Genomic DNA, 56244 nt, shown 5'->3' on the forward strand with positions numbered 1-56244 from the left:
AAGGCTCTGTCACTCACCGGGGAAGACGCATGACAACAATAACAATGCGCGCCATCTTCAAGCCGCAGGCGCTGGCCGTCGCGGTGGCCTTGGGTTGCTGTGCCCAGGCGCAGGCCGTTTCTTTCAACATTGGCGAGATCGAGGGGCAGTTCGACTCCTCTCTGTCCGTCGGCGCGAGCTGGGGCATGCGCGATGCCGACAAGGATCTGGTCGGTACGGTCAACGGGGGGAGGGGGCAATCCTCCACCGGTGACGATGGGCGACTTAACTTCAAGAAAGGCGAGACCTTCTCGAAAATCTTCAAGGGCTTGCACGACCTGGAACTCAAGTACGGCGACACCGGTGTGTTCGTGCGCGGCAAGTACTGGTACGACTTCGAACTCAAGGACGAAAACCGGGAGTTCAAGGACATCAGCGACAGCAATCGCAAAGAAGGCGCCAAGTCATCGGGCGCGCAGATTCTCGATGCCTTTGTCTATCACAACTATTCCATCGCCGATTTGCCCGGCACCGTGCGCGCCGGCAGGCAGGTGGTCAGTTGGGGTGAAAGTACCTTCATCGGTAACTCCATCAACAGCATCAACCCGGTGGACGTGTCTGCGTTCCGTCGTCCGGGCGCGGAGATCAAGGAAGGCTTGATCCCGGTGAACATGCTGTTTGCTTCCCAGGGCTTGACGGACAAGCTCACTGTCGAAGGTTTCTACCAGATAGAGTGGGACCAGACGGTCGTCGATAACTGCGGTACGTTCTTCGGCAACGATGTGGTGGCGGATGGATGCACCACTGGTTACACCGTAGGCAGCCCGGCGATTGCGCCGTTCGTACCGCTGACCGAGGCATTTGGCCAGGGCATCCAGGTGACCAGCGAAGGGGTTGTGATTCCCCGCGGCGGTGACCGCGATGCGCGGGATTCCGGCCAGTGGGGGACGGCGTTGCGCTGGCTCGGCGATGACACCGAGTACGGCCTGTATTTCATGAATTACCACAGTCGTACGCCTACCGTGGGCACCACTACGGCCGGACTGTCCACGTTGTCCGCGCTGCCCGGCATGATTGCGATAGCCGAGGGGATTGCTCCGGGCAGCGGCGCGGGACTGGCACAAAGCGTAATGCTGGGTCGCGGTGGGTATTATCTTGAATACCCTGAAGACATCCGCCTGTACGGCGCGAGCTTCTCCACCACGCTGCCGACAGGCACTGCGTGGACCGGCGAGATCAGCTATCGCCCCAATGCACCGGTGCAGGTCAACACCAATGACCTGACGCTCGCCTTGGTGAACCCGATCGCCGGTGGCGCCGCGTCCCCCATCGCCACCTCGCCGGGCGCCGACAACACCGGCTACCGCCGCAAGGAAGTCACCCAGCTCCAGAGCACCCTGACCCACTTCTTCGACCAGGTATTGGGCGCCGATCGCCTGACCGTGGTAGGCGAGGCGGCGGTCGTGCATGTCGGTGGTCTCGAGTCGAAAGACGAGCTGCGTTACGGCCGCGACTCGGTCTATGGCCAGTACGGCTTCAACGGTGACACCGATGGATTCGTCACGTCGACGTCATGGGGCTACCGCGCTCGGGCGATTCTCGACTACTCCAACGTCATCGGCGGGGTCAACTTCAAGCCCAACGTGTCCTGGTCCCACGATGTGGCCGGCTATGGGCCCAACGGCCTGTTCAACGAAGGCGCCAAGGCCGTCAGCGTCGGCGTCGATGCCGATTACCGCAATACCTACACCGCCAGTCTGAGTTACACCGACTTCTTCGGCGGCGATTACAACGTTCTCGAAGACCGCGACTTCCTCGCGCTGAGCTTCGGCGTGAACTTCTGATCTGGCTGACAAGGAAAACCCAATGCGCAAGACGATCCTGCAATGCGGTGCCCTGGCCCTGAGCCTGCTGGCCGTGAACGTGATGGCGGCGGTCTCGCCGGAGGAAGCGAACAAGCTGGGCACCAGCCTTACGCCTCTGGGCGCGGAAAAGGCCGGCAACGCTGACGGCTCGATCCCGGCCTGGACCGGCGGCATTCCGAAAAACGCTGGCGCCGTGGACAGCAAAGGCTTCCTGGCCGATCCGTTCGGCAATGAAAAACCACTGTTCACCATCACCGCCGCGACCGTGGACAAATACAAGGACAAGCTGTCCGACGGCCAGGTCGCGATGTTCAAGCGCTACCCGGAAACCTACAAGATCCCGGTCTACCCGACACATCGCAGTGTCGGCCTGCCGCCGGAGATCTATGAGGCGGCCAAGCGCAGCGCGCTCAATGTGAACGCCATCAACGACGGCAACGGCCTGGCCAACTTCACCGGCAACCGGTATTACGCGTTTCCGATCCCGAAAAACGGCGTGGAAGTGCTGTGGAACCACATCACCCGGTACCACGGCGGTAACCTGCGGCGCGTCATCACCCAGGCCACGCCACAGACCAATGGCAGCTTCACGCCGATCCGCTTCGAAGAAGAGATCGCCGTGCCGTTCCTGATCAAGGACGCCGACCCGGAAAAAGCCAGCAACGTGTTGACCTACTTCAAGCAGGAGGTCACGGCGCCGGCGCGCCTGGCCGGTAACGTGCTGCTGGTACACGAGACGCTCGACCAGGTGAAGGAACCGCGCCTGGCGTGGATCTACAACGCCGGCCAGCGCCGGGTGCGACGTGCCCCGCAGGTGGCCTATGACGGCCCGGGGACGGCCGCCGACGGCTTGCGTACCTCCGACAACTTCGACCTGTTCTCCGGCGCGCCGGACCGCTACGACTGGAAGCTGATCGGCAAGAAGGAAATGTACATCCCGTACAACAGCTACAAGCTCGATTCGCCAAGCCTCAAATACGATGACGTGATCAAGGCCGGCCACATCAACCAGGACCTGACCCGCTACGAATTGCACCGGGTGTGGGAAGTGGTCGGGACGGTCAAGCCCAGCGAGCGGCATATCTACGCCAAGCGTCACATGTACATCGACGAGGACAGCTGGCAAGCGGCGCTGGTGGACCATTACGACGGTCGCGGCCAGTTGTGGCGCGTGGCAGAGGGGCATGCCCAGTTCTACTACGACCATCAGAACCCGGGCTACACCCTCGAGGCGCTCTACGACATCATCGCCGGCCGCTACATCGCGCTGGGCATGAAGAACGAAGAGAAACACGCCTACGTATATGGGTTCGAGGCTCGGGCGGCTGACTATACCCCGGCGGCGTTGCGTTCGAGTGGGGTCCGGTAAGCCTACTGGCGGGACAGCGAAAGGAAGACCGGCAACCGAGTTGCCGGTCTTTTTTTTATGGCCGCCAATCAGCGCGCTGAATACTTCTCCTAAGGTGGTCGACACCGGTCTAGGGTGAAGGAACAACAATAAAAGGGACCTCGCAATGACCGCCATGACCCCGTGTCCGGACCGTCCAGGGCTGCTGCCTCGCCTGTCTTCGACACACGTGCCGCGCAGGTCGTTGAGCGAGCCCCTGTTGGCTTCCGAGGCGCGGGTAAAACTGCTTTGCGCACCGGCGGGAAGTGGCAAGAGCGCATTGTTCGCCGAGTGTTTCCTGCAAGCGCCCGCGGGGTGCCGCTTGCATTGGCTACCCTTGGCGGGCGCGGTGATGGACGCCGCGCAACTGTGCGAATGCCTGGCGCAAGCCCTCGGGCTGCCGGTGACGGATGAGACAAGCCTGTTGGCTCATCTGGCGCGTTTGCAAATCCCGACGTGGCTGTTCCTGGACGATTATTGCCGCACGCCCAATCCTGAGCTGGACCTGTTGCTTGACCGTTTGTTGAGCACCAGCAGCCCGGCATTGCACCTGTGGTTGAATGGACGCCGTCGTCCCCATTGCAACTGGCCACGCTTGTTGCTCGATGACGAATTGTATGAAGTCGACGCCCCGGCCCTCGCGTTTTCTTGCGACGATATCCAGCAACTGCTGGCGCATCTGCCCGGCCCGCTGGCAGCGCGCACGGCCCGGGAAGTGATACAGCGTAGCGGCGGCTGGTGTGCCGGCGTGCGCATCACTTTGCTCGAACGCTGTGAATGGGCACGCCGGCACGCAACGCCGGGGCGGCCCGGCACTTTGCTGGATTACCTTGAATACGAACTGTTCGGTACGTTGACCCCGGAGTTGGCCCAGGCCTGGCGCGTGCTGGCGCACCTGCCGCGCTTCAACGGGCAGCTTTGCGCCCATCTTTTCGGCGATACGGTGGGCGCCGAATGCCTTCCGTTGCTGCTGGACCTGGGATGCTTTATCGGACCCTGGGAGCAGTCATCGGATTGGCTGCGGATTTTCCCGCCCCTGGCGCGATTGGTGCGTGAGGAGCCCTGGCCACAAGGCCGCTCCTGGCATCGACGAGCCTGCCAGTGGTTTGCGGCCGAGCAGGACTGGCCGATGGCATTCGAACAGGCCATGCAAGCCGGGGAATTCGAGACCGCCGTCAGTCTCCTGCAACACTTGCATTTCGAACATGTCCTGCAAGGCAGCAATGCCCAATTGCTGCTAGCCCTGCATGATCAGCAGGGCGAAGCGCTGTCGCTCGGAACCGCGCAATCGGTCGGGGTGATCACGACCGCCTTGCTCTTCGCCGGACGCTTCGACCAGGCTGAAGGCTGTATCGAACAGCTGACCAGGTTCCTGCCCCAACCGCTGGCTTGTCAGCAGCGAGAGCTGATTGCCCGCTGGCAGGTCTTGCGTGGTTGGTTGTTGCACTTGCGCGGAGACGGCGAACAGGCGCGCGAACATTTTTTCCAGGCCCAGGCCGGCCTGGACCCGGAGGCTTGGGCCCTCAAGGTGCTGTGCCTGATTGGCCAGACACAACAGGCGCTGCTTCAAGGTGAATTGGCGCTGGCGCAGGCGATCAATCGCCAGGCGCTATGTGTCGCGCGCGCCGGGGGCTCGCTGGTGTTCGAAGGGCTATTGGAGTTGGACCACGCGCAAATCCTGGAGCAGCGCGGCGCGCCTCACCGGGCCGACCACTTGTTGGGCGCTGTTCAGGCGTTGCTCGATAAACCAGGGCAGGATTTCTCTGCGTTGCTGGGACGTATCGCCTTGCGGCGGGGACGCCTGGCGTTGCGCATGGGGCTTGAGGAGCAGGCTGGCGAGCATTTTCAGGCAGGGCTCGAAGCCGGCTTGCGCAGCCAGGACAAGCAAGTGCTCTATGGCTTTCTCGGCAAGGCAAGCCTGGCCGCCAACCAGGGCAACTATGGCGAAGCCTTCATGCAGCTTCGCGACGCCGAACGGATCATGCAACAGCGGCACATCCCCGAGACGGTATACCGTGGTGTACTGCTGCAAGTCAGCTGTCAATTCTGGCTGCAGCAGGGGCGCCCGGAACTGGCCCATGAAGTCTTGACCCGAGTGTTGCGGCATTTTCGCGGACCGCAGGCCAAGCACGCGCCGCCAGCGACCCTGGAGTTGATTCCGCGCCTCGAATACTTGCTGGTGCTGACCGAAGTCTATCTGCACCGGGCGCAGGATCCGCAGGCTCGGCTCCGGGAAATGATCGCCCAGGCGCAACGTTGCGAAATGCATGGGTTGGAGACCGAACTGGTACTGGTATTGGCGGAAGTCGTCTGGCTGTCGGCCGATCACTCCCAGGCGCGTGCTCTCATGCAAGAAGGGCTTGAGCGGGTTGCCTGCTGGCGGGCGCAACAAGCCTTGCGCGAGCTGTGCCTGCGTCAACCGGATCTGGTGCGCGCCGCCCAATCCGGTGAACAACTCGAACCGCCACCCACGGTGCCCGAGGAAACCGTGCTCAGCCACCGTGAGTTGGAAGTGCTCGAGTTGATTGCACAGGGTTATTCTAACCAACAGATCGCCGAACAACTGTTCATCTCATTGCACACAGTAAAAACCCATTCGCGTCGCATCCACAGCAAGTTGGGCGTGCAACGACGTACACAAGCTGTCGCCAAAGCCAAGGTCTTGGGCATGATGAGTTAAATAAACAACTTACGCCCGCTTACATATCATCGGGGAAAGGTCGAAGCGTGTTGGTGTATAAGTTCCGGGCTGAAGTTGGTTCGACTGAAGTTCAGCTGCCCCGGCACCGTAACGAGTGTCGTCAATTCAAGAATCGAACGGGAAGTTTGATTCGATACAGAACAAGGAAGTTTTATGTACGCTCCATTGTTTGCTTCACATTCGCAAAGGCTCGTCGCCCTCAAGAAAACGCGAGTGGACTTCGCTGTGCAGGTGTTATTGGGAGAGGCCCTGGAAGGGCTGGAAGTCAATCCCCACAACAATTATTTGAACACGCTGACTGATGTTTCTGGCGCCGAGGTGGTTTCTTCCGTCACCTTGTTTGATGAAGCGCTGGCTTGCGTTGAAAAACAACTTGCCCCTCACTACACCCAAGGTGTTAGTGAAGTCTTCAGCAAGCGTTATTCTTTCGCCGCTGAGGATCGGATCAAGGGATTGGACGTGATCGGTTTTGAGAGGATCGTCATCGATATCGTCTCCAGCCTGACTGACGGTCCCTCGATGGATCTATCCCGGCCTGGCCTGAAGTCACTCGCCGTTGCGGACCTTGAGTCGATCCTGAAGGACCACCTGCCAGGCATCGACCTGAATGAAACCTATGTCACCGGTTTTGCGCCCGACGGTCTTGGCGGCCGGGTGATAACCTCATCGCAGAAGTTGGCGGACTATCTCTTGGCTCACTTCGATGATGACAATATTCCCTTTCATGCCAAGGGCGACCATCAGGCCGTGTACACGGTGGCCTTCAGCGGGGAAGCCAGGCACGCTCATCCGCAGCTGACCACTGGCCACCTCAACGACCTACTGATCCGGATCGTGCCGCACTTGCTGGGCTGATCCCGGGGCGCCCTCGTAGCCCATGCGCCAGCTCACGGCCCGGGTCGCCGCCAACAGGCGCTGCGCCGCCGGGCCGTTCTCATCGGCGTGGAACAGCGATGTCGGGCCGACAATCGTGATCACCGCCGCGACGTCGCCCATGGCGTTGAACACGGGTGCGGACAACGCATCCACTCCGGGCATCAGCAAACCATGCACATGATGCAGGCCACGATTGCGGATGTGTTCGCACAGCGTTGCATAGGCCTGCTCGTCGGCCAGGACATGGCCGTGGGTGGCGCGTACTTCCTGGTCGCGCAACTCGATGGTCTCGCGCTCCGGCAGATAGGCGCTGAAAACCAGCCCGGTGGATGAGCTGAGCAAAGGGAGTACCGAGCCCAGTTGCGTCACCACGGTCACGGCCCGCACGGCGGGCTCGATCCGCACCACCGTTGCACCGTGGTTACCCCATACCGCCAGGAAACAGGTTTCGTTCAAGTCATCGCGCAACTCGGCCAAGGGCAGGGCTGCCACCTGCAATACATCCATGCCATTCAACGCCGCCAAGCCCACGCGCAAGGCCTCGCGACCCAGGCCGTAGTGATTGGTGGCTGTGTTCTGTTCGGCAAATCCGCTGGCGATCAACGCCTGAAGATAACGATGGACCTTGCTGGCGGGCATTTGCACGTGTTCGGCCAGGCGCGACAGCGACGTGGACGGCGACAGCTCGGCCAAGGCCTTGAGGATATCGGTGCCGACCTCAGCGGAGCGGACTTTCTGTTTACCGTTGCCGGGCGGGTTTTCCATGGAGGTTCGGGTCCGTAGGGCGAATGGGCGTCTTTATAGCTTGACGGTCGTCGCCGAGCAAATTACGTTGTGCGTAATTTGATTACGATAAAAACAACCCGGTACGCCTCAAGTTTTTCATTGAGTGACGGGCCGCATCTCAGGAGGCTCCATGAACCTCGATTCCACGCCGTCGGACGTGCTTTATCAGTCTGGCTTCGGTAACGAATTTTCCAGCGAAGCGCTGCCTGGCGCCTTGCCGGTTGGCCAGAACTCGCCGCAAAAAGCGCCGTACGGGCTGTATGCCGAATTGTTTTCCGGTACCGCCTTCACCATGGCCCGCAGCGAAGCGCGGCGAACCTGGATGTACCGCATCCGGCCATCGGCCAACCATCCGGCCTTTACCAGGTTGGAACATCAGATGGCCGGCGGCCCGCTGGGCGAGGTCACGCCGAATCGCCTGCGCTGGAGCCCCCTCGAAATTCCCGGCGAACCGACCGATTTCATCGACGGCCTGGTGCGCATGGCCGCCAACGCTGGCGCGGACAAACCGGCTGGCATCAGTATTTATCACTACCGGGCCAACCGTTCCATGGAGCGGGTTTTCTTCAATGCCGACGGCGAATGGCTGGTCGTGCCGCAATCAGGGCGGTTGCGGATTGCCACCGAGTTGGGCGTGCTGGAACTGGCGCCCTTGGAAATCGCCGTATTGCCCCGTGGCTTGAAATTCCGCATCGAATTGCTCGACGCCCAGGCTCGCGGTTATATCGCCGAAAACCATGGTGCGCCGTTGCGCCTGCCGGACCTGGGGCCCATCGGCAGCAATGGCCTGGCTAACCCGAGGGATTTCCTGTCGCCGGTCGCTCAATACGAAAATCTCGCCCAACCCACTACGTTGATCCAGAAATTTCTCGGGGAGCTGTGGACCTGCGAACTGGACCATTCGCCGTTGGACGTGGTGGCCTGGCATGGCAACAACGTGCCATATAAATATGATCTACGCCGTTTCAACACTATCGGCACGGTCAGCTTCGACCATCCGGACCCGTCGATTTTTACCGTGCTGACGTCGCCCACCAGCGTCCATGGCTTGGCAAATCTCGATTTCGTGATTTTCCCGCCGCGCTGGATGGTGGCCGAGAATACCTTCCGTCCACCTTGGTTCCACCGCAATCTGATGAATGAATTCATGGGGCTGATCCAGGGCGCCTACGATGCCAAGGCTGAAGGTTTCCTGCCGGGAGGCGCGTCGCTGCACAGCTGCATGAGCGCCCATGGTCCCGACGGCGAAACTTGCACCAAGGCCATCAATGCCGAACTCAAACCGGCAAAAATCGACAACACCATGGCGTTCATGTTCGAGACCAGCCAAGTGCTGCGCCCGAGCCGTTTCGCCTTGGACTGCCCACAATTGCAAACGGACTACGATGCCTGCTGGGCCTCGTTGCCGGTCACCTTTGACCCGACCCGGAGATAATCCATGACTCAAGTTTCATCCACCCGTAGCTGGGTCGACTCCGCCAACGGCCATGCCGACTTTCCCTTGCAGAACCTGCCGCTGGGTATTTTCAGTCCGGCTGGCGAATCCCCGCGCAGCGGCGTTGCCATCGGCGATCGGATTTTCGACTTGCAGGCGGCGCTGCAAGCAGGCCTGTTCGACGGCGCTGCGGGCGAAGCCATCCTGGCGATGGAAGACGGCCAGTTGAATGCGTTCTTCGACCTCGGCCGTGGCGCCCGCGTTGCCTTGCGTGAACAGTTGCTGGAGTTGCTGCGCGAGGGCAGCCCTCGGCGGGACGAGATCGTGGCCCAGGGTGAAAAGCTGCTGCCACTGGCAGCGAGCTGCCAGATGCACCTGCCGGCGAAAATCAACGACTACACGGATTTCTACGTCGGCATTGAGCACGCGCAAAATGTCGGCAAGCTATTCCGGCCGGACAATCCGCTGCTGCCTAACTACAAATACGTTCCCATCGGTTACCACGGACGTGCCTCGACGGTCCGGCCGTCGGGCACCGATGTACGCCGCCCGAAGGGCCAGACCTTGCCGGCTGGGCAGGCCGAGCCAACGTTCGGCCCCTGCGCGCGGTTGGACTACGAGCTGGAACTGGGGATCTGGATCGGCAAAGGCAACGCCCTTGGCGAGCCGATCGCCATCGGCGACGCGGCCGAGCACATTGCCGGTTTCTGCCTGCTCAACGATTGGTCGGCCCGGGATATCCAGGCCTGGGAATACCAGCCACTGGGGCCGTTCCTGTCGAAGAGCTTCCTGACCAGTGTCTCGCCATGGGTCGTGACCGCCGAAGCCCTCGAACCGTTCCGCCGTCCGCAGCCAACGCGTCCCGAGGGCGATCCGCAACCGTTGCCGTACTTGCTGGACAAACGTGACCAGGCTGAAGGGGCATTCGACATCGAGTTGGAAGTGCTGCTGCTGACCGAAGCCATGCGTGAGCAGAACCTGCCGGCTCATCGACTGACCCTGAGCAATACCCAATACATGTACTGGACGGTGGCGCAAATGGTTGCGCACCACAGCGTCAACGGCTGCCAGTTGCAAGCGGGCGATCTGTTTGGCTCGGGTACGCTGTCGGGACCGCAAAGCGGTCAGTTTGGCAGCCTGCTGGAAATCACCGAGGGCGGGAAGAAGCCGATCGAACTGGCATCTGGCGAAGTCCGCAAGTTCCTGGAAGATGGCGATGAAATCATCCTGCGCGCCCGTTGCAGCCGCGAGGGCGTCGCGTCCATCGGCTTCGGCGAGTGCCGCGGCAAGATCCTGTCGGCACGGTGAGGCATGGGAATGGAGCTCTATACGTATTACCGTTCCACTTCGTCCTACCGGGTGCGTATTGCCTTGGCGCTCAAGGGCCTGGATTACCAGGCCCTGCCCGTCAACCTGATCGCCGCGCCGGGGGGCGAGCATCGCCAGCCGGCGTACCTGGCAATCAATCCACAGGGGCGGGTACCGGCGCTGCGCACCGATGAGGGGGCGCTGCTGGTGCAATCGCCGGCCATCATCGAATACCTGGAGGAACGTTATCCACAGGTGCCGCTGTTCAGCGGCGACCTTGCGACCCGCGCCCATGAACGTGGCGTCGCGGCGCTGATCGGTTGCGATATCCATCCCCTGCACAACGTCAGCGTGCTCAACAAGCTGCGCAAATGGGGACACGATGAAACGCAGGTGACTGAGTGGATCGCGGACTGGATCAGCCAGGGGCTGACGGCGGTGGAGCAATTGATTGGTGACAACGGCTACTGTTTCGGCGAATTGCCTGGCGTGGCGGATGTGTACCTGATCCCGCAGCTGTACGCCGCCGAGCGGTTCAATGTTTCATTGCAAGCCTACCCGCGGATCCGCCGTATCGCGGCGTTGGCGGCTGGGCATGAGGCCTTTACGCGGGCGCATCCGGCGAACCAGCCCGATACCCCTGCCTGATTTGGCATAAGGCGGCCTATCGCCGTCGCGAGCAAGCTCGCTCCCACACAGGGCACGCCAGACCCAAGCCCTTCGTGGGAGCTCGCTATGGCGATACAACAATCATCAAGATTCAAAAAGCCCGTTCAATGCACAATCGAATTGGGCGGCAGATGCCCCAGTCGCTCGGTCAAGCGCAGCCGTTGAATTGGATCTTCACTGAGCATCAAGGCATGCTCAAGGTCAAAACGTTCGGCGTTGGGGCAGTCGAGCCGTTGATAGAGGCTGGCGCGCGCCAGGTAGTCGGCGGCGTTGGCGTTGCCCATTTCCAAGACGCGTTCGGCGTCGATCAGTGCCGCAATGTAATCATCATTGGCCAGATGCAATTGCCGCAGGTTGCGCGACAACCGTTGCAGCATTTGCATCGGCTCGGCATTGATCAGATGTTCAGCCTTGAGCTGCAGGTTCGGGCCATATTGGCGTTGCAGTAATTCCCGGCAATCGTTGGGGTACAACCGACGGCCACCGCATGGGTCGAGCAGATGATCGGCGCCGGGCACCCGCAACAGGAAATGGCCGGGAAAGTTGACGCCCGCCAGCGGGATTTCCAAGCCGCGAGCCAGTTCCAAGGCTATCAGGCCCAGGGCTAGCGGCTGGCCGTGCTTGCGCGCCAGGACCTTGTCCAGCAACGCCGCGCGAGGGCGTAGCGGGGCGGAGTCGTCCTGTGCGAAACCCAGGTCATTGAGGCGTCGAAGCAACGGTTGGCCCAGTTCGCTGGCCGGCAGCATGGGCAGGCCATGGCTGACGTGCCGTTGCAGCTCCTGAAACACCTGCAGCAACGCCGGTACGTCCACTTCTCGATCGTGTTCGGCGGCAATCCATAGCGCGGCTTCGAACAACGCCGGTGGGGAACGGTGCAGACAGTCAAAAAAGGCTTGGCGCGGCTTCATCACAGTCTCCGGACTATGCCTCGTTTTAGCTCTGCCGTGGCTTTTCGTCCAGTCTCGCAAATACGCAGTAACAGGTTATGCCTAAAAAGCTGCGCGACACTTGGGCTTATTCCGGCGTGCTCCAGCAAATTTCGACCGCGCGCCTATACTGGCGAAACAGACAAAAGTGATTCGGGAGCCTGTCGATGTTTGCTCTCATGCAAAGCTCCCGCCTTGAATCGCTGCACTTGAGCGTAGACCCGGCAAGCGGGTTGAAGGCGGTGATTGCCATTCATTGCAGCCGTCCGGGGCCTGCCCTGGGTGGCTGTCGTTATCTTTCCTACCCCGACGACGAAAGTGCCGTGGCGGATGCGGTGCGCCTGGCCCAAGGCATGAGCTATAAAGCCGCCTTGGCTGGTTTGCCGGTGGGTGGGGGAGTGGCGGTCATCATGCGTCCGGCGCATGTCGACAGCCGGGCCGCACTGTTCGAAGCCTTCGGGCGCTGCATCGAGCAGTTGGACGGACGCTACATCACCGCCATCGACAGCGGCACGTCCGTGGCCGACATGGATTGTATTGCCCAGCAGACCCGTCATGTCACTAGCACCACCGCCGCGGGAGACCCGGCGCCCCACGCGGCGATGGGCGTTTTCGCCGGCATCCGTGCCACGGCCATGGCCCGCCTGGGCAGCGATAACCTGGAGAGCCTGCGGGTTGCCATCCAGGGCCTGGGCAATGTCGGTTATGCCCTGGCCGAACAACTGCACGCAGCGGGCGCGGAATTGCTGGTCAGCGACATCGATCCCGGCAAGGTCCAATTGGCAATGGAACAATTGGGCGCCCATCCCATTGCCAACGATGCCTTGCTCAGTACCCCTTGCGACATCCTGGCGCCGTGCGGTCTCGGCGGCGTGTTGAACAGCCACAGCGTGGCGCAACTGCGCTGCTCGGCGGTGGCGGGCTCGGCTCATAATCAATTGAGCAATCTGCAAGTCGCTGATCAGCTGGAAAGGCGCGGGATCCTTTATGCCCCGGACTACGTCATCAACTCAGGCGGCCTGATCTACGTCGCCCTGAAGCACCGCGGTGAAGAATTGCCAACCATCACCGCGCACCTGTCGAAGATCGGTGCGCGGCTCACGGAAGTCTACGCCCACGCCCAGGCGGAAAAACGCTCGCCGGCCCGAGTGGCCGACGAATTGGCGGAGCGTTTGTTGTACCGATAAAAAAAGATCGCAGCCTTCGACAGCGTGTGCATGGAATATCTAATGCACGCGCTGCCGAAGGCTGCGATCTGTTGGTTCATTCGTCCGACGGATTGAGCAATTCGGACAGGGCGTCCGGCTGGCTCTTGAATGCCTTGGCGAATACATCGCGATTCTTCGCCATGTAGATTCCTGCTTCCTCCACCTGTTGCTCGCTCAGCGATGGAACGGCTTTTTGCAACACCTCGGCCAGCAATTCGGCGAGCTCCAGCATTTTGTCATGACGGTCAGCTTCGGCTTTATCCATGAACAAGCGCTCCAGATCTCGGCTGCTGCGGTATACCACTTCGACGGCCATTCACCACCTCACATGCCTTCACATTGGTTTGTCTGTGTGACTACTGTATTTATATACAGGGCAAAGAATAAGCGAATCCTTTCCCTTTGGGTAGTGGCTTTTTAATGTAGACCGGTTTCCAGACTTGTCGCGCACGCCATGTTGGTGCTCGGCGTGGCCGATTCAGGTCGGCACGTGTCGAATACCAGCCCATCGCCATCTCATCTCTGACAATGGCCTTTTTTCTGCATGCAGAAAACCGTCACGTCCATCCCGCATCATCCGGTCGAGTCGACCTAAGGAAACTACATCGTGAAAATCAACTGGGCCGAGAACCTGCGCCAGAACGTGCATCAACTGGCCGAATCCCTGGGCAACCTGTTCGTCGAGACGTTCCATTACCTGGCGTTGTTCGCCATCGGTGCGGTGACCGCCTGGGCGGCGGTGATGGAGTTTATGCAGATGATCGAGGTGGGGCACATCAAGATCGACGATATCTTGCTGTTGTTCATCTATCTGGAACTGGGGGCAATGGTCGGGATTTACTTCAAGACCAACCACATGCCGGTGCGTTTCCTGATCTACGTGGCAATCACCGCGCTGACGCGACTGTTGATTTCCAACGTCTCCCACCACAGCCCGCCGGACCTGGGAATCATCTACCTGTGCGGCGGCATTTTGTTGCTGGCGTTTGCGATTCTGGTGGTGCGCTACGCCTCGTCGCAGTTTCCGTCGGTAAAGATCGAACATCCGCACCGCAAGATCGGTGCGGGTTCCAGCGAGCATTCGGAGGTTGAGAAAGGCGAGATCTAAACGCCGACAGCGGAGGGTGCCGGGCCTTGTGATTGCGGTGGTGGCACCTTGATGTTGTCGCCGCCGGTCATGGCCTCGAGAATCGCTACGGCGCTATGGCCCTGTTCGATGGCAATGCCGAACTGGATGCTTTGCACCAGGCGTCGAAGCCGTTCCGGATCGTTGCGTTGCTGGGCGCTGATCATGCGCTTGGCGACGATGCGCCCGCCCTTGGACAGGGTCAGCATGATGCTGCCATCCAGGCCCTGGATGCTCAAGTTGATTTGGTATTGCGGCGCGAAGGCGTCCGTAATGATCTGAAAAGGATTGTCCATGATGCGTCACCGCCTGATTGAACGTGCAGTTGTTGACCGGCCTTGATCGGGATTAGTTCGCAACACCGGACCGTCGGCCATTCCATGTTCGTGTTCATCCAGCAATCGAGGGGCCGGGCAGGCGATGGATCGGTAGATCCCTGCCTGCGGCAGCTCCGCCATGAAGTTTGCAAGGCGCATGCCGGAATAACTTCGGACCAATGAGCCGGGGGGCGGGCTGGCGAATGCTCTGCGATGCAGGTCTGGGCGTAGCCCTTTTCAGGGCAACGAGGGGCGGATGTTCCCTTGCGGTGCAGGCTAAAGAGAGGATTGTCGGGAGGGATGCGTGGCGAGGCAACTCCCGACATTAACAGCGCTTCTGGCGATTGTCCGGCTTTATTTGCAAATGAATATTTATCTTTTTTTGGGGCTTGAATTGTTCCGCTGCCAGCCCGACTCTGTATTCAAGGGGCCGTTGCGCTAACGTCGATGGGCCCCTGGCGAGCTAGCCGAAATAAGGGATGAACTATGCAAATCCAAGTCAACAGCGATAACCATATTCAAAGCAGCATCCGACTGGAGGAGTGGGTACGTACTACCATTGAAAGCACGCTCGAACGTTACGAAGAAGACCTGACACGGGTCGAGGTTCATTTGGGGGATGAGAACGGCGACAAGCCTGGTCCCCACGATTTGCGATGCCAGCTTGAAGCCCGGCCAAAAGGCCATCAGCCAATTTCGGTGACACACAAGGCTGAATCGCTGGAACTTGCCATCGAAGGTGCTGCCACCAAGCTGGAACATAAGCTGGAGCATCTGTTCGGAAAATTACGCGGCAAGCGTGGCGCCGGCAATGGCCAGACAGAATCGATTGCCCTGGCCGATGCAATGCTGGAGGAAGAATTCCTGGAAAACGAACGAGCCGCGCTCAACGGCTGATCCTTCCGTCTATCGAGACGTCTGACTGAAAACGGGCCTGCAATCGCAGGCCCGTTTACGTTCAGCGCAAAAATGCCTGTCGATATTCTCCGGGCGTCGCGCCCAGGGACTGGCGAAAGCGATTGGCGAAATGACTGGCGCTGGCGAATCCGCAGGCCAGCGCCACGTCGCCCAACGGCTGTGGGGTGGTGCGCAGCAGGTGTCGCGCCCGTGAAAGGCGCCGCGCCAGCAGATACTGATGGGGCGGGAGCCCAAAGCTCTCGCGAAACATCCTGGCGAAATGGTATTCGGACAAGGCACACAGGGCTGCCAGTTGCCCAAGGCTGACGGCCTCGCCCAGATGACTGTCGATGTAGTCCACCAGCAGACGCCGTTGATGAGGCGCCAACCCTCCCTTCAAGCGCAGCCCCTGGCGCGGGCTGACCTGGCTGAGCAGCAGATGACCGAGCAGGTCGTGGGCCAGGCTGGTGCAGAGCAGGCGTTCGGCGGGCTCTTCCCAGTTCAGGCTGATCAACTGATGAAAGCGCCGCGCTTGCTGTGGGTCGTCAAGGAAGGTCGCCTCGTGCAACTGCACCTGCCGGGGTTCGCGGTCGAGCAAAGTGACGCAACCGACGGCAAATTGTTCGGAACTGAAATACAGATGGGCAAGACGGATATCGCCATTGATGACCCACGCCGACTCATGCCCGGCCGGCAAGACGCAGAGCTTGCCCGGCGCCCCGGTGGTATCGGGCCGCTCGCGACGAAACGTACCGGTGCCACCGGCGATGTAGCATGACAGGGTATGGTGAGTCGGCGCCTCGTAATCCCGGGCGTCGTGATGATTGCTCCACAAGGCAGCCGCCATGCCGTCACCGAGCTCGGCGCTGTGCTCGAGGCGAGCATTGGGCGAGCTGTTGAGGGCTTGGAAGACTTGTAGGGTTTGCAGCGTGGCCATGATCGGTTCTCCAACGCTTGCATCCTACTCTGTCGAAAGCCCGGTGCCAGCCCGTCACCGGTAAAAACCGCAAGTTTGCGCAAGCGCGGGGCAGGTGTCGGCATGACACTGGAGGCCAATGCCAGGAGTTACCGTCATGAACCTTTCGTTGTATCTGCTCACCGTGCTCATATGGGGCACTACCTGGATCGCCCTGAAGTTGCAGCTAGGCGTCGTTGCCATCCCTGTGTCGATTGTCTACCGCTTCGGTCTTGCAGCGCTGATCCTGTTTGTAATGCTGTTGCTCAGCCGGCGCCTGCAAGTGATGAACCGGCGCGGCCACCTGATTTGCGTTGCGCAGGGGCTGTGCCTGTTCTGCGTCAACTTCATGTGTTTCCTCACCGCGAGCCAGTGGATTCCCAGTGGGCTGATCGCCGTGGTGTTCTCCACCGCAACCCTCTGGAACGCTCTGAATGCCCGGGTGTTCTTCGGCCAGCGGATCGCCCGTAATGTCTTGCTGGGCGGAGCCTTGGGATTGTTGGGATTGGGGCTGCTGTTCTGGCCGGAACTGGCTGGCCACAGCGCAAGCCCGCAGACGTTGCTAGGGTTGGGGTTGGCGCTGCTGGGCACCTTGTGTTTCTCGGCGGGCAACATGCTTTCGAGCTTGCAACAGAAGGCCGGCCTCAAGCCGTTGACCACCAATGCATGGGGCATGGCATATGGGGCGACGATGCTGGCGGTATGGTGCCTGTTCAACGGCATACCATTCGACATGGAATGGAACGTGCGATATGTCGGCTCGCTGCTGTACTTGGTGATCCCGGGCTCGGTCATCGGTTTTACCGCCTACCTGACCTTGGTCGGCCGCATGGGGCCAGAGCGAGCAGCGTATTGCACGGTCCTGTTCCCGGTGGTGGCGCTGAACGTCTCGGCATTCGCCGAAGGCTATCAATGGACGGCGCCAGCGCTGGTTGGGCTGCTGTTCGTGATGCTGGGCAATGTGCTGGTGTTTCGCAAAGTGCGCCCGGTCGCTATGAAGGTTGCCTTGGGTGCCCGCTGAGCGGGCAAGGATGCAGGCCCGCTGGGGCGGGCCTGGAGTGTGTTTATTTCCAGACTTGCGGGTTGACCAGGTTCGCCGGTCGATCGCCCATCAAGGCGCTGCGCAAGTTTTCCACAGCGAGATTGGCCATGGCCTCACGGGTTTCGTGAGTAGCCGAGCCGATATGGGGCAAAGTCACCGCATTCTTCAACTGGAACAGCGGCGAAGCGGCCAGTGGCTCTTTTTCATAGACATCCAGCCCGGCGCCGCGAATGCGGTTGTTCTGCAAGGCTTCGATCAACGCCGGCTCGTCCACCACGGGGCCCCGGGAGATGTTGACCAGGATAGCGCTCGGTTTCATCAGGGCCAGCTCGCGTTGGCCTATCAGGTGGCGGGTCTTCTCGCTCAAGGGCACCACGAGGCAGACGAAGTCCGCTTCGGCCAGCAACTGGTCCAGGGAGCGGAATTGCGCGCCCAGCTGATTTTCCAGATCAACCTTGCGGCTGTTCCCGCTGTACAGGATTGGCATGTTGAAGCCCAGTCGACCACGCCGGGCGATGGCCGCGCCAATGTTGCCCATGCCGACGATGCCCAGAGTCTTGCCGTGCACATCGCTGCCGAACAGCTGCGGCCCGACTGACGCCTGCCACTGTCCGGCCTTGGTCCAGGCGTCCAGTTCAGCGACGCGGCGGGCGCTGCTCATCAGCAGGGCGAAGGCCAGGTCGGCCGTGCTTTCAGTGAGCACGTCGGGGGTATTGGTGAGCATGATCCCGCGTTCGTTGAAATACGCCAGGTCATAATTGTCGTAACCCACCGACACGCTGGAAACCACTTCCAGTTTCGTCGCGTTCTGCAGTTGCTCGCGGCCAAGCTTGCGACCGACACCGATCAGTCCGTGGACGTGGGGCAGGGCTTCGTTGAACTGCGCGTTGATGTCGCCGTTCGCTGGGTTGGGCACGATCACGTCGAAGTCCTGTCGCAGGCGCTCGATCATGGGAGGCGTGATACGGCTGAAGGCAAGTACGGTTTTTTTCATCGTGCAAGGCTCTCTGCATGGGATACCAAGCACGCTAACATTCTTGGCGCGGGTTAGGCGAGAGGCGGGGAGTAATCGCAGCAGCGCAAGTCCTTTATGGGGGCGAGCTTGCTCGCGATAGCGGTGCATCAGGCACCGGGAGCTTGGCAAAGATATCGCCATCGCGAGCAAGCTCGCTCCCACTGGTAGTCTCTACGAAATCAGGCGGCCCGCAGGGAAATGAAGGCGTAATTGGCCGGTGCCTCGGTGACCACGCTTGCGCCACTGGCCGTGACCTGGCTGGCGATATCATCTCCCGACAAGTGGAACTGCCACTCGGCTTGCTGCTCCAGTGGCTGCAAACGGGCCTGGTCGATAGCCACGGCAAAGGCCGCCATGTCCGGCAGATACGCGGTAAACCCGTCGCCTTTCAGCGCAGTGGTGTGGATGCCCAGGGACGCGCATATGCGCGCCTTGGTGCCGATTTCGTCACGATCGGCCTGGCGTGAACGAGCGATCAGCCCGGCCAGTTCCGGGTCAACCAGCTCCCCACCGATGATTAACTTCGGGCCCGTTTCCCACGACTCCGGCGGGCAATCCTTGGCGGCGGGATTGAGCGGGATATGCGGGTTGATTTCCATGGGATAGATACGACACACCAGGGGGCGGCGTTCGTAGATACGGCAAAGATTGTCGGCGTCCAGGTTATGGCAGGGGCCGGCGTTATAAGCGGCGAAGGTGATCGCCACCAGGGCTTCGCTCGTGCCACTGCGCACGACGGTGGAACGGCGTTCGGCATGTTCGCGTTGAGCCACCGGCAAGCCGAGGCCATTGGGCAGGAAGGCCTCGGCCAGGACGATCACCTGGCCGCCATCATTGGCCCACATCCGCGCCTCGTCGAGGGTCAGGGGGACGTGGTGACCGGTGCAGCATTTACCACACCCTACACAGGAAAACGTTGTGTTCATTGACTGACCGAATGGGAAAGGCTGGAAGGCGTCGGAAAAACGCCGGCTGAGCCCTGCGTAGCAAATTATGCGCCAGTCACCGGGCAGGACCGGCCGGACGGATCGAGTCCCATTCGGTCACGACCGCGGTCTTGGTTTTCTTGCGGTAAAGGCACAGCTCGGTGCCGGTGGCGCCGTTCATGTGTTTCTGAGGGTACTGGCCTTGCAGCAACAGCGCGGTGTAGCCGACCCGGTCGTCGAATTGAGCGGCGGTGCCGACCGGTTCGGCGTTCTTCAATCCACTGGCCTTGACGCAGCTGGCGAGCACTTTTTTGTCGTAGGCGGCCCAGGCATCGGAGCTCGATGCATGAACCTGCGAAGACACCGCGGCCAGGGCGAAAAGAATCAGGGTAGGGGCTTTCATCAGGAAAATCCTTGTACTGGGATGCCAAAACAAGAGTATGCCTGAGGTTGCAAGAGAGGGCTGTTATCGAGGCTGATCGCGGTCTCGTTGTGCCTAAAAGCGACAACGAAACCTGCGATCGGCGCCGGTGAAATCAACGACCTTGTTCGGCAACGGCCTTGGCCGCCGTGATCAGGCATTTGGTCAGTTCGGGCGAAGAGAACTTGGTGAGTACGCCGTTGGCGCCGGCCAGCCGGGCTTTTTCGCTGTTCATCGCGCTGTCGAGCGACGTGTGCAGCAGCACGTAGATATGCGCGAAATCGGGCGTTTCGCGCAGGGTCCGAGTGAGGGCGTAGCCATCCATCTCCGACATCTCGATGTCCGAAACGATCAGGTTGATCTCCTGTGCGGTGCCTTGCAGTTCCAGCAGGCAGTCAATGGCTTCCTTGGCGCTGCGTGCGGTGTGGCATTGCAGGCCCAGGTTGCGCAGGGTATGCACCGATTGTTGCAACGCGACCTGGCTGTCGTCGACCACCAGAATTCGAGCATCGCCGAGCACTTCGGCGTCTTCCATGCTCAGCTCGGTCGGCGCTGTCTCGATTTGCGCCGGGGCGATGCCGTGGATGACTTTTTCGATATCCAACACCTGCACCAAGGTGCCATCCACCGAGGTCACGCCGGTAATGAACGCCCGTACGCCGCCAGAGCCGTAGGGCGGTGGCTTGATGTCTGTCGTCAGGCAATGGACGATCTTGCTCACCGCCTGTACGTGCAGCCCTTGTTTGGAGCGGCTGACGTCCGTCACGATCAGGCAGCCGCCGTCCGGGTCTTCGAGCGGCCGCTCGCCGATGGCACGGCTCAGGTCGATCACCGACAACGATGCCCCGCGCAGCGTGGCGATGCCTTTGACGTGCGGATGCGACTCCGGCAGCTTGGTCAGGGGCGGACAGGGAATGATTTCACTGACCTTGAGCAGGTTGATCGCCATCAGCTTGCCGCTGCGCAAGGTAAAGAGCAGAAGCGAAAGAGAATCTGCGCGGGCTTTGTTGGAGGACATAAAAACCTTCTGTTGAAAAGGTGGGGCGAGCGCGAACATCGCCAAGACAGCTTTTGATAACGGGTTATCGACGTGTTGAGGGCAGGCTTTAGGGCGAAAGCCATAGATGGCCGATTACCAGGGCGGGCGTGTCGCTACTTCAAGCCCAGCCGCTTCGCCATTCGTCCCAGATTGGCCCGGTCCAGGCCCAGCTCACGGGCCGCGCTGGCCCAGTTATGCTGATGGCGTTCCAGGCAGGCGTTGATCATCTGCCGCTGGTAGTTCTCCGTGGCCTGGCGTAAATCCCCTGTCACCGGCACCGTGCAAGTGGATGCTGGGCCGGCGGTAGGAAGGTCTTTCGGCGCGGCATGGGGCAAGTCAAGGTCATTGGCGCTCAAGCTGAGGATTTTCGGTCGTACCGGATGGTTGCCCAAAGCTTTCAACGCGCTGCGACCGATCAGGTGTTCCAGCTCGCGCACGTTGCCAGGCCAATCGTAGGCCAGGAGTGCGGCTTGGGCGTCGCTGGTCAAGCGCAGGCTGCCCAGGCCCATGCGTGAACGGTTCTGCTCGAGGAAAAAACCGGCAAGAAGCAGCACGTCGCGTCCGCGGTCGCGCAGCGCGGGCACCTGTAGCGGGTACACACTCAGTCGATGATAGAAATCGGCCCGGTAACGGCCGTTGCGCACTTCTTTGGCGAGGTCGCGATTGGTGGCCGCGATCAGACGCACGTCGACGCGGTGTTCCTTGTCCGAGCCCAGGCGTTGCAACTGCCCACTTTGCAGGACGCGCAATAATTTGGCCTGGACAGTCAAGGACAGCTCGCCCACCTCATCGAGGAACAACGTGCCGCCATCGGCCAGTTCGAACTTGCCCCGACGGTCGTTGGTGGCACCGGTGAAAGCACCGCGTACATGGCCAAACAGCTCGCTCTCCACCAGGGTATCCGGAAGGGCGGCACAATTGAGGCTGATCATCGGCTGGTCGGCACGGTTGGAGGCGGCGTGAATGGCTTGGGCGACCAATTCCTTGCCGACCCCGGTTTCGCCGGTGATCAGCACCGTCAGGTCGCTGCCACCCACGAGCTTGATTTCCTCCACCAGGCGTTTGTGGGCCTTGCTTTGGCCGACCATGTCGCGATGCTGCTGGCCGCTCGCCTGACGATAGACCTCGGCGCGGTGATGCTCGTCTTCAGCCTTCAAGGCCAGCCGCTCGATACGTTCGGCAGCGCTGACCGTGGCCGCGGCGAGGCTGGCGAAGGCTTGCAAGGCGCTCAGGTCGATAGGCTCAAAGCGTTCCGGGTCCAGCGAGTCCAGCGTCAGCAAGCCCCACGGCTGCTCATCGACGAACAGCGGGCAACCCATGCAGTCATGCACTTCCAGATGCTCGTCCAAGCCTTCGACCAGCCCATCGTAAGGGTCGGGCAGGTCGCTGTCGGTTGCAAAGCGAGTGGGTAGCGGATTGCCTAGCAATGCCTCGAAGCGGGGGTGTTCGCTGATGCGGAACCGGCGCCCCAGCGTATCGGTACTCAAGCCATCCACCGCCAGCGGCACGAGGCAATCCCCATCCAGGCGCAACAGCGCGGCGGCATCGCACGGCAGCAGGGCGCGCAGGGCGCCGAGCAAGCGGCGGTAGCGCTCGCCCTCCGGCAGCTCGCGGGAGAGGTCTGCCACCAGTGGCAGCAGTGACGTTAGCAGGGAGGTCGCGGTCATAATGACTCCATCTGGTCGTAATGACTATAAACGCTGCCGTGTCTTTATGACTATGTTGTTTTCAACTTACTGAAAAACAAGCATAAATTTTCTGGCATGGAATGTGATAAACAAGATATCAGTTATCTATGTCACGTGAGGGGTTTACCCATGCTGAGTCAAGAACAGCGCGCCATCATTCGTTCCACCGTTCCGTTGCTCGAGAGCGGCGGGGAAGCGCTCATCACTCATTTCTACCGCATGATGTTGTCCGAATATCCACAAGTGCGCCCACTGTTCAATCAGGCTCACCAAGCCAGCGGCGACCAGCCTCGGGCGCTGGCCAATGGCGTGCTGATGTACGCCCGGCATATCGATCAGCTCGACCAACTGGGCGACCTGGTGGCGAAAATCGTCAATAAGCATGTCGCCTTGCAGATTCAACCCGAGCATTACCCGATTGTCGGCGCCTGCCTGCTGCGGGCGATTGCCGAGGTGCTGGGCGAAGAAATCGCCACGCCTGAAGTGATTTCGGCATGGGGCGCCGCCTATAACCAATTGGCCGATATCCTGATCGGTTCCGAAGCTGGCCTGTATGACCAGAAGGCCGCGGCACCGGGTGGCTGGCGCGGTGAGCGGGCGTTTATCCTGGTCGACAAGGTACAGGAGAGCGCGGAAATCACTTCGTTCTACTTCGAGCCGGCAGACAAGGGGCCCATCCTGCAAGCGGAGCCAGGCCAGTACATCGGCATGAAGCTGCTCCTGGATGGCGAGGAAGTACGCCGCAACTATTCCTTGTCGGCGCTTGCTGACAATGGTCGGTACCGCATCAGCGTCAAGCGCGAGGCGGGTGGCCGGGTGTCCAACTACCTGCACGACCATTTCCCGATCGGCAGCGGCATCCAGCTGTTTCCGCCGTCCGGAGACTTCTACCTCACCGACAGCGACAAGCCTTTGGTGCTGATCAGCGGGGGCGTTGGCATCACTCCGACCCTGGCGATGTTGCAGGCGGCATTGCAAACCGAACGCCCGGTGCATTTCATCCACTGCGCGCGCAACGGCCGTGTACATGCCTTCCGCGACTGGATCGACGACCTGGCCGGGCGGCATCCGCAACTCAAGCGCTTCTATTGCTACGACGAGCATGACGGCACGAGCCCTGCGGCTGACAAGGTGGGGCTGTTGAGCCAGGATCAACTGGCGCAATGGCTGCCGGAACAGCGTGACCTGGACGTCTATTTCCTTGGACCGAAAGGTTTCATGGCGGCGATCAAGCGCCATCTCAAGGCCTTGGGCGTGCCGGCGGAGCAAAGCCGCTACGAGTTCTTCGGGCCGGCGGCGGCTTTGGAATAGCCTTTATCGCGAGCAAGCTCGCTCCCACAGGGAATTGTGGCGCGCACAAAACTGTGTCGCTGCGATGAACATTGTGGGAGCGAGCCTGCTCGCGATAGCGGTAGCTCTGCCGACGCGCCATTGGAATTAATCCGCGCTTAACCCCCTTCCTGTTTATTCCCTCGATGCTGCCGGCTGCCGCTCGTTCACTATCTGCGTGTAGACTTCGGCCATCCGACAACGCGCCGAGCACAGTCATGCGGCGCGTCGATCCATGCAGATGAAGGGAAACGCAATGAGTGAACAAATGATGCGCCTGGGCCGTGAGCGGCGCTACCTGGTGTTGCTGGGGGTGATCTGCCTCGCACTGATCGGCGGCGCGCTGTATATGCAGGTCGTGCTGGGTGAGGCGCCATGCCCACTGTGCATCCTGCAACGCTATGCGTTGTTGCTGATCGCCCTCTTTGCCTTCATCGGTGCGGCCATGCGCACCCGCCGCAGCCTGACGATTTTCGAAGGGTTGGTCGTGCTGTGTGCGTTGGCCGGCGCGGGCGTGGCGGGGCATCACGTCTACACGCAGTTCTTTCCGGCGGTCAGTTGTGGCGTCGACGTCTTGCAGCCGATTGTCGATGACCTGCCACTGGCGAAGATCTTCCCGCTGGGTTTTCAGGTTGATGGTTTCTGCTCCACGCCGTATCCCCCTGTCCTGGGATTGTCGCTGGCGCAGTGGGCGTTGGTGGCATTCGTGTTGACCGCCGTGCTGGTGCCCTTGCTGGTGTCCCGTAATCGCAAAGCCCTACGCTAGAGTCGATCTGCACAGACGCCCCGGTTTTTTCACCAAGACCCGGGGCGTTTTTCATTTCGGCGCCGTCTGGGACCCGCCTTGATCCGAAGCAAGAATGCCCTGCGACGATGTGCGACACGTTGTCACACATCGTGCCTCTGCGTTCCTTTCAAGCGGTGAATTGACGCTGCAACCTGTAACAAAAAAACGGCCTGTTATCCTCCCAGACCGCAATATTGTCATCTTCCAAGCAGGCATTTTTAACAGCGAAGCGCCGTGACGCCTAGGCCCCGTAAAACGGGCGCTGACGGGTCATGCAAGCCCGGCGAAAACGTACGCAGCTGTCTAAATCGGGCGTAGTAGCCTTACGTTTTTTGGGGTTCTTGTTGAGAATGTATTTCGATAACATGCTGGCCCGTTGCAATATCGGCGATAGATTGTTGCCGGATCGGATAAAAATTATTTCGGGTTAAGACATGGTCTCCAACGCCGCAGCTCACTACAATCGCCCGCACCGATTTTCCGACCCGGCTCAGGCTTGAGCACGAGAGTGGTCGAAGGGCGCCAGCGCCCCATGCGACCCCAGGTGTCGGTGCCTCCAACTACCCGCACCAAATGGAATTGGGCTTGAGAACTAGGCCTTTGACCAACGAATAAGAACTCACTGCTGGCCCGGGATGTGTCGAACAGCCGCTGACGTTCGACGGGCAGCCCTTATTCAATCCAAGAAAATGCCAACCCTTGGCAGGGTGAAGTGTTGGCGATCAAAACCCAACTGCATTGCGCAAGCTGCTTTAGAGGTCGTGAGATGAGTAAAAACAGGTACCCCCGATTACTAGGCTTGTTGCCGCTGCTCGGCACGTTGCTGCTGGGAGGCTGCAACATGACCCTGCTCGATCCCAAGGGCCAGGTCGGCCTGGATGAACGAAACCTGATCATCACCGCCACGCTGCTGATGTTGCTGGTCGTTGTGCCGGTTATCGTCATGACGTTCTTGTTCGCCTGGAAATACCGCGCGTCCAACACCAGTGCCACCTACACCCCGAAATGGTCCCACTCGACCAAGATCGAAGTCGCGGTGTGGACCATTCCGGTATTGATCATCATTGCCCTGGGTTACATCACCTACAAGTCGACCCACGCACTGGACCCGTACCGTCCGCTGGATTCCGACGTCAAGCCAATCACCATTGAAGTGGTCTCGATGGACTGGAAGTGGCTGTTCATCTATCCGGAACAAGGTATCGCCACGGTCAACAAGATCGTGTTCCCGGCCCACACGCCGATCAACTTCAAGGTCACCTCCGACACCGTGATGAACTCGTTCTTCATCCCGGGCCTGGGCGGCCAGATCTACGCGATGGCCGGCATGCAGACCAAGCTGCACCTGATCGCCAACCAGAACACCGAACTTGAAGGTATCTCCGCCAACTACAGCGGCGCGGGTTTCACCGGCATGAAGTTCAAGGCGACCGCCACCACCCAGGAAGAATTCGACGCCTGGGTAAACGAAGTGAAGAAGGCACCTAAACAGCTTGAAAAAGCTGAATACGAAGCCCTTTCCAAGCCGAGCCAGAACAACCCAGTCGAACTCTACTCGTCGGTCACGCCGAACCTGTTCCAGACCATCATCGATAAGTATGAAGGGATGAATCCGGGCAAGCCGATGCATCACGAGAAGAAAGAGAAGGAAGTGGCCCACAACATGGAAGGGATGGACATGAGCTCGCATTCAGCTGCCGGGGCAGAGGAGTAAACGATGTTTGGTAAATTAAGTTGGGAAGCGATCCCGTTCCACGAGCCGATTGTCATGGTGACCCTCGCCATCATCGGGCTCGGTGGCCTGGCGCTGTTTGCGGGTATCACTTATTTCAAGAAGTGGACGTACCTGTGGACTGAATGGTTGACCTCGGTCGACCACAAGAAGATCGGCGTGATGTACATCATCGTCGCCATGGTCATGTTGCTGCGCGGTTTTGCCGACGCGATCATGATGCGTACCCAGTTGGCCATGGCCACCGAGGGCTCGCCCGGCTACCTGCCGCCTGAACACTATGACCAGATCTTCACCGCCCACGGTGTGATCATGATCATTTTCATGGCGATGCCATTCTTCACCGGCCTGATGAACCTCGCAGTGCCGCTGCAGATCGGCGCCCGTGACGTTGCCTATCCGTTCCTGAACTCCTTGAGCTTCTGGCTGCTGGTTTCCGGCGTCGTGCTGATCAACGTTTCCCTGGGTGTCGGCGAATTCGCCAAGACCGGTTGGGTTGCCTATCCGCCGTTGTCGGGGCTGCAATACAGTCCGGGCGTGGGGGTGGACTACTACATCTGGGCGCTACAGCTATCCGGGTTGGGAACAACGCTGACAGGGGTCAACTTCCTGGCCACCGTGCTGAAGATGCGTACCCCTGGCATGAAGCTGATGGACATGCCGATCTTCACCTGGACCTGCACCTGGGCCAACGTGCTGATCGTCGCTTCGTTCCCGATCCTCACCGCTACACTGGCTCTGCTGACGCTTGACCGCTACATGGATTTCCACATTTTCACCAATGAACTAGGTGGAAATCCGATGATGTACGTCAACCTGTTCTGGGCTTGGGGTCACCCTGAGGTGTACATCCTGATCCTGCCGGCGTTCGGTATCTTCTCCGAAGTCATTTCGACCTTCTCCGGCAAGAAACTGTTTGGCCACCACTCGATGATCTACGCTTCGGGCGCGATCTCGGTACTGGGCTTCATGGTCTGGCTGCACCACTTCTTCACCATGGGTTCGGGTGCAAGCGTCAACGCCTTCTTCGGCCTGGCGACCATGCTGATCTCGATCCCGACGGGTGTGAAGCTGTTCAACTGGCTGTTCACCATCTACCAGGGCCGCCTGCGTTTCACCAGCCATGTGCTGTGGACTCTGGGCTTCATGGTGACCTTCGCCATCGGCGGTATGACCGGCGTACTGCTGGCCATTCCGGGTGCTGACTTTGTGCTGCACAACAGCCTGTTCGTGATCGCGCACTTCCATAACGTGATCATCGGCGGCGCCGTGTTCGGCTACATCGCGGGCTTTGCGTTCTATTTCCCGAAAGCGTTCGGCTTCAAGCTGCACGAAGGCTGGGGCAAGGCAGCGTTCTGGTTCTGGATCTCGGGCTTCTTCGTCGCGTTCATGCCGCTCTATGCACTGGGCTTCATGGGCATGACCCGTCGCCTGAACGCCACCACCAACCCTGAGTGGGTGCCGTACCTGTACGTCGCCATGTTCGGCGCGGTGATGATTGCCGTGGGTATCGCCTGCCAGCTGATCCAGTTGTACGTCAGCGTGCGTGACCGCAAGAAGCCGGAAAACATGTGCGAACACGGTGACCCGTGGAATGCCCATACCCTGGAATGGTCGACTTCTTCGCCACCACCGTTCTACAACTTTGCCGTGCTGCCGAAAGCGGACGTCATCGACCCGTTCACCGAAGCCAAGGAAAACGGCACCGCGTACCAGGCTCCGGCCAAGTACTCGCCGATCCACATGCCCAACAACACCGCCACCGGTGTGGTCATGGGCGGGCTGTTGACCGTGTTCGGTTTCGCGATGATCTGGCACATCTGGTGGCTGGCCATCGCCAGCCTGGTCGGCACCGTGGTGTATTTCGCCATCCATGCCGCCCGTGACGATCAGGGCTACATGGTGCCGGTGGATGTCATCGAACGCATCGAAGCCGAGCAGCACAAGCGTCTGGTCGCGGCCGGGAAAGTCCCTGCCACCGCCACCCGTGTTGAAACCTCGTTGGAACAGGCTTAAACCATGTCGAACTTAGTGACCAATGTTGGACACGCCCATGGTCATGACCATGGGCACGATGACCATCACCACGACTCGGGCGAGATGACCGTATTCGGTTTCTGGCTCTACCTGATGACCGACTGCATTCTGTTTGCGTCGATCTTCGCGGTGTACGCGGTGCTGGTTAACAACGTCGCCGGTGGCCCGTCGGGCCACGACATCTTCGAACTGCCTTATGTACTGGGCGAAACCGCGCTGCTGCTGTTCAGTTCGATCACCTACGGCTTCGCCATGCTGGCGTTGTACAAGGGCAAGAAGACCCAGGTCCTGGGCTGGTTGGCGATGACCTTCCTGCTGGGCGCCGGCTTTATCGCCATGGAGATCAATGAGTTCCATATCCTGATCGCCGAAGGCTACGGCCCGAGCCGCAGCGGTTTCCTGTCCGGGTTCTTCACCCTGGTCGGCACCCACGGTCTGCACGTGACCAGCGGTCTGATCTGGATGGCGATCATGATGTACCAAGTCCAGAAAAACGGCCTGACCGCCACCAACAAGACGCGCCTGAGCTGCCTGAGCCTGTTCTGGCACTTCCTGGACGTGGTGTGGATCTGCGTATTCACCGTTGTTTATCTGATGGGGACCCTGTAAATGGCTAACGCTCATTCCCATGATGGCCACGACGCCGGCCACGGCAGCGTCAAGTCCTACGCCATCGGTTTCATCCTGTCGGTGATCCTGACCGTCATTCCGTTCGGCCTGGTGATGTACCCATCGCTGCCCAAGAGCCTGACGCTTTGGATCATTCTGATCTTCGCCGTGGTCCAAGTATTGGTCCACCTGGTGTACTTCCTGCACCTGGACCGTTCGGCCGCCCAGCGTAACAACGTGATTGCGTTTGTCTTCGCTGCGCTGGTGATCGTACTGCTGGTCGGCTTGTCGCTGTGGATCATGTTCAGCATCCACACCAACATGATGGCGCACTGAGGAAAGTCCGGATGTCACTGAAGCACTTTATCCAAATCACCAAGCCGGGGATCATTTTCGGTAACGTGCTTTCTGTGGCGGGCGGGTTTTTCCTGGCCTCGAAGGGGCATGTCGATCTGGCCATCTTCCTGGCGGCGATGATCGGCACTTCCCTGGTGGTGGCGTCCGGTTGCGTGTTCAACAACTGCATCGACCGTGATATCGACATCAAGATGGAACGCACCAAGAACCGGGCGCTGGTCCAAGGCCTGATTCCGGTGCAACTGGCCCTGGCGTTTGCCACGGTGCTGGGTGTGGCCGGCGTGGCGCTGCTGTACTGGGTCGCCAACCCGCTGGCGGCGTTGTTCGCGGTGATCGGCTTTGTCATCTACGTCGGCCTCTACAGCCTGTACCTCAAGCGCAAGTCGGTTCACGGCACGCTGGTGGGCAGTCTGTCGGGGGCGATGCCGCCGGTGATCGGTTATGTCGCGGTCAGCAACAGCTTCGACATGGCGGCGGTGACGCTGCTGGTGATGTTCAGCCTGTGGCAGATGCCGCATTCCTATGCCATCGCGATCTTCCGCTTCAATGATTACCTGGCGGCCTCGATTCCGGTATTGCCCGTCAAGCGCGGTATCCAGGTGGCCAAGAAACACATCCTGCTCTACATCCTGGCCTTCCTCGTGGCGACCTTGATGCTGACCTTCAGCGGCTACGCCGGCATGAGCTACCTCGCCGTCGCCGCTGCCATGGGCATGTACTGGCTGTACATGGCCTGGACCGGCTACAAGGCGGTGGATGACACGGTCTGGGCACGCAAGCTGTTCGTGTTCTCGATCTTCACCATCACTGCCCTGAGCGTGATGATGTCCCTGGATTTCAAGGTGTCGAGTGAGTTGTTGCTGACTTACGCGCCTTAAGCGACAGAGGCAGTAAAAAAAGCCCCGCCTTCGAGAGAAGTGCGGGGCTTTTTCTTGGGTGTTACTTGGGACTTCTGTGGGAGCGAGCCTGCTCGCGAATGCGCCCGTTCAGCCAACATCACCTCAAATGATCCACCGCATTCGCGAGCAGGCTCGCTCCCACAAGGGACTCGACTCGACGCGGGCTTATTTTATTGCTGGGCGATGCTGTAGCCGTCGAACGCTTTCTGCTGTTGCAGGGCAGTGACGATGCTTTTACGGGTAACTGGTTGTTCGGTGCCGTCATTGTCCAGGAAGGTCTCGCTTTCCAGTTCGGCTTCGTCGCCTTCACCAACAAAGTTGAAACCCAGGAACTCGAAGGCCTCGCGGTCGACGTTCGGCTTGGAGCGCGGGGTGCGCAGGGGCAGGGTGACGCTGATGCCGTCCTTGCTGATGACGAACACCTCGGCTTCCTTTTTGGGCCGCGAGGCCTTGCCTTTGCTACCGCTTGGGTTGCTGATCGCCTGGTGGGTCTGGTTCAGCACTTTCAAGGCCAGGCCGTAGACCAGTTCCTGGAAATCCGCATCATCCTTGTAGCTGGAGAGAATGCGGCTGATGGGGAAGCGGCTGCTCAGGTCTTCCAAAGCAGCAAAATCCGCAGCTTCGGCGTCCTTGAGTTGCTTGAGCTGGCCCATCAGTTCGTAGGCCTTGTCGTCATCGAACGCGTCGTGAGCCTGGCGGATGGCGGTGCGCAGTTCGCGGATCTGGTCGCTTTCGCGGTTCGACTGGAACGCATCCAGGACCATCTCGCTGATGGTCTTGGCCTGGGGCAGATGCTGTGAAAGATTGATGGAGTTTTCGTATTCCGCTTTGGACGACAGGGTGATTACGGATTCAGCGGTATTGGAATCGGACATTGAAATTTCACTACTTCTGTTAGCGGGATATGGCGAGAAAGGGGTTGAGCTTTTTTCCGGCCGCCTAATCTATTGGACGCGGGCGGCGTTGTCACGGTCGGACCGGTCGCCGGTACGCATTTCATCCGCGCAACAGCGCCATCAACCGCAACGCGTCCGGGGTCGCTGCGCCGCTGGCCGTGTTATCGAATATGCACCAGGTCGGTGTGTCCGGGGCGGCTTTCAAGGCTTGGGCGATTTGCTTGAGCCGGACATCATCGTAAGGGGTGTAATAAATCTTCGGCGAGCCGTGCATACGGTAATAACGAATGCCGGGCCACCCCGCCGGTTGGTCGCCCCCCGGCAGCGGCGAGGGATCGGCGGCCACGCGACCGATTCGCTGGGTCTGCAGCATCGCCATGGCGGGTGGTGCGAGCCAGCTCGGGTGTCGAGGTTCAAGCACCGCATCGCCTTGGTAACGATCACGCAAAACCTTGAAGAAGGTCTCGGCCTGGGCGTCGTCAAAGGCCAGCGATGGTGGCAGTTGAATCAGCAGGCAACCGAGTTTTTCCCCCAGTTGCGAGCACTGCCCGAGGAATTCTTCCACAAGCCCCTCGCAATCGACCAAGCGTCGTTCGTGAGTGATCTGCTTTGGCATTTTCACCGAGAAGCGAAATTCTGCGGCCACGCTGTCCGCCCATTTTGCATACGTGGCGGGGCGGTGCGGGCGATAGAACGAACTGTTGATCTCCACGGCTGGAAAGCGTGCGCTGTAGCGCTGCAGATGGGTGCCTTCATCGGGAAAGGACGGCCATTGCGCCTTGGGCAATGACCAGCCCGCGCAGCCCAGGAAATGGATTGAAGAGCGTGAGAGTCGAGTTGCCAATGTGGGAGGCCTGATTGCGGGGACAAAGCTATGACCGCAACAAACGCCTCATGGATTCATTCTTCGCAAGCAGAGGTCAGTCGCATATCACGTTCTTGCCGGCCATCTTCGAGCGATACAGCGCCTGGTCCGCCCGATCCATCAATACCTCTTGGGTTTCGTCTTCGATCCGCTGCACCACACCAAAACTCATGGTGATCTGGAAATCCCCTACCGGGAGCAGGTCGGACAGGCCGCGGCGTATGGTTTCGGCCATCAAGACCGCATCGGCCAAGGATGTATTTGGCAAAATCATGATGAATTCATCGCCCCCCCAACGCACCAACAGGTCGCTGTCGCGCTCACAACGCTTGACCGCCTGCACCACTTGCACCAGCGCCGCATCACCGAATGCATGGCCGTATCGATCGTTGATGTCCTTGAAATCGTCGATGTCCATGGCGATCAGCGACAACGGTTCGCGAAAGCGCTGGGCGCGTTCGCAAGCCTGAGGCAGCGTCTGCTCCAGGCGATACCGATTAGCGACCAGGGTCAATGCGTCGGTTTCGGCGAGCCTGCGGTTTTCGTCGAGTTGGATCTGCAATTGATGGTTGACCCGCGACAACTCACGGGTGCGCTCTTCGATGACCGCTTCCAGGGATTTGTTGCGCCGTTCAAGTTGCTCGAACAGACGCTTCTTGTCGTCGATGCTGCGATGGGCGCCGATCATTCGGGCCACGCTGCCGTCGGGGTTGCGAGCGATGACGTAGCCGCGGTCTTCGATCCAGATATACGAGCCGTCATGCGTGCGACAGCGGTATTCGGCTTGGTATTTTGCCGAGCGTTGTTGAAGGTAGTCATCGAACAGTGACATCACCTGGGGGTAATCCTGCGGATGGATCACGCTCTCCCAAGTCAACACGGTGTTGCTCAGCGAATGAGGCGAGTAGCCGAGCATGGTGTACCAACCGGGGTTGCGATAAACGAACCCGGTATTGGCGTTCCAGTCCCAGATGCCATCGCTGACCAGTTCCATGATGGTGTGCAGCACGCTTTCGTCCAGATCGGACAAATCGAACCGCAGCAAATCGATCTTCGAGGCGTCGTCCATCATTGTTCCCTCAATCAGCCCTGATATCAAAATGCTCTCCGAGGGTGAAGAGTAGCCGATGGGCTTAGGGGTCACTAGGGGTGACATGGTGCATCTGAAGTAGCGCCTTAAGGCTACAAATCAAGAAGTAGCCTTTTCAGGCTACTGGTCGGCGATCAACTTTAATGCATTCATGACGAGCAGCCCTGTTCCTATGCTCAAGGTAAAGCTGAGTAGGGTGCCTAATAATACGTATTCGCTGATGGACCGTACTTTGGCATTCTGGATTTCATTGAAGCGAAGGATGCTTTTTGCGGTGAGAAGAAAACCGACGGCCTCCCATTGCTCCAGCAAGACAAATGTCAATATGAGTAATCGCTCCAGATAGCCGATCAATGTCCCTGCGTTGGTCAAGGAGCCTACAGTGTCGATTTCTTTAATCCATGGACTGAGTACTGTGCCAATCAATGCTGAAGCGGGTCGTAGCATCGCGAGATAGGCGAGGCCAACCGTAAGATTTGTCGTGGTCATTAGTTTTGCCAGAGCGCCTTGAACACTCGCAGCACTGCTGTCAGAGAGCAGGCAGATCGTGGCCAGGCTGGCAACTAGAACAGTTTGTCGGGCAAGCAGAGCCCATAGCGGTGATTTGGTAGGGTCATGAATAAAGATGAGGGTAATCAGTTTGGCGGTTGCCATCAACAATCCGGCTTTAGTGGCTAAAGCACCGGTTTGCCCCGCCAGTATCAGCAGCAGGGAAAAAACTGCGAAATAGATACCTAGCATGATCAGGTTGCAGGCGATTTGTCGGGTACGGCTGGCGGAGGTTTTTGATGTGAAATAACCGGATATTCAGAAGTCCAGAAGCACATGCGCGAATAACAGGATTACGAGCAATCTTGACGATTCAATCACTGCCCAGCTCCTTGATCCACCGGCTGGTGCTTGCCAGGTATTTGTCCAGTAAACGCGCTTGGGCGCGCTGCAGAGCTTTGTTGATGGTGACCCGGGACTTGCCTAGGCTGTGGGCGATGGTTTGTTGGTTGGTTTCCTCTATCAGGTGCAGCGCATAGGTCTGGGCTTCGACCACTGTCCATTCCTCCAGTACGGCTGCAACGAACTCTGTTACCAATCCTGCGCGCTCTTGGAATTCCTGGTGATTGCAGAACACGGCCAGCGTATTTTTTTTCATGCTATCGAGCCCTTGGCCGGAAAGGACGAAAGCTTCACCATAGGTTTGCGATTTGCGTGCCGAGCCAATGCCCACGGCGATGCGCGCATCCCAACGCTCGCCTTCGGGGCTGGCCTCGATCAAGGCGGCTCGCAAGGCGATGGCACAGTGGAAAGCTTGTTCGGGCTGGCTCATCAAAAGTTGAAAACCGTCACCTCTAAAAATGTCCGCTTTCGCTTGGTAGCGTTTTTCCTGCTGTCCCAACACCTTTTCCAGGCGTGCGATGTACGCAAGGGTATTCCCTGCGCTCTGCGAGTGAATCAGGTCACCGGTCAATACCGCTTCTGGCTTCATTGATTGAATGTGCTCAGTCGTTAGAATCTAAAAAGTAGCCTTTAAAAGCTACTTCTACAATAGTAGCCTTAAAAGGCAAATTTCTCTATCCGACGGGCCTCGCCCAGTACTCCAGGGCAAACTCGACAAAACTGCGCAGCTTCGGCAAACGGTAGCGATCCTGGGCGTACATCAGGCTCATCGGGCGATGAGGCAGTTGATAGTCCTGGAGCAGCGCCACCAGATGCCCTTCCTGCAGATCCTTTGCCACCAGCGCGTCGGGCAGCATTACCACGCCCATGCCGGCCAGCGCGGCACGGTGCAAACCCGAAGAGCTATTGATCAGCATCGGGCCGGTCACCGGGATTTTGACTTCGCCTTCCGGGCCGTTGATTGGCCAGTGCTCCTGGGCGAAGCGCCATTCATCGCCGGCGGAATAGGCAAACGACAGGCAATCATGGAGTCGCAAATCGTCGGGCTTGCACGGTGTGCCTCGCCGAGCGAGGTAAACGGGAGACGCGCAGATGGTCAGGGTGTAGTCCACCAAGGGGCGGGCGATCAGCTTCGGATCGGGGAGCCCCAGTCGGATGGCGACATCGAAGCCATGGTCGAGCAGGTCGAGGCGCTGGTTGGTCAGTACCACATCGAGCTTGACCTGTGGGTAGCGCTGGCTGAACTCGGCCAGTGCTGGCGCCAGGCGCTCCGTGCCGAAGGTCAGCGGCGCGGTGATGCGCAAGGTGCCGGTGGGGTCGCCTTGGGTCTGTTCCGCCAGGCGCTCTGAGTCGGCGACCAGCCCGAGCACCTCCAGGCAACGTTGGTAATAGGCTGAGCCGAATTCCGTCAAGCGTTGACGACGAGTCGTACGATTGATCAGGCGCACGCCGAGGCGTTGTTCCAGCGCACGAAGATGATTGCCTACCATGGTGGTCGACAATTCGCACGCCAGGGCTGCCGCTGTCAGGCTGCCCGTCTCCACGACTTTTACGTAAACAGTCATTGCCTGGAACAAGTCCATTATCAAGCTCGGCTTATAAATGATTGAAGTGAAGCAGCGTTTATCCATCGAGGGTGGCTAACCATACTGGAAAAAACCACCCGATGGAGCTAGATGTCATGACCGCCGCTTGCCTGATGAGCACTTACCAACCTCTGGCACTGAGTTTCACCCATGGCCTGGGGACTCGCCTGTGGGACCAGGACGGCCGCGAGTACCTCGATGCGGTGGCGGGTGTGGCGGTGACCAACGTCGGGCACTCCCATCCCCGGCTGGTGGCGGCCATCAGTGAGCAGGCCGGCCTGTTGCTGCACACCTCCAACCTGTACAGCATCGACTGGCAACAACGGTTGGCCGGCAAACTCACGCAGTTGTCGGGAATGGACCGGGCATTTTTCAACAACTCCGGAGCCGAGGCTAACGAAACCGCACTGAAACTGGCGCGTCTGCACGGCTGGCACAAAGGCGTCGAGCAGCCGCTGGTGGTGGTCATGGACAACGCCTTCCATGGGCGCACGCTGGGCACGATGTCCGCCAGCGACGGCCCATCGGTGCGGCTGGGATTCAATCGGTTGCCGGGGGATTTCATCAAGGTGCCGTTTGGCGATCTCGCGGCGTTGGAAAAAATCCAGCAAACCCATGGCGAGCGTATCGTCGCGATTCTGGTGGAGCCGATCCAAGGGGAAAGTGGCGTGCAAGTCGCGCCGCCGGGTTACCTGCGGGCGCTGCGGGACCTGTGCAGCCGGCGCGCCTGGTTGCTGATGCTCGACGAGATCCAGACCGGCATCGGCCGCACCGGCCAATGGTTTGCGTTCCAGCACGAAGGCATCGTGCCGGACGTCATGACTCTTGCCAAAGGCTTGGGCAATGGCGTCCCCATCGGTGCCTGCCTGGCCCGGGGCAAAGCCGCCGAGCTGTTCACGCCCGGCAGTCATGGGAGTACGTTTGGCGGCAATCCCCTGGCCTGCCGTGTGGGTTGCACGGTGCTGGACATCATTGAGGAGCAAGGCCTGGTGGCGAACGCCGGGCGTCAGGGCGCACAGTTGCTCAGCCGGCTGCGGGCTGAGTTGGCGGATAACCCGAACGTGTTGGAGGTCCGAGGCCAAGGGTTGATGATTGGCATCGAACTCAAGCAACCGGTCCGTGACCTGACCCTTCGTGCTGCCCGGGACCATGGCCTGCTGATCAACGTCACCCGGGGCAAGACCATCCGCCTGTTGCCGCCGCTGACGATTGACGGGCGGGAAGTGGAGATGATCGCCAGGGGCGTGAGCCGCAGCCTTGCGCAGGTGTGAATGCTCAAGGTCGGGCGATGGCGGGTGTTGTTCAGTCAGGGCGAAACGCAGCGCAACGGGACGGAATTTTTAACGATTGCCGCGTTCCAACGCCCGCCAGAGTCGATTGCCTACACTTTGGCAACCAGACTGAAAATCCCAGGAGCATCTTCATGTTCACCTCGCGTCGCTTGATCGTTGTCGCTACCGCCGTGGCCCTGTTGTCCGGCTGTGCGTCGCCCAACCCCTATGACAATCAGGGCCAGGCCTCTACCGACTCGTCGGGCATGAGCAAAACCGCCAAGTACGGTGGCCTCGGTGCGCTGGCCGGGGCACTGGCCGGTGCGGCCATCGGTCACGATAACCGGGGCAAGGGTGCGTTGATCGGCGCTGCGGTGGTTGGCGCCTCGGCGGCCGGCTACGGCTACTACGCCGACCAGCAGGAAAAGAAGCTGCGTGCGAGCATGGCCAATACCGGCGTTGAGGTGCAGCGCCAGGGCGACCAGATCAAGCTGATCATGCCGGGCAACATCACCTTCGCCACCGACTCGGCGAACATCGCCTCCAGTTTCTACCAGCCGCTGAACAACCTGGCCAACTCCCTCAAGGAATTCAACCAGAACCAGATCGAAATCGTCGGCTACACCGACAGTACTGGCAGCCGTCAGCACAACATGGACCTGTCCCAGCGCCGTGCCCAGAGCGTGGCGACCTACCTGACGTCCCAGGGCGTGAGCGGTGCCAACCTCTCGGCCCGTGGCGCCGGCCCGGACAACCCGGTGGCGAGCAACAGCGACGTCAACGGCCGTGCGCAGAACCGTCGCGTCGAGGTCAACCTCAAGGCTATTCCGGGGCAGCAGTACCAGGCGCCGGAGCAGCAGGGGCAGACTTACCAGCAGTATCCTTGATCGCTGGGCTGTAAACGAAAGGGGGCCCCCGAAAATGGGGTCCCTCTTTTTTTGCGACTGGCGTTTGGGCTTTTGTGGCGAGGGAGCTTGCTCCCGCTGGGCTGCGAAGCAGTCCTGAGATCATTCGCCTTGATTCTCCTGACACACCGTGTTCGCTGATTTGGGCCTGCTGCGCAGTCCAGCGGGAGCAAGCTCCCTCGCCACGGAGGTGTTCACTTGAGTAATTAGGGGTCAATTCGCCTCTTTCACCGCACTCAAGAACGCACACGTACGCTCCTGCTGCGGGTTTTCGAAAATCTGCGCCGGGGTGCCCTGTTCGTGAATCTGGCCCTTGTAGAAAAAGCACACCCGGTCTGCGAACTCCCGGGCAAAGCCCATCTGGTGAGTCACCATCAGCATCGTCAGGTTGTATTCGGCGCCGAGTTTGCGGATAACGTTCAAGACTTCGCCGCACAGCTCCGGATCCAGCGCAGAGGTCACTTCGTCAAACAGCATCACCTTGGGCCGCATCGCCAGCGCCCGGGCAATCGCTACCCGCTGTTGCTGGCCGCCAGACAGCTGCGACGGGTAATGGTCTAGCTTGTTGCCCAGGCCCACCAGCTCCAGCAGGTCGGCGGCACGCTCGCGGGCTTCTTTCGGGTTCATGCCCAGCACTTGCACGGGCGCCTCGATGACGTTCTGCAGCGCGGTCATGTGGGGAAACAGGTTGAAGCTCTGGAATACCATGCCGATCTTGCCGCGCACCCGGCGGATGTGTCGGTCGTTCGCGGGCACCAGCACGCCGTTGCGGTTGGGCATGTGGGTCAGCGAATCATCCTCGATGCGGATCTGGCCCTGGTCGATACCCTCCAGGGTCATCAACACCCGCAACAGCGTCGATTTGCCGGAACCACTGGGGCCGATGATCGCGACTTTTTCACCGGGCGCGACATCCAGGTTCAAATGGTCGAGCACTGTGAAGCTGCCGTAGCTTTTGGTCACGTCCTGGAAACTCACAATTGGCCGGGACGGTGTCGGGACGTTCATGGCCGGGGCCTCCTGCTGCGATGCCAGCGTGCTGCGCCGGGACAGATCGGTGGGCGTGGACAGAGGTAAAGTCATTAGCGTAGCTCCATGCGCGTTTCAAGGCGCCGTACCAGATAAGCCAAGGCGAGGCTCAGGGCGAGGAAGAACAGGCCGACCAGGGTGATCGGTTCCAGGTAGCGGAAGTGCTCGGAGCCGATATTCTTGGCCTGCTGCATGATTTCCACCACGGTGATCGCCGACAGCACCGGCGTGTCCTTGAGCATTGCCACCAGGTAGTTGCCCAGCGGCGGCACGATGGGGCGCAATGCCTGGGGCAGGATGATGTTGCGGTACGCGTCGTATGGCGCGATGTTCAATGCTGTCACCGCTTCCCACTGCGCCCGAGGCACCGCGTCGAGGCCGCTGCGATAGACCTCGGCAATGTAGCAGGCGTAGTGCAGGCCGATGCCCACGATGCCAACCTGCATGGCCGTCAGGCTCAGGCCGTAGTTGGGCAGCACGTAGTAGAGGAAGTACACCTGGATCAGCAACGGCGTGCTGCGGATGAATTCGATCACCGCCGTGGCCGGCCACGACAGCCAGAATCGGCGGCTGCGCAGGCCAATCGCAAGGAACAGCCCCAGCACGATTGCAATCACAAAGCCGATCAAGGTGATGCCCACGGTGTTGAGGGAGGCGCGCAGCAGGTCCGGGAGAATTTGCGCGGCGTAAGACCAGTCGAACAGTGTCATGACAGACCTCCACGCATCCGGCCCCGGCTCAGCCGCCGCTCGATGTTGCGCATGCCGAAGTTGATGGCCTGGGCGAGGATGAAATACATCACCAGCGCCAGGCTGAAGATCTCCAGGGTCTGGAACGTTGCCTGATCCAACTGGCGCGCCCGGAAACTCAGGTCCGACAAGGTGATCAGCGATACCAGCGACGTGTTCTTCAGCAACTCGATCAACAAATTGGTGCCGGGTGGAATGGCCGCCAGCAACGCCTGGGGCAGGATGATTCGCTTGAAGCGCGTGAAACCGCTGAAGTTCAGCGCCGTGCAGGCCTCGTATTGGCCCTTGGCGACTGAGCTGATGGCGCCGCGCATCACCTCGGCCCCGTACGCGCCAATGTGCAGGCCCAGGCCGACAATCGCCACGGCGTAGGGGCTCAGCTCGATGTTGAACGGCGGCAGCGGCAGCACGAAGAACAGCCAGAACAATTGCACCAGCAGCGACGTGCCTCGGAACACTTCGATGTAGGTGATGGAAAACCAGCGCAACGCGCGCCACGGCGACAGCCGTCCGAGGGCTGCGAGTACCGCCGCGACAATCGCCAGCAGCGAGCCGAAGAAAGTCACCTGGAGTGTGACCCAGGCCCCTTGAATCAATAACGGAAGTAATTCGCCCATGGTTCAACCCGATGTCCGATGAAGCAGGGAACGGGCATCACGCACCGCGCGTCATGCCCGTTTCGGCGTGCCATTAGGGCTGAGCGCAGAGCTCGGCCGCGGTCTTGCTGGTGACGTTGGATTTGTCGAAACCGAACGGCGCGACGGCCTTGAGGTGTTCTTCCGACCCGAGCCATTTTTTCAGCTCGGCGTTGACCGCGTCGCGCAGGTCCTTGTCTTCGGGACGGAAGGCCAGGGCGCCATAGCCGATGTGGGACGGGTCGTCCTTGAATTCAGTCATCGCCTCGACCTTGTCACCGCCCTTGGCGGCCAGGCCTTTCATGGTCAGTTGGGTGCCGACAGCGGCGTCGGCGCGACCGGCGCGTACGGCTTGCAATTGCGCGGTGGTGTCGGGCACCTGGAGAATCTGTTCATCCTTGACCCCGGAATCACGAGCGTACGCCAGGTTCACCGTGCCGGCCATGATTGCCAGCTTCACATCCGGTTGCTTGGCGATGTCTTCATAACTGTGAAGTTTTTTCGGGTTGCCCTTGGCCACCAGCAAGGCATCGGGCAGCTGGTATTGCGGATCGGTGAACAACACTTGCTTGCAGCGTGCCGGGGTGATGTACATGCCGGCGGCAATCACATCGAAGCGACCCGCGCGCAGCCCAGGGATCAGCGAGCCCCATTCGGTGAGCACGCCGTTGACCTGTTTGATGCCCATTTTGGCGAAGATGATCTTGGCAATCTCCGGCGATTCACCCGTGACGGTGCCGTCGGTTTCGGTGAAGGCAAACGGGGTTTCGTTGGCGTAGCCGATGCGGATGCTGCTGTCGCTTTTGATGGTGTCCAGCGTGGCGGCCTGGACGCTGCCGGCCAGGCCCAGTGCGGCACAGGTCAACAAGATCCGACGCAAGGGTGCGCAGGTGCCGGGAAGAAAATTGCTCATCGATAAAATCTCCTGTTTCTTGTGGATCCGTCAGCGGACGGTTCTGTGTTAGGAGGCAGTGTGACAAGAGCAAAGCGTACGGCGGCGGATCCGGGCGAGGCCTGGAATCGGTAGCGGCGCCGGTACAGGTCGATCCGGCTTTTTGTCGGGGTAATGAACCCGCCTGGACGATGACCTTGGACCGAGCATACAAAAGCCCCGGCGCGGATTGTATTGCACTAGGACAATTGCTTTGGCGCGATGGCCGCGCAATGCTGTGCGCACCCGTTCTCACGCTGGTTGCAGCCGTTATGGATAAATGGAAGTCAGCCCTGGACCTCGCCCGCAGTGGTGAATCCAAATACAAGATCCTGGTGCAGGCGATCGCCGATGACATCGAACAGGGCGCCTTGGCCAACGACCAGCGCCTGCCGCCGCAACGGCAGGTAGCCGACGCCATGGGCATCAGCGTGCAGACCGTCACCAATGCCTACAAAGAATTGGAGCGCCAAGGGCTGGTACGTTGCGAAGTAGGGCGCGGCAGTTTCGTCTCGCGGCGCATGAGCGACCGGGTCGCCACTTACATACTCGACAGCCCCGAGCGGGCGCTGGTGGATTTTTCCATCACGCGCATTCTCCACACCCGCGAGCACGACCAGTTCTGGCGCGACACCTGCGCCGAGCTGAGCACCGAAGAAGACCAGCCCTGGATCCATGCGTTTCGTCCGATAGCCGGTTTTGAATCCCATCGCGAAGCGGCGGTGCAATGGATCGGGCGCCAAGGCCTGAAGGTCGATCGCAACGATGTGCTGATCACCAATGGCGCCGCCCATGGCATTTTTCTCGCCCTGGCATCCCTCGCCGGGCCCGACGATGTGGTGCTCTGCGAAGGGCTGACCGACCACGGCGTGATCGGCAACTCCCAGGTGCTGGGCTTTACCCTCAAGGGTCTGGACACTGACCGCCATGGCATCGATCCCGAACACTTCGAGGACATGTGCAGCAACGAGCGCATCACCGCCCTGGTGTGCACGCCAAACTTGAACAACCCCACCACCAGCCTGATGCCCGACGCCCGTCGCCGGGAAATCGCCGAGATCGCCCGACGGTTTGGCGTGCATATCATCGAAGACGATGTGTACGGTCCGCTGCTGGACGAACGCCGCGCGCCGCCCATCAGCCACTACCTGCCGGAGCTGTCGTTCTATTGCACGAGCATGACCAAGTCCGTGCTCACGGGGTTGCGGATCGGTTATCTGGTGGTGCCCAAGCGCCTGGCGCTGCGCACCGAAAGCATTCTGCGCGTCAACAGTTGGATGGCCACGCCGATGGTCTCGGAAATCGCCGCCCGCTGGATCCGCGACGGCCGCGCCGATTCGCTGCTGCATCTTCAACGGCGCCTGTTGGCCGGACGCCAGGCGATGGTCACCGAATACATGGGTGAGCATGTATTGGCCCAGCATCCTCATGCCTTGAATGCCTGGATCGGCATCCCGCCGCACTGGGAAGTGGACAGCCTGGTGCGGGCGTTGCGCCACAAGCATATCGCCGTCACGTCCCCCGATCCGTTCACTGTACGCGGCACCCCCAGGCCGCGCGCGGTGCGGGTGTGCGTCGGCGCCGAATGCAGCGATGAAGAAATGCGCCATGCGTTGATCGGCATGCGGGAGATCTTCAATCAATATCCGCAGATTCATGATTTTTGATGGGTAAGCGGTGGGCTTACTCCAAAGTTGCAGGTGCTTTTGTGGCGAGGGAGCTTGCTCCCGCTCGGCTGCGAAGCAGTCGTAGAAACAGTTAAACGTCTGCAGGTGCGTCTGGTTGAAAGGAGTTGGGTCTGCTGCGCAGACCAGCGGGAGCAAGCTCCCTCGCCACAGGGAGCGAGGTGTTCTTTGAGGATTGTGGTCATCTCTTTTGGTCGATAGTGAATGCAAACTAAATTGCCCTAGTACATTCATCACCACAATCCGGCCCTCTTAGACTGCGCCCAACACATCTGCTCGGGACGCGGTCATGACAGGGTTGCAGCTTCAGGACATCTACCTCGCTCGCCAGCGCATCGAGTCGCAGGTCAGGCGCACGCCCATGGAGCATTCCCCTAGCCTGTCGCGACGGATGGGCGTGCCCGTATTCCTCAAGCTGGAAGCCCTGCAGATCACCGGCAGCTTCAAGCTGCGTGGCGCGAGCAATGCGGTGGCGCAGCTCAGCGTCGAGCAGAAGGCGCGCGGCGTGGTCACGGCGTCGACTGGCAATCACGGCCGGGCGCTGGCGCACGCCGCGTCGCAACAAGGCGTGCGGGCGATTGTCTGCCTGTCTCACCTGGTGCCATCCAACAAGGTGCAAGCGATTCGTGACCTCGGCGCCGAGGTCTGCATCGTCGGCCAGTCCCAGGACGATGCCCAGCGCGAAGCCGAGCGCATCGCGAACGAGCAGGGCGCGACCTTCCTGCCGCCCTTCGATCACCCGGCGATCATCGCCGGCCAAGGCACCCTCGGCCTGGAAATCCTGGAACAGCAACCGGACGTGGCCCAGGCCCTCGTTCCGTTGTCCGGCGGCGGTCTGTTCGCCGGCGTTGCCCTGGCCCTCAAAAGCGCCAATCCAGCGATCCAGGTCCACGGCATCAGCATGGCCCGAGGCGCGGCGATGCACGCCAGCCTTGCCGCTGGGCAGCCCGTGGATGTCGAAGAACTGCCGACCCTGGCCGATTCCCTCGGCGGCGGTATCGGGCTGGACAACCGCTACACCTTCGCCATGACCCGGCAGTTGATCGATGACCTGCACCTGCTCTCGGAAGCGTCCATCGCCCATGCCATCCGCCACGCCTATCACCATGAACGCCTGGTGCTCGAAGGCGCCGCGGTGGTGGGCATCGCGGCGCTGCTCGACGGCCTGGTCGAGCCGCGTGGACCCATTGTCCTGGTGGTCAGCGGGCGCAACGTCGACACCGAACAACATGCCCGCGTCATCGCTGGCGCCAACGCCTGATCCCCTTTAACGGAGCCTGCCATGAGTGAAGTCACCCTATTGAGCGAAGCTGACCTGCGCAGCTGCGTGGCCCTCGACCTGGCCAGCGTCGACGCCGTCGAGCAGGCTTTTGTGCTGCTGGCCACCGCCGCCGTGGCGATGCCGCCGATCCTGCGGCTGGACATTCCCGAGCACAACGGCGAGGTGGATGTGAAGACCGCTTACCTGCCAGGCCTTGAACGCTTCGCCATCAAGGTCAGCCCGGGCTTTTTCGACAACCCCAAGCTCGGCCTGCCCAGCCTGAACGGCATGATGATGCTGCTTTCGGCGCGCACCGGCCTGCTGGAAGCGCTGCTGTTGGACAACGGTTACCTCACCGCCGTCCGTACGGCGGCGGCTGGGGCGGTGGCGGCGCGTTGTCTGTCCCGCGAGGACAGCCGCAGCGTGGCGCTGATCGGTGCGGGTGAACAGGCGGCGTTGCAGCTTCAGGCGTTGCGGCTGGTAAGGCCCATCGACGAGGTGCGGATCTGGGCGCGTGATGCACAAAAAGCCCAGGCATTCGGCCTTGCGCTGGCGCGGGACACGGGGCTTGCCGTCACGCCGTGCGACGCCATTGACGCCGCCCTGGAAGGCGTGGACATCGCCATCACCTGCACCCCCAGTCGCGAGCCGTTGATCGAAGCCCGTCATTTGCATCCGGGCCTGCACATCACAGCGATGGGCTCGGACGCCGAACACAAAAACGAAATCTCCCCGCAAGCGTTGGCGGCCGTCGATTGCTATGTCGCCGATCGCCTGAGCCAGACCCGCGTGCTCGGCGAGCTGCACCACGCCTTGGCCGCCGGCACCGTTCGCGATGAGCTGGCGTTGACGGAGCTGGGACAAGTCCTGGCGGGGCAACGGCTGGGGCGCTCCGATGCCGCGCAAGTGACGCTGTGCGATCTCACCGGCACCGGCGCCCAGGACACCGCCATCGCCAACCTGGCGTTCGAGCGGGCGCGGGTGGCGGGCAAGGGCTTTGCGTTCGGTCGCTAGATCATTTTGTTCATGAGTCATTCAACAGAGGGCAGGTGGATGTCAGAGATAGTCGTCAATCTTCCGTTCCAGCGGGAGGAATACGCCCAGCGCCTGGCAAAGGTTCGCGCGGCCATGCAGGCCCAAGGTCTGGAGCTGTTGCTGGTCACCGATCCGTCGAACATGGCCTGGCTCACCGGCTATGACGGTTGGTCGTTCTATGTGCATCAGTGCGTGCTGCTGGCGCTGGACGGCGAGCCCGTGTGGTTCGGTCGCGGCCAGGATGCCAACGGTGCCAGGCGCACGGTGTTCATGCAGGCCGACAACATCGTCGGCTACCCGGACATCTACGTGCAGTCCCGCGAGCGCCACCCCATGGACTATTTGTCCCGCGAGGTGATCATCGCCCGTGGCTGGGGCGCCCTGAGCATCGGCGTGGAGATGGACAACTACTACTTCAGCGCCGCCGCCTACCTGTCCCTGCAAAAACATCTGCCCGACGCGACGCTGGTGGATGCGGCGGGGTTGGTGAACTGGCAGCGCGCCGTCAAGTCGCCCCAGGAAATCGCCTACATGCGCATCGCCGCGCGCATCGTCGAGAACATGCATGGGCGGATCCTGGAACGGATAGAGCCGGGCATGCGCAAGAACGAACTGGTGGCCGAGATCTACAGCAGCGGCATCCTCGGTGCCGACGGCCATGGCGGCGACTACCCGGCCATCGTGCCGCTGCTGCCCACCGGCGCCGACGCCAGCGCGCCGCACCTGACCTGGGACGATTCGCCGTTCGAAAAGGGCGCCGGCACCTTCTTTGAAATCGCCGGTTGCTACAAGCGTTACCACTGCCCGCTGTCGCGCACCATTTACCTGGGCAAGCCGCCGCAACATTTCCTCGACGGTGAAAAAGCCGTGGTCGAGGGCATCGCCGCCGGCCTGGACGCGGCCAAGCCTGGCAATACCACGGGCGACATCGCCGTGGCGTTTTTCAAGGTGCTGGAGAAGTTTGGCATCCACAAGGACAGCCGTTGCGGCTACCCCATCGGCATCAGTTATCCGCCGGATTGGGGCGAGCGCACCATGAGCCTGCGTCCCGGCGACAACAGCGTGTTGCAACCGGGCATGACGTTTCACTTCATGCCCGGGCTGTGGATGGATGATTGGGGCCTGGAGATCACCGAGAGCATCCTGATCACCGAGACTGGCGTCGAGACGCTGTGCAATGTGCCTCGTCAATTGTTCGTGAAGGATTGACCCATGACTGAATTGCCGATCAACCCCATTAGCGCCACGGTGGATTTCACCCGCGAAGGCGTGCAACACGGCTTCCTCAAGCTGCCGTATTCCCGGGACGATTCGGCCTGGGGCGCGGTGATGATTCCCATCACCGTGATCCAGCGCGGCAGCGGCCCGACCGCGCTGCTCAGTGGTGGCAACCACGGCGATGAATACGAAGGCCCGGTGGCCCTGAGCAAACTGGCCCAGCAATTGACCGCCGATGAAATCAGCGGACGCGTGATCATCGTGCCGTTCATGAACACCCCGGCGTTCCATGCCGGGCGCCGGACTTCGCCCATCGACAAGGGCAACCTCAACCGCAGCTTTCCCGGGAGGCCAGACGGCACCGTCACGGAAAAAATCGCCGACTACTTCAACCGCACCTTGCTGCCCCTGGCCGACATTGTCCTGGACATTCATTCCGGTGGCCGGACCCTGGATTTCCTGCCATTCGCCGCCTGCCACGTCTTGCCGGACAAACAGCAACAGGCCCGCTGCGAGGCCGGGATGCTGGCCTTCAACGCGCCGTATTGCATGCGCATGCTGGAGCTGGACGCAGGGTCGATGTACGACACCGCCGCCGAGTCCCAGGGCAAGGTGTTCGTCACCACCGAGCTGGGCGGCGGCGGTTCGTCCACCGCCCGCAGCGTGGCGATTGCCGAGCGTGGGGTGCGCAACGTGCTGATCCACGCCGGCATCCTGCGGGGCTCTATCGAGTTACAGCCGTCGTTGGTGCTCGACATGCCGGACGCCAGTTGTTTCATCGCCAGCGAGCACAACGGTTTGCTGGAGATGTGCCGCGACCTCGGTGAAAACGTGAGCAGAGGCGAGGTGGTGGCGCGCATCCATGACACCACCCGCAGCGGCGTCGCCCCGGTCGAGTACCGCGCCGCCCGCAGCGGCCTGCTCGCGGCCCGGCATTTTCCCGGGCTGGTGCAGTGTGGCGATACGTTGGTGGTGATTGCGGATGTATTGGCGTAATGCACCTCAACTGACACACACACACTGTGGCGAGGGAGCTTGCTCCCGCTCGGCTGCGAAGCAGTCGTCGCTTTTTGATCTGAGCGATTACGAAGCTGCTATTGGGGCCGCTGCGCGGCCCAGCGGGAGCAAGCTCCCTCGCCACAGGGACGGTGTGAAATTTGAATTGTCTGGAGAGCCCTGCCCCATGCACAAGCTCGATCGCTACGACTTGAAGATCCTGCAAATCCTCGCCGACGACGGACGGATCACCAAGTCGAGCCTGGCCGAAGCCATCAACCTGTCGGTGACGCCGGCCTGGGAGCGGGTGCGCAAGTTGGAAGCGGCGGGCCTGATCGTTGGCTATCGGGCGCAGATCGATTGGGGCGCGGTGTTCAAGCGTCAACAAGTGTTGGTGGAGATTTCCCTGGCCCGGCACACCGCCCAGGACATGCGTCGTTTCGAACAGCGCATGGTCGCCGCGCCCGAAGTGGCGTTCTGTTATGCCACCGGCGGCGGGGTGGATTACCTGGCAATGATCCAGGCGCCCGACGTCGATGCCTATCAACGTTTCGTCGACCAATTGCTGCTCGAACACCTTGGCATCGAACGCTACTTCACCTACATCGTCACCAAGACCATCAAGACCGCCGGTGCGTTGCCGGCGGAGCTGGCATCGCCCTCCTGAGCACCGCAGAAACCACTTTACGCCCTGTTCTTTCCAGAAAAAAACCAAGGTCTGAGGCTGCTCAAACGCCCGAAAACCCAAGCGTCGCTGCCCTAGCATGGGTTCACGCACACGCTCTGGAGTGAACGCCATGCCTTACCAACATCCGCTGTTGTTCAAAGCGCTTTGCTACGTCGACGGCCATTGGGTCCACAGCGACAGCGGCCACAGCGTCGCCGTCCACAACCCGGCCAACCGCACGGTCGTCGGCCATGTGCCGATGCTCGACCCGCCGCAGATCGTCGCGGCGGTGGACGCGGCGCATCGCGCATTCCCAGCGTGGCGCGAACTGGGCCTGGATAGCCGTGGCGCGTTGCTGCGGCGCTGGGCGCAGTTGATCACCGAGCACCGCGAGGATCTGGCGCGCATCCTGAGCCTGGAGCAGGGCAAGCCGTTGGCCGAGTCCCGTGGCGAAATCGCCTATGCCGCCAGCTTTATCCCTTGGTTCGCCGAAGAAGCCCGACGCCTCTACGGCCAGAACATCCCCAGCCATATCCCCAACGCGCACCTGGGCACGATCAAGGAACCGGTGGGCGTCTGCGCGCTGCTCACGCCGTGGAACTTCCCCTCGGCAATGATCACCCGCAAGGCCGCCGCCGCGCTGGCTGCCGGTTGCACCGTGGTGATCAAACCGGCCCACGAAACCCCGTATTCAGCCCTGGCCCTGGCCCAACTGGCCGAAGAGGCCGGCTTTCCCGCCGGAGTTTTCAACGTGGTGTTGGGCGAGCCGCAAATGGTCATGGAGACCTTGGTCAAGGACCGCCGCGTACGCTCGGTGAGTTTTACCGGCTCGACCCGGGTCGGCAAACTGGTGCTGCAAGCGGCGGCCCATGATGTGAAGAAAGTCGCGTTGGAGCTGGGCGGCAACGCGCCGTTCATTGTCTGCGCCGATGCCGACCTGACGCTGGCGGTGAAAGTTGCCGTCGAGGCGAAATTCCAGACGTCGGGCCAGGATTGTTGCGCGGCCAACCGGATCATGGTGCAGCGCCCGGTCTACCAGGCATTTCTCACTCGCTTCGCCGCAGCGGTGCGCGCCTTGCGGGTCGGGCCGGCCATGGTCGATCAGCAGGAACAGGAAGTGGACGTCGGTCCGCTGATGCATCAGGCCGCGTTCGATGCGACCTCCGATCGTGTGGCCGACGCCCTGGCGTTGGGCGCTCAACGCCTGGTGGGTGGCGAGGCCCATGCCTTGGGCGGGTTGTTCTACCAACCCACCGTGCTGGCCGATGTCACGCCGCAGATGCGCATCTACCGTGAAGAAAACTTCGCGCCGATCGCCGGGGTGCTGCCGTTCGACACCTTGGACGAAGCCATCGAAATGGCCAACGACACCGAGTACGGACTGGCCGCCTATATTTGCTCCAACCGCCTGGATGTCATTTACCCACTGATCCGCCGTCTCGACCACGCCATGGTTGCGGTCAACGGCGTCAAGTTCACCGGCCACCCGATCCCCTTCGGTGGCATGAAAGCCTCGGGCCTCGGTCGCGAGGGTGGCAGCGAGGGCTTCGAGCCCTTTGTCGAAATCAAATACTTTTGCCTGCACCATCAAGGCCAGTTCCCAGGAGAGTCCGCATGAGCCAAGAACTCAACACGCTGTTCGAACAAGACCGTGCGCATTTCATGCACCCGTCAACCCACGCCCATGACCATGCCAGCGGCGCGCTCAAGGGGCGGATCATCAAGAGCGCGTCGGGCATCCGCATTCGCGATCATGAAGGCCGCGAGTTCATCGATGCCTTTGCCGGCCTCTACTGCGTGAATATCGGCTACGGGCGTACCGAAGTGGCCGATGCCATCTACAAGCAGGCCAAGGAACTGGCCTATTACCACACCTATGTCGGCCATTCGAGCGAGGCGATCATCGAGCTGTCCAGCCGCATCATGGACTGGGCGCCGGAGGGGATGAAGAAGGTTTATTACGGCTTGTCCGGCTCCGATGCCAATGAAACCCAGATCAAACTGGTGCGTTACTACAACAACGTGCTGGGCCGGCCCCAAAAGAAGAAAATCATTTCCCGCGACCGTGGCTACCATGGCTCGGGCATCATGACCGGCAGCCTGACCGGGCTGCCCGCCTTCCACCAACATTTCGACCTGCCGGCGGAGGGCATCAAGCACACCGTTTGCCCGCATTGGTATCGCAAGGCCCCGGCGGGGATGGACGAAGCGACGTTCGTGCGTTATTGCGCCGATGAACTGGAAAAAATGATCCTCGCCGAAGGCCCCGACACCGTGGCGGCACTCATCGGCGAACCGCTGATGGGCACTGGCGGCATCATTGTCCCGCCCGCCGGTTACTGGGAGGCGATCCAGGCCGTACTGAAAAAATACGACGTGCTGTTGATTGCCGACGAGGTGGTTTGCGCGTTCGGTCGCCTGGGTTCGAAGATGGGCAGCCAGCGCTACGGCATGAAGCCGGACCTGATCACTACGGCTAAGGGGCTGACCAGTGCTTATGCACCGTTGTCGGCGGTGATCATCGGCGATAAGGTCTGGAGCGTGATTGAAAAAGCCTCCCAGGCCGAAGGCGCCATGGGCCATGGCTGGACGTATTCCGGGCATCCGATCTGCGCGGCGGCGGCGTTGGCCAACCTCGACATCCTCGAACGGGAAAACCTCACGGCCAACGCCGAGAATGTTGGTGGCTACTTGAACCGTCGGTTGCGTGAAACGCTGGAAGGTCATCCGCTGGTGGGGGAGGTTCGCGGCGACGGCATGCTGGCCGCAGTGGAGTTCATGGCCGACCGTGAACAACGCACGGCGTTCGACCCGGCCCTCAAGGTTGGCCCGAAGGTCTCGGCGGCCTGCCTGGAGCGCGGCATGATCGCCCGCGCCATGCCCCACGGCGACATCCTGGGTTTCGCCCCGCCATTGATCCTGACTCGCGAGGATGCGGACCTGATCGTCGACATCACCAAAGCGGCTATCGATCAGGTGGCGGAAGAAGTGTTGCGCTGAATCCTCTCTAACCTGTGGGAGCGAGCCTGCTCGCGAAAGCGGTCTGCCTGAGCCGGTGATGTTGGATGTGCCGACGCCTTCGCGAGCAGGCTCGCTCCCACAGGGAATTTGTGGTGGACGCTATATTTGCGCAAGCCCCGATCAAAACTGTGGGAGCGAGCTTGCTCGCGATAGCGGTCTGCCTGAGCCGATGATGTTGGATGTGCCGCCGCCTTCCCGAGCAAGCCCGCTCCCACAGGGATTGTCAGTGGTCGCAGGATTTTTGTTCACCACTCCCACAGGGAATTTTCTTGAGGCAAAAAAACGCCCGCCTGATCACGGGATCGGGCGGGCTTTTTGGTGTCGCTTGGAAATTACTTCTTCAAACCGTAATGCTCATCGAGCATCCCGGGCGAATTCGGGGCCTTTGGGGCGTAGTCCCGTGGCGGTTCCTGGATCCCTTTCGGTGGGGTCAGGCGTTCCCGTGGGCTCTGCGTCGCATCGGCTTGCAGGGCGGCGAGCAGGCGCTGGCGGGTCTGTTCGTCAAGGGCCAGGCGGTTGGCGCCCTCGGACAGATGATCCTGGACTTCCTGGTAGCTCTGGGTGAGTTTTTTCACCAGGGAGGCGGTGCTGTTGAAGTGAGTGACCACTTCATTCTGATAACTGTCGAAACGTTCCTGGATGTCGTCCAGCTGACGTTGGGTGCTGTTGGGCACCGCGTTGGGCAGCAGGCGGGCAATCAGGAAACCAATGGCGACACCGGCAACCAGGGCAAGAGTCGGCAACAGCCAAACTAAGAGCGAGTGTTCCACGAGTCCTTCCTCTATAAACGGCTTTGCTTTACGTTAACGGCTCGGACCTGCGCTGTATACCGCGAAGAACATCGCAATCATGCCAGGCACAGACTTTTAGCTAGACGAGTCGACCCTATTCGGGGTCACGGAGTTCTTTCCTTGCTTATGCGCGAAACCCCTGTAGTCATCGATGGCCCGGTGGGCCAACTGGAAGCCTTGTACCTGGACAGCGAGGCTCCCCGCGGCCTGGCGCTGATCTGCCACCCGAACCCGGTACAGGGTGGGACCATGCTCAACAAAGTGGTGTCGACCCTGCAACGCACCGCTCGGGATGCCGGCCTGGTTACGTTGCGTTTCAATTATCGTGGCGTCGGCGCCAGTGCCGGCAGTCATGACATGGGTACCGGCGAAGTGGATGACGCCCAGGCCGCAGCCGCCTGGCTGCTGGAAAAACACCCCGGCCTGCCGCTGACCCTGTTCGGTTTCTCTTTCGGCGGCTTCGTTGCCGCGACCCTCGGCGGGCGCCTGGAAGCCCAGGGTCAATCCCTCAAGCACCTGTTCATGGTTGCCCCCGCGGTGATGCGCCTGAACGAGCAATCGCCTTTGCCGAAGGGGGGAGAGTTGACCGTGATCCAGCCGGAAACCGACGAAGTGGTGGATCCGCAACTGGTTTACACCTGGTCCGAGGCGCTCGAACGCCCCCATGAGCTGCTGAAAGTGGCAGAATGCGGACACTTTTTCCATGGCAAGCTGACCGATCTCAAGGATCTGCTCTTGCCGCGCCTCTCGAATTGACAGCAGTCTGACAAGCGATAATCCATGACGACGCGTACCCGTATCCTGACTGGCATCACCACTACTGGCACCCCGCACCTGGGCAACTATGCTGGCGCCATCCGTCCGGCGATCCTCGCCAGCCGCGACAGCAATGCCGATTCGTTCTACTTCCTGGCTGACTATCACGCCCTGATCAAGTGCGATGACCCGATGCGCATCCAGCGCTCGCGCCTGGAAATCGCCGCCACCTGGCTGGCTGGCGGCCTGGATGTGGACCGTGTGACGTTTTATCGCCAGTCTGACATTCCCGAAATTCCGGAGCTGACCTGGCTGCTGACCTGCGTCGCCGCCAAGGGCCTGCTCAACCGTGCCCACGCCTATAAGGCGTCGGTGGACAAGAACGTCGAGGCCGGCGAAGACCCGGACGCCGGCATCACCATGGGGCTGTACAGCTACCCGGTGTTGATGGCGGCTGACATCCTGATGTTCAACGCTCACAAGGTGCCGGTCGGTCGCGACCAGATCCAGCACGTGGAAATGGCCCGCGACATCGGCCAGCGCTTCAACCACCTGTTCGGCAAGGGCAAGGCGTTCTTCACCATGCCCGAGGCACTGATCGAGGAAAGCGTCGCCACGTTGCCGGGGCTCGATGGCCGCAAGATGTCCAAGAGCTATGACAACACCATCCCGTTGTTCAGCAGCGCCAAGGACATGAAGGATGCGATCTCGCGGATCGTCACTGACTCCCGCGCACCAGGCGAAGCCAAGGATCCGGACAACTCGCATTTGTTCACCTTGTTCCAAGCGTTCGCCACTGCCGAACAGTCCGCCGAGTTCCGTAGCGAACTGCTGCAGGGCCTGGGTTGGGGCGAAGCCAAGAATCGTCTGTTCCAGTTGCTCGACAGCGAGCTGGGCGAAGCGCGCGAGCGTTATCACCAGTTCATCGAGCGCCCATCGGACCTCGAAGACATCCTGCAACTGGGCGCGAGCAAGGCCCGGGCCGTGGCGACACCGTTCCTCAACGAGCTGCGGGAGGCCGTCGGCCTGCGCTCCTTCGTCAGCCAGGTCCAAGTGGCGACCCAGACCAAAAAGAAAGCAGCCAAGGCAGCGCGCTTCGTCAGCTTCCGCGACGAGGACGGGAGTTTCCGATTCCGCCTGCTTTCCGCCGATGGCGAGCAACTGTTGCTCTCCAACAACTTTGCCGACGGCAAGACAGCGGGGCAGGTGACCAAGCAGTTGCAGTCCGGCCAACCCTTGGACGTACGCAGTGACGACTTGGGTTTCGGTGTCTGGCTCGACGGTGCATGCGTGGCCCAGAGCCCGGCGTTTGCTGACAGCGCCGCTCGGGATGCGGCCATCGACGCGTTGCGCGTGGCCCTGACGCCTGCCCAGGACTAAGCGAAGACGTCACCCGACCATCGGCCCGAATAAGGGCCGATTGCCATTCTTCTGGGCCATCGCTACAGTGACGGCCCGTTTTTGTTGCCTTGCTAACGAATATGACGCCCCTAGAACGATATCAAGCTGATCTGAAACGCCCGGAATTCTTTCACGACGCAGCCCAGGAAACGGCCGTGCGGCACTTGCAGCGCCTGTACGACGACCTGATCGCCGCGTCGAACAACAAGCCGGGCTTGTTGGGCAAACTGTTCGGCAAGAAAGACCAGGCGCCGGTCAAGGGCCTGTATTTCTGGGGCGGCGTCGGCCGTGGCAAGACTTACCTGGTGGACACCTTCTTCGAAGCGCTGCCGTTCAAGGAAAAGACGCGGACGCACTTCCACCGCTTCATGAAGCGCGTGCACGAAGAAATGAAAACCCTGGGCGGCGAAAAGAACCCGCTGACCATCATCGCCAAGCGCTTCGCCGCCGAAACCCGGGTGATCTGCTTCGATGAATTCTTCGTCTCCGACATCACCGATGCCATGATCCTGGGCACGCTGATGGAAGAGCTGTTCAAGAACGGCGTGACCCTGGTCGCCACCTCGAACATCGTGCCCGATGGCCTCTACAAGGACGGCCTGCAACGGGCGCGTTTCCTGCCGGCCATCAAGCTGATCAAAGAACACACCGAAGTTGTCAACGTCGACAGCGGCGTGGACTATCGCCTGCGTCACCTCGAGCAAGCGGAGCTGTTCCATTTCCCGCTGGATGCCGCCGCCGAAGAGAGCCTGCGCAAGAGCTTCCGCGCCCTCACGCCGGAATGCACCCAGGCGGTCGAGAACGATGTGCTGATCATCGAGAATCGCGAAATCCGCGCCATCCGCACCTGTGACGACGTGGCCTGGTTCGACTTCCGCGAATTGTGCGACGGCCCTCGCAGCCAGAACGATTACATCGAGCTGGGCAAGATCTTCCACGCTGTGTTGCTCAGCGGCGTCGAGCAGATGAGCGTCACCACTGATGACATCGCTCGGCGTTTCATCAACATGGTTGACGAGTTCTACGACCGCAACGTGAAGCTGATCATCTCGGCCGAAGTCGAACTCAAGGACCTGTACACGGGCGGGCGCCTGACGTTCGAGTTCCAGCGGACCCTGAGTCGCTTGCTGGAGATGCAGTCCCACGAATTCCTGTCGCGGGCGCATAAGCCTTAAGAGATCGGAAAATCAAAAAAGGCCTGCGATTGCAGGCCTTTTTATTTGCTGGTTCCCCACTTAACCCCTGTGGGAGCGAGCTTGCTCGCGATGGCGATGTGTGAGTCAACATCCATGCTGCTGATCCACCGCCATCGCGAGCAAGCTCGCTCCCACAATGGATTTTTGCCCGGTACTTGGGCTACGCCGCCTGCTGAAACTGCTGCCGATACTGGTTCGGCGACAGGTCGGTGTGTTGCCGGAACAGTCGCGCAAAAAAGCTCGCGTCGTCGTAACCCACTTCATAACTGATGGTCTTGATGCTCTTTCGACTGCCGGACAGCAGGCCCTTGGCGGTTTCGATCCGCAACCGTTGCAGGTAATGCAGGGGCTTGTCGCCCGTGGCGGTCTGGAAGCGACGCATGAAATTGCGGATGCTCATGCCGTGCTCGCGGGCGACGTCCTCGAAGCGGAACTTGTCGGCGAAGTGCTCTTCGAGCCACTGCTGGATCTGCAGGATGATCACATCCTGATGCAGCTTCTGCCCGCCGAAGCCGATCCGTCCTGGTGAATAGCTACGTTGCACTTCATAGAGAATGTCCCGCGCCACGGCTTGGGCGACGTTGGCGCCGCAGAAGCGCTCAATCAAATAGATATACAGATCACATGCCGACGTGGTGCCACCTGCGCAGAACAAGTTGTCCGCGTCGGTCAAATGCTTGTCCTGGTTCAAGTGGACCTGGGGGAAACGTTCCTTGAAGGCATTGAAAAAGCGCCAATAAGTGGTGGCCTCCTTACCGTCGAGAAGCCCAGCCTCGGCCAGCCAGAAGACCCCGGTGGCTTCGCCGCAGAGCACCGCGCCGCGCGCGTGTTGTTCGCGCAGCCACGGCAGGACTTGTGGGTAACGTTGGCTGAGGGTTGCGAAATCATCCCAGAAGGCCGGCAGGATGATGACGTCGGTGTTTTCCAGGCCGCCGTCCACCGGCATGATCACATCGCTGAAGCTGTTCACCGGTTGGCCATCGGGGCTGACCAGGCGGGTTTCAAACGCCGGCGTCAGGCCGTGGCCCAATTGTTTGCCATAGCGCAGGCTGG

The 56244-nt window shown here is 60.7% G+C and carries 53 protein-coding genes (1 of these 53 running past the window's edge); 31 read left to right on the forward strand and 22 right to left on the reverse strand.

What is annotated here, in order from left to right:
- Positions 1-29: 29 nt before the first annotated feature.
- The 4 genes from J3P76_RS04615 to J3P76_RS04630 all read left to right on the forward strand — a co-directional run bounded on the left by J3P76_RS04615 (position 30) and on the right by J3P76_RS04630 (position 6787).
- The gene (locus J3P76_RS04615; RefSeq protein WP_420765482.1) at positions 30-1823 is read left to right on the forward strand and encodes a DUF1302 domain-containing protein; all 1794 of its coding nucleotides are present in this window, start codon (positions 30-32) and stop codon (positions 1821-1823) included.
- Positions 1824-1845: 22 nt separating this feature from the next.
- A complete protein-coding gene (locus J3P76_RS04620) occupies positions 1846-3213 on the forward strand; it encodes a DUF1329 domain-containing protein (RefSeq protein WP_434607721.1) in 1368 nt (455 codons plus the stop codon).
- 145 nt (positions 3214-3358) lie between these two features.
- Positions 3359-5911 (forward strand): LuxR C-terminal-related transcriptional regulator, encoded by a 2553-nt coding sequence (locus tag J3P76_RS04625; RefSeq protein WP_434701591.1) that lies wholly within the window; start codon positions 3359-3361, stop codon positions 5909-5911.
- 174 nt (positions 5912-6085) lie between these two features.
- The gene (locus J3P76_RS04630; RefSeq protein ID WP_434607717.1) at positions 6086-6787 is read left to right on the forward strand and encodes a hypothetical protein; all 702 of its coding nucleotides are present in this window, start codon (positions 6086-6088) and stop codon (positions 6785-6787) included.
- Here the strand turns inward: J3P76_RS04630 and J3P76_RS04635 are convergent.
- Positions 6752-7573: an IclR family transcriptional regulator gene (locus tag J3P76_RS04635; RefSeq protein ID WP_434675870.1), complete on the reverse strand. Its 822-nt coding sequence runs from the start codon at positions 7571-7573 to the stop codon at positions 6752-6754. The genes J3P76_RS04630 and J3P76_RS04635 overlap by 36 nt on opposite strands.
- Before the next feature lie 151 nt (positions 7574-7724).
- Between J3P76_RS04635 and hmgA the strand changes: the two genes are divergently transcribed.
- Genes hmgA through maiA form a run of 3 tightly spaced genes read left to right on the forward strand, consistent with a single transcriptional unit; the run spans position 7725 to position 10985 of the window.
- Positions 7725-9029, forward strand: coding sequence for a homogentisate 1,2-dioxygenase (gene hmgA, locus J3P76_RS04640; RefSeq protein WP_434675871.1), 1305 nt, complete (start codon positions 7725-7727; stop codon positions 9027-9029).
- Positions 9030-9032: 3 nt separating this feature from the next.
- The gene (gene fahA / locus J3P76_RS04645) at positions 9033-10337 is read left to right on the forward strand and encodes a fumarylacetoacetase (RefSeq protein WP_434701592.1); all 1305 of its coding nucleotides are present in this window, start codon (positions 9033-9035) and stop codon (positions 10335-10337) included.
- Positions 10338-10346: 9 nt separating this feature from the next.
- Positions 10347-10985 (forward strand): maleylacetoacetate isomerase, encoded by a 639-nt coding sequence (gene maiA / locus J3P76_RS04650; protein ID WP_434701593.1) that lies wholly within the window; start codon positions 10347-10349, stop codon positions 10983-10985.
- 125 nt (positions 10986-11110) lie between these two features.
- Here the strand turns inward: maiA and J3P76_RS04655 are convergent, their stop codons facing one another.
- Complete coding sequence (locus J3P76_RS04655; protein WP_434560581.1) at positions 11111-11914, reverse strand: SirB1 family protein; 804 nt, start codon at positions 11912-11914, stop codon at positions 11111-11113.
- Positions 11915-12099: 185 nt separating this feature from the next.
- Between J3P76_RS04655 and J3P76_RS04660 the strand changes: the two genes are divergently transcribed.
- A complete protein-coding gene (locus J3P76_RS04660; RefSeq protein ID WP_434607708.1) occupies positions 12100-13119 on the forward strand; it encodes a Glu/Leu/Phe/Val dehydrogenase dimerization domain-containing protein in 1020 nt (339 codons plus the stop codon).
- A gap of 76 nt (positions 13120-13195) precedes the next feature.
- Here the strand turns inward: J3P76_RS04660 and J3P76_RS04665 are convergent, their stop codons facing one another.
- On the reverse strand, positions 13196-13456 hold the full coding sequence (locus tag J3P76_RS04665) for a YebG family protein (protein ID WP_003205410.1): 261 nt from the start codon (positions 13454-13456) through the stop codon (positions 13196-13198).
- A gap of 291 nt (positions 13457-13747) precedes the next feature.
- Between J3P76_RS04665 and J3P76_RS04670 the strand changes: the two genes are divergently transcribed.
- Positions 13748-14248 (forward strand): phosphate-starvation-inducible protein PsiE, encoded by a 501-nt coding sequence (locus J3P76_RS04670; RefSeq protein WP_434560577.1) that lies wholly within the window; start codon positions 13748-13750, stop codon positions 14246-14248.
- Here J3P76_RS04670 and J3P76_RS04675 read toward each other — a convergent pair.
- Positions 14245-14562, reverse strand: a complete 318-nt coding sequence (locus tag J3P76_RS04675; protein WP_420765471.1) for a DUF3509 domain-containing protein — start codon at positions 14560-14562, stop codon at positions 14245-14247. The two genes, J3P76_RS04670 and J3P76_RS04675, sit on opposite strands and share 4 nt — an antisense overlap.
- Positions 14563-15069: 507 nt before the next feature.
- Between J3P76_RS04675 and J3P76_RS04680 the strand changes: the two genes are divergently transcribed.
- The gene (locus tag J3P76_RS04680) at positions 15070-15480 is read left to right on the forward strand and encodes an HPF/RaiA family ribosome-associated protein (protein WP_434675873.1); all 411 of its coding nucleotides are present in this window, start codon (positions 15070-15072) and stop codon (positions 15478-15480) included.
- A gap of 61 nt (positions 15481-15541) precedes the next feature.
- Here J3P76_RS04680 and J3P76_RS04685 read toward each other — a convergent pair whose 3' ends face one another.
- Complete coding sequence (locus J3P76_RS04685; RefSeq protein ID WP_420765470.1) at positions 15542-16417, reverse strand: AraC family transcriptional regulator; 876 nt, start codon at positions 16415-16417, stop codon at positions 15542-15544.
- A gap of 136 nt (positions 16418-16553) precedes the next feature.
- Between J3P76_RS04685 and J3P76_RS04690 the strand changes: the two genes are divergently transcribed.
- The gene (locus tag J3P76_RS04690) at positions 16554-17456 is read left to right on the forward strand and encodes a DMT family transporter (RefSeq protein ID WP_420765469.1); all 903 of its coding nucleotides are present in this window, start codon (positions 16554-16556) and stop codon (positions 17454-17456) included.
- A gap of 43 nt (positions 17457-17499) precedes the next feature.
- Here the strand turns inward: J3P76_RS04690 and J3P76_RS04695 are convergent, their stop codons facing one another.
- From J3P76_RS04695 to norR, 5 genes are all read right to left on the reverse strand, one after another.
- Positions 17500-18471 (reverse strand): 2-hydroxyacid dehydrogenase, encoded by a 972-nt coding sequence (locus J3P76_RS04695; protein ID WP_434675874.1) that lies wholly within the window; start codon positions 18469-18471, stop codon positions 17500-17502.
- A 200-nt stretch (positions 18472-18671) separates the two neighbouring features.
- Positions 18672-19418 carry a YkgJ family cysteine cluster protein gene (locus J3P76_RS04700; protein WP_434675875.1) on the reverse strand — a complete coding sequence of 249 codons (747 nt, stop codon included), beginning with the start codon at positions 19416-19418 and terminating at the stop codon, positions 18672-18674.
- Between the two features lie 76 nt (positions 19419-19494).
- Entirely contained in the window at positions 19495-19821 is a 327-nt protein-coding gene (locus J3P76_RS04705; protein WP_434675876.1) for a hypothetical protein, read from the reverse strand.
- Between the two features lie 133 nt (positions 19822-19954).
- Positions 19955-20857, reverse strand: coding sequence for a chemotaxis protein CheV (locus J3P76_RS04710; RefSeq protein ID WP_420765465.1), 903 nt, complete (start codon positions 20855-20857; stop codon positions 19955-19957).
- A 134-nt stretch (positions 20858-20991) separates the two neighbouring features.
- Entirely contained in the window at positions 20992-22545 is a 1554-nt protein-coding gene (gene norR / locus J3P76_RS04715; protein WP_434675877.1) for a nitric oxide reductase transcriptional regulator NorR, read from the reverse strand.
- Positions 22546-22695: 150 nt separating this feature from the next.
- On the opposite strand from norR, the gene hmpA reads away from it, so the two are divergent.
- The 7 genes from hmpA (at position 22696) to cyoE (ending at position 30295) form a co-directional block, all read left to right on the forward strand.
- Positions 22696-23877 carry an NO-inducible flavohemoprotein gene (gene hmpA / locus J3P76_RS04720; RefSeq protein ID WP_434675878.1) on the forward strand — a complete coding sequence of 394 codons (1182 nt, stop codon included), beginning with the start codon at positions 22696-22698 and terminating at the stop codon, positions 23875-23877.
- Between the two features lie 274 nt (positions 23878-24151).
- Positions 24152-24661, forward strand: a complete 510-nt coding sequence (locus J3P76_RS04725; protein ID WP_420765461.1) for a disulfide bond formation protein B — start codon at positions 24152-24154, stop codon at positions 24659-24661.
- A 787-nt stretch (positions 24662-25448) separates the two neighbouring features.
- A complete protein-coding gene (cyoA, locus tag J3P76_RS04730; RefSeq protein WP_420765460.1) occupies positions 25449-26396 on the forward strand; it encodes a ubiquinol oxidase subunit II in 948 nt (315 codons plus the stop codon).
- 3 nt (positions 26397-26399) lie between these two features.
- Entirely contained in the window at positions 26400-28430 is a 2031-nt protein-coding gene (gene cyoB / locus J3P76_RS04735; protein WP_420765459.1) for a cytochrome o ubiquinol oxidase subunit I, read from the forward strand.
- 3 nt (positions 28431-28433) lie between these two features.
- Positions 28434-29060 carry a cytochrome o ubiquinol oxidase subunit III gene (locus J3P76_RS04740; protein ID WP_039591598.1) on the forward strand — a complete coding sequence of 209 codons (627 nt, stop codon included), beginning with the start codon at positions 28434-28436 and terminating at the stop codon, positions 29058-29060.
- Positions 29061-29396, forward strand: coding sequence for a cytochrome o ubiquinol oxidase subunit IV (gene cyoD, locus J3P76_RS04745; RefSeq protein ID WP_039591596.1), 336 nt, complete (start codon positions 29061-29063; stop codon positions 29394-29396). It begins immediately after the preceding gene.
- Positions 29397-29407: 11 nt separating this feature from the next.
- Positions 29408-30295 carry a heme o synthase gene (cyoE, locus tag J3P76_RS04750; RefSeq protein WP_434675879.1) on the forward strand — a complete coding sequence of 296 codons (888 nt, stop codon included), beginning with the start codon at positions 29408-29410 and terminating at the stop codon, positions 30293-30295.
- 191 nt (positions 30296-30486) lie between these two features.
- Here cyoE and J3P76_RS04755 read toward each other — a convergent pair whose 3' ends face one another.
- From J3P76_RS04755 to J3P76_RS04780, 6 genes are all read right to left on the reverse strand, one after another.
- Positions 30487-31191, reverse strand: coding sequence for a hypothetical protein (locus J3P76_RS04755; RefSeq protein WP_420765457.1), 705 nt, complete (start codon positions 31189-31191; stop codon positions 30487-30489).
- Between the two features lie 121 nt (positions 31192-31312).
- Entirely contained in the window at positions 31313-32056 is a 744-nt protein-coding gene (locus J3P76_RS04760; protein WP_434607684.1) for a DUF72 domain-containing protein, read from the reverse strand.
- A 76-nt stretch (positions 32057-32132) separates the two neighbouring features.
- Positions 32133-33146 (reverse strand): sensor domain-containing diguanylate cyclase, encoded by a 1014-nt coding sequence (locus tag J3P76_RS04765; RefSeq protein ID WP_434564149.1) that lies wholly within the window; start codon positions 33144-33146, stop codon positions 32133-32135.
- Positions 33147-33287: 141 nt separating this feature from the next.
- The gene (locus J3P76_RS04770) at positions 33288-33908 is read right to left on the reverse strand and encodes a hypothetical protein (RefSeq protein WP_434701594.1); all 621 of its coding nucleotides are present in this window, start codon (positions 33906-33908) and stop codon (positions 33288-33290) included.
- A gap of 121 nt (positions 33909-34029) precedes the next feature.
- Positions 34030-34647, reverse strand: a complete 618-nt coding sequence (locus J3P76_RS04775) for a hypothetical protein (RefSeq protein ID WP_420765454.1) — start codon at positions 34645-34647, stop codon at positions 34030-34032.
- 85 nt (positions 34648-34732) lie between these two features.
- The gene (locus J3P76_RS04780) at positions 34733-35641 is read right to left on the reverse strand and encodes a LysR family transcriptional regulator (protein ID WP_434701595.1); all 909 of its coding nucleotides are present in this window, start codon (positions 35639-35641) and stop codon (positions 34733-34735) included.
- A gap of 98 nt (positions 35642-35739) precedes the next feature.
- Between J3P76_RS04780 and J3P76_RS04785 the strand changes: the two genes are divergently transcribed.
- On the forward strand, positions 35740-36915 hold the full coding sequence (locus J3P76_RS04785; RefSeq protein WP_434675880.1) for an aspartate aminotransferase family protein: 1176 nt from the start codon (positions 35740-35742) through the stop codon (positions 36913-36915).
- A gap of 152 nt (positions 36916-37067) precedes the next feature.
- Positions 37068-37802 (forward strand): OmpA family protein, encoded by a 735-nt coding sequence (locus J3P76_RS04790; protein WP_420765451.1) that lies wholly within the window; start codon positions 37068-37070, stop codon positions 37800-37802.
- Between the two features lie 231 nt (positions 37803-38033).
- On the opposite strand, the gene ehuA is transcribed toward J3P76_RS04790, so the two are convergent.
- The 4 genes from ehuA to ehuB all read right to left on the reverse strand — a co-directional run bounded on the left by ehuA (position 38034) and on the right by ehuB (position 41146).
- Positions 38034-38903 (reverse strand): ectoine/hydroxyectoine ABC transporter ATP-binding protein EhuA, encoded by an 870-nt coding sequence (gene ehuA, locus J3P76_RS04795; RefSeq protein ID WP_434675881.1) that lies wholly within the window; start codon positions 38901-38903, stop codon positions 38034-38036.
- Entirely contained in the window at positions 38903-39559 is a 657-nt protein-coding gene (gene ehuD / locus J3P76_RS04800) for an ectoine/hydroxyectoine ABC transporter permease subunit EhuD (protein ID WP_434701596.1), read from the reverse strand. Before ehuD ends, ehuA begins: the two co-directional genes overlap by 1 nt.
- Complete coding sequence (gene ehuC, locus J3P76_RS04805; RefSeq protein ID WP_045156852.1) at positions 39556-40215, reverse strand: ectoine/hydroxyectoine ABC transporter permease subunit EhuC; 660 nt, start codon at positions 40213-40215, stop codon at positions 39556-39558. Before ehuC ends, ehuD begins: the two co-directional genes overlap by 4 nt.
- Positions 40216-40288: 73 nt before the next feature.
- Positions 40289-41146, reverse strand: coding sequence for an ectoine/hydroxyectoine ABC transporter substrate-binding protein EhuB (gene ehuB / locus J3P76_RS04810; protein WP_434675882.1), 858 nt, complete (start codon positions 41144-41146; stop codon positions 40289-40291).
- 290 nt (positions 41147-41436) lie between these two features.
- Between ehuB and J3P76_RS04815 the strand changes: the two genes are divergently transcribed.
- The 8 genes from J3P76_RS04815 (at position 41437) to J3P76_RS04850 (ending at position 51026) form a co-directional block, all read left to right on the forward strand.
- Positions 41437-42831, forward strand: a complete 1395-nt coding sequence (locus tag J3P76_RS04815) for a PLP-dependent aminotransferase family protein (protein WP_420765447.1) — start codon at positions 41437-41439, stop codon at positions 42829-42831.
- Between the two features lie 307 nt (positions 42832-43138).
- Positions 43139-44110 carry a hydroxyectoine utilization dehydratase EutB gene (gene eutB / locus J3P76_RS04820; RefSeq protein WP_434675883.1) on the forward strand — a complete coding sequence of 324 codons (972 nt, stop codon included), beginning with the start codon at positions 43139-43141 and terminating at the stop codon, positions 44108-44110.
- Between the two features lie 21 nt (positions 44111-44131).
- Positions 44132-45124 carry an ectoine utilization protein EutC gene (gene eutC, locus J3P76_RS04825; RefSeq protein WP_420765445.1) on the forward strand — a complete coding sequence of 331 codons (993 nt, stop codon included), beginning with the start codon at positions 44132-44134 and terminating at the stop codon, positions 45122-45124.
- A 39-nt stretch (positions 45125-45163) separates the two neighbouring features.
- Positions 45164-46354, forward strand: coding sequence for an ectoine hydrolase DoeA (gene doeA / locus J3P76_RS04830; protein ID WP_434675885.1), 1191 nt, complete (start codon positions 45164-45166; stop codon positions 46352-46354).
- 3 nt (positions 46355-46357) lie between these two features.
- Positions 46358-47359: a N(2)-acetyl-L-2,4-diaminobutanoate deacetylase DoeB gene (gene doeB / locus J3P76_RS04835; RefSeq protein WP_434648888.1), complete on the forward strand. Its 1002-nt coding sequence runs from the start codon at positions 46358-46360 to the stop codon at positions 47357-47359.
- Between the two features lie 187 nt (positions 47360-47546).
- Positions 47547-48026: an Lrp/AsnC family transcriptional regulator gene (locus J3P76_RS04840; RefSeq protein WP_434675886.1), complete on the forward strand. Its 480-nt coding sequence runs from the start codon at positions 47547-47549 to the stop codon at positions 48024-48026.
- Positions 48027-48156: 130 nt separating this feature from the next.
- Entirely contained in the window at positions 48157-49644 is a 1488-nt protein-coding gene (locus J3P76_RS04845; protein ID WP_434701597.1) for an NAD-dependent succinate-semialdehyde dehydrogenase, read from the forward strand.
- Positions 49641-51026, forward strand: a complete 1386-nt coding sequence (locus J3P76_RS04850; protein WP_434701598.1) for an aspartate aminotransferase family protein — start codon at positions 49641-49643, stop codon at positions 51024-51026. Before J3P76_RS04845 ends, J3P76_RS04850 begins: the two co-directional genes overlap by 4 nt.
- Before the next feature lie 353 nt (positions 51027-51379).
- Here the strand turns inward: J3P76_RS04850 and J3P76_RS04855 are convergent, their stop codons facing one another.
- Positions 51380-51817, reverse strand: coding sequence for a YhcB family protein (locus tag J3P76_RS04855; protein ID WP_420765439.1), 438 nt, complete (start codon positions 51815-51817; stop codon positions 51380-51382).
- Positions 51818-51964: 147 nt separating this feature from the next.
- Between J3P76_RS04855 and J3P76_RS04860 the strand changes: the two genes are divergently transcribed.
- From J3P76_RS04860 to zapE, 3 genes are all read left to right on the forward strand, one after another.
- Positions 51965-52594: an alpha/beta hydrolase gene (locus tag J3P76_RS04860; RefSeq protein WP_434564148.1), complete on the forward strand. Its 630-nt coding sequence runs from the start codon at positions 51965-51967 to the stop codon at positions 52592-52594.
- A gap of 24 nt (positions 52595-52618) precedes the next feature.
- Positions 52619-53974: a tryptophan--tRNA ligase gene (locus J3P76_RS04865; RefSeq protein ID WP_434701601.1), complete on the forward strand. Its 1356-nt coding sequence runs from the start codon at positions 52619-52621 to the stop codon at positions 53972-53974.
- Positions 53975-54075: 101 nt separating this feature from the next.
- Positions 54076-55170 carry a cell division protein ZapE gene (zapE, locus tag J3P76_RS04870; RefSeq protein ID WP_420765436.1) on the forward strand — a complete coding sequence of 365 codons (1095 nt, stop codon included), beginning with the start codon at positions 54076-54078 and terminating at the stop codon, positions 55168-55170.
- 181 nt (positions 55171-55351) lie between these two features.
- On the opposite strand, the gene J3P76_RS04875 is transcribed toward zapE, so the two are convergent.
- Positions 55352-56244: the 3' portion of a GlxA family transcriptional regulator gene (locus tag J3P76_RS04875; protein WP_420765651.1), read on the reverse strand. The gene runs 4 nt beyond the window's last position; only the last 893 of its 897 coding nucleotides appear in the window; its start codon lies off the right edge, out of view; its stop codon occupies positions 55352-55354.

The organism is Pseudomonas sp. D1-36 (assembly GCF_051132205.1).
Taxonomy (GTDB): domain Bacteria; phylum Pseudomonadota; class Gammaproteobacteria; order Pseudomonadales; family Pseudomonadaceae; genus Aquipseudomonas.

What these genes read in the sequence shown, in the direction of transcription:
- ehuA (WP_434675881.1), bottom strand. Translation starts at nt 38,903, where the DNA reads ATGACTTTACCTCTGTCCACGCCCACCGATCTGTCCCGGCGCAGCACG.
- ehuC (WP_045156852.1), bottom strand. Translation starts at nt 40,215, where the DNA reads ATGGGCGAATTACTTCCGTTATTGATTCAAGGGGCCTGGGTCACACTC.
- J3P76_RS04860 (WP_434564148.1), top strand. Translation starts at nt 51,965, where the DNA reads ATGCGCGAAACCCCTGTAGTCATCGATGGCCCGGTGGGCCAACTGGAA.
- J3P76_RS04850 (WP_434701598.1), top strand. Translation starts at nt 49,641, where the DNA reads ATGAGCCAAGAACTCAACACGCTGTTCGAACAAGACCGTGCGCATTTC.
- cyoA (WP_420765460.1), top strand. Translation starts at nt 25,449, where the DNA reads ATGAGTAAAAACAGGTACCCCCGATTACTAGGCTTGTTGCCGCTGCTC.
- J3P76_RS04675 (WP_420765471.1), bottom strand. Translation starts at nt 14,562, where the DNA reads ATGGACAATCCTTTTCAGATCATTACGGACGCCTTCGCGCCGCAATAC.
- norR (WP_434675877.1), bottom strand. Translation starts at nt 22,545, where the DNA reads ATGACCGCGACCTCCCTGCTAACGTCACTGCTGCCACTGGTGGCAGAC.
- eutC (WP_420765445.1), top strand. Translation starts at nt 44,132, where the DNA reads ATGAGTGAAGTCACCCTATTGAGCGAAGCTGACCTGCGCAGCTGCGTG.
- fahA (WP_434701592.1), top strand. Translation starts at nt 9,033, where the DNA reads ATGACTCAAGTTTCATCCACCCGTAGCTGGGTCGACTCCGCCAACGGC.
- doeB (WP_434648888.1), top strand. Translation starts at nt 46,358, where the DNA reads ATGACTGAATTGCCGATCAACCCCATTAGCGCCACGGTGGATTTCACC.
- J3P76_RS04695 (WP_434675874.1), bottom strand. Translation starts at nt 18,471, where the DNA reads ATGAAAAAAACCGTACTTGCCTTCAGCCGTATCACGCCTCCCATGATC.
- J3P76_RS04740 (WP_039591598.1), top strand. Translation starts at nt 28,434, where the DNA reads ATGTCGAACTTAGTGACCAATGTTGGACACGCCCATGGTCATGACCAT.
- J3P76_RS04845 (WP_434701597.1), top strand. Translation starts at nt 48,157, where the DNA reads ATGCCTTACCAACATCCGCTGTTGTTCAAAGCGCTTTGCTACGTCGAC.
- J3P76_RS04690 (WP_420765469.1), top strand. Translation starts at nt 16,554, where the DNA reads ATGAACCTTTCGTTGTATCTGCTCACCGTGCTCATATGGGGCACTACC.
- J3P76_RS04660 (WP_434607708.1), top strand. Translation starts at nt 12,100, where the DNA reads ATGTTTGCTCTCATGCAAAGCTCCCGCCTTGAATCGCTGCACTTGAGC.
- eutB (WP_434675883.1), top strand. Translation starts at nt 43,139, where the DNA reads ATGACAGGGTTGCAGCTTCAGGACATCTACCTCGCTCGCCAGCGCATC.
- J3P76_RS04625 (WP_434701591.1), top strand. Translation starts at nt 3,359, where the DNA reads ATGACCGCCATGACCCCGTGTCCGGACCGTCCAGGGCTGCTGCCTCGC.
- J3P76_RS04815 (WP_420765447.1), top strand. Translation starts at nt 41,437, where the DNA reads ATGGATAAATGGAAGTCAGCCCTGGACCTCGCCCGCAGTGGTGAATCC.
- cyoB (WP_420765459.1), top strand. Translation starts at nt 26,400, where the DNA reads ATGTTTGGTAAATTAAGTTGGGAAGCGATCCCGTTCCACGAGCCGATT.
- J3P76_RS04840 (WP_434675886.1), top strand. Translation starts at nt 47,547, where the DNA reads ATGCACAAGCTCGATCGCTACGACTTGAAGATCCTGCAAATCCTCGCC.
- cyoD (WP_039591596.1), top strand. Translation starts at nt 29,061, where the DNA reads ATGGCTAACGCTCATTCCCATGATGGCCACGACGCCGGCCACGGCAGC.
- J3P76_RS04655 (WP_434560581.1), bottom strand. Translation starts at nt 11,914, where the DNA reads ATGAAGCCGCGCCAAGCCTTTTTTGACTGTCTGCACCGTTCCCCACCG.
- cyoE (WP_434675879.1), top strand. Translation starts at nt 29,408, where the DNA reads ATGTCACTGAAGCACTTTATCCAAATCACCAAGCCGGGGATCATTTTC.
- J3P76_RS04700 (WP_434675875.1), bottom strand. Translation starts at nt 19,418, where the DNA reads ATGAACACAACGTTTTCCTGTGTAGGGTGTGGTAAATGCTGCACCGGT.
- J3P76_RS04765 (WP_434564149.1), bottom strand. Translation starts at nt 33,146, where the DNA reads ATGGACGACGCCTCGAAGATCGATTTGCTGCGGTTCGATTTGTCCGAT.
- doeA (WP_434675885.1), top strand. Translation starts at nt 45,164, where the DNA reads ATGTCAGAGATAGTCGTCAATCTTCCGTTCCAGCGGGAGGAATACGCC.
- J3P76_RS04665 (WP_003205410.1), bottom strand. Translation starts at nt 13,456, where the DNA reads ATGGCCGTCGAAGTGGTATACCGCAGCAGCCGAGATCTGGAGCGCTTG.
- J3P76_RS04785 (WP_434675880.1), top strand. Translation starts at nt 35,740, where the DNA reads ATGACCGCCGCTTGCCTGATGAGCACTTACCAACCTCTGGCACTGAGT.
- J3P76_RS04630 (WP_434607717.1), top strand. Translation starts at nt 6,086, where the DNA reads ATGTACGCTCCATTGTTTGCTTCACATTCGCAAAGGCTCGTCGCCCTC.
- J3P76_RS04680 (WP_434675873.1), top strand. Translation starts at nt 15,070, where the DNA reads ATGCAAATCCAAGTCAACAGCGATAACCATATTCAAAGCAGCATCCGA.
- J3P76_RS04790 (WP_420765451.1), top strand. Translation starts at nt 37,068, where the DNA reads ATGTTCACCTCGCGTCGCTTGATCGTTGTCGCTACCGCCGTGGCCCTG.
- J3P76_RS04725 (WP_420765461.1), top strand. Translation starts at nt 24,152, where the DNA reads ATGAGTGAACAAATGATGCGCCTGGGCCGTGAGCGGCGCTACCTGGTG.
- J3P76_RS04775 (WP_420765454.1), bottom strand. Translation starts at nt 34,647, where the DNA reads ATGAAGCCAGAAGCGGTATTGACCGGTGACCTGATTCACTCGCAGAGC.
- J3P76_RS04755 (WP_420765457.1), bottom strand. Translation starts at nt 31,191, where the DNA reads ATGTCCGATTCCAATACCGCTGAATCCGTAATCACCCTGTCGTCCAAA.
- J3P76_RS04635 (WP_434675870.1), bottom strand. Translation starts at nt 7,573, where the DNA reads ATGGAAAACCCGCCCGGCAACGGTAAACAGAAAGTCCGCTCCGCTGAG.
- J3P76_RS04710 (WP_420765465.1), bottom strand. Translation starts at nt 20,857, where the DNA reads ATGTCCTCCAACAAAGCCCGCGCAGATTCTCTTTCGCTTCTGCTCTTT.
- J3P76_RS04770 (WP_434701594.1), bottom strand. Translation starts at nt 33,908, where the DNA reads ATGCTAGGTATCTATTTCGCAGTTTTTTCCCTGCTGCTGATACTGGCG.
- hmgA (WP_434675871.1), top strand. Translation starts at nt 7,725, where the DNA reads ATGAACCTCGATTCCACGCCGTCGGACGTGCTTTATCAGTCTGGCTTC.
- hmpA (WP_434675878.1), top strand. Translation starts at nt 22,696, where the DNA reads ATGCTGAGTCAAGAACAGCGCGCCATCATTCGTTCCACCGTTCCGTTG.
- J3P76_RS04620 (WP_434607721.1), top strand. Translation starts at nt 1,846, where the DNA reads ATGCGCAAGACGATCCTGCAATGCGGTGCCCTGGCCCTGAGCCTGCTG.
- maiA (WP_434701593.1), top strand. Translation starts at nt 10,347, where the DNA reads ATGGAGCTCTATACGTATTACCGTTCCACTTCGTCCTACCGGGTGCGT.
- ehuB (WP_434675882.1), bottom strand. Translation starts at nt 41,146, where the DNA reads ATGAGCAATTTTCTTCCCGGCACCTGCGCACCCTTGCGTCGGATCTTG.
- ehuD (WP_434701596.1), bottom strand. Translation starts at nt 39,559, where the DNA reads ATGACACTGTTCGACTGGTCTTACGCCGCGCAAATTCTCCCGGACCTG.
- J3P76_RS04615 (WP_420765482.1), top strand. Translation starts at nt 30, where the DNA reads ATGACAACAATAACAATGCGCGCCATCTTCAAGCCGCAGGCGCTGGCC.
- J3P76_RS04780 (WP_434701595.1), bottom strand. Translation starts at nt 35,641, where the DNA reads ATGGACTTGTTCCAGGCAATGACTGTTTACGTAAAAGTCGTGGAGACG.
- J3P76_RS04705 (WP_434675876.1), bottom strand. Translation starts at nt 19,821, where the DNA reads ATGAAAGCCCCTACCCTGATTCTTTTCGCCCTGGCCGCGGTGTCTTCG.
- J3P76_RS04685 (WP_420765470.1), bottom strand. Translation starts at nt 16,417, where the DNA reads ATGGCCACGCTGCAAACCCTACAAGTCTTCCAAGCCCTCAACAGCTCG.
- J3P76_RS04865 (WP_434701601.1), top strand. Translation starts at nt 52,619, where the DNA reads ATGACGACGCGTACCCGTATCCTGACTGGCATCACCACTACTGGCACC.
- zapE (WP_420765436.1), top strand. Translation starts at nt 54,076, where the DNA reads ATGACGCCCCTAGAACGATATCAAGCTGATCTGAAACGCCCGGAATTC.